We start from the raw sequence: 54,478 nt of genomic DNA, 5'->3' as shown, positions 1-54,478 counted from the left end.
ACCTGCTGCCGCCGCTGCCCGGGGTACGGCACGTCGTGGGCTTCGACGAGGTACGGCAGGCGGCATCCGGGCCCGGAGCGGTGGGGCGGGCCGCCTTGGGGTCCGGTAGGGCCTGGACCGGAGCCGGAGCCCTTGATGTGGAGGCTCGGGCGCTGGCCGTACGATCGGACGACCTGTGCGAGATCATGTCCACCTCCGGCACCACGGGCACGCCCAAGGGGGTCATGCTCGATCACGCCCAGGTGTTACGCGGGTACTGGGACTGGGCGGAGATCGTGACCCTGGGGCCGGGCGACCGGTATCCGGTGATCGCGCCGTTCAACCATGGGTTCGGGCTGAACGCCGGGATGATCGCCTGTGTGCTGCGGCGGGCGACGATGATGCCGATCGGGACATTCACCCCGGATGGGCTGATGGCGCTGGTGGAGTCGGGGAAAGTGAGCATTCTGGCGGGGCCGCCCACCATGTTCTACCGGCTGCTGGACGAGCTCGATCAGCGTGACCGGGACGTCTCCTCGCTGCGGGTGGCCATCTGCGGGGCGGCGGCGGTGCCCGCGACGCTGATCACGCGGCTGGTGGAGCGGGTCGGGCTGGAACGCATGATCAACGCTTATGGGCTCATGGAGGGGACGGTGGTCTCCATGACCCGGGCCGGGGATCCGATCGAGGTGATCGCCTCCAGCACCGGGCGGGTGGTGCCCGGGATCGAGGTGAAGATCGTCGGCCTGGCGGGCGAGGAGGTGCCTTCCGGGGGGCGAGGGGAGATCCTGCAGCGCGGGTATGGGGTGATGCGCGGCTATTGGGGGGAGCCGGAGAAGACGGCCGAGGTCGTGGACGCCGACGGGTGGCTGCACACCGGCGACATCGGCGTGCTGGACGAGCTGGGCAACCTCAGCATCGTGGATCGGAAGAAGGAGCTGTACATCGTCAACGGGTTCAACGTCTCGCCCGCGGAGGTGGAGGCGTTGCTGCTCAGGGAGGGGTCGCTGGCCCAGGTCGCGGTGGTCGGGGTGCCGGACTCGGTCTCCGGGGAGGCGGGGTGCGCCTTCGTGGTCCCCCGGAGCGGGGCTTCGGTGACGGCTGCGGGGCTGGTGAGCTGGGCCAGGGCGAACATGGCCGGTTACAAGGTCCCGAAGCGGGTGATCGTGGTGGACGAACTGCCCGCCAACCCGAACGGCAAAACCGACAAGATCACCCTCCGCCACCTCGCCCAGAACCCCGGCACCGGCTGAGCCCTCTTGGGGATCAACTCCAGAGTCCCTCAACCCAGAGTCCCTCAACCCAGAGTCCCTCAACCCGGAGTCCCTCAACCCGGAGTCGGTCAGCCCGAGGTAGGCCACTCGCAGGCGGTGGGTTTGGTGCGCGTTCTCGCGTGTGGGCGGGTAGCGTGGAAATGCGCCGATACCCCCGGGAGCTACCATGCTGCGCATGCTGGCCGGGGAGGCCGCACGCCGGTTCGGGGCGCGCGCGGCGGTCGTCTCCAGCGGGTCCGTTCTTACCTTTGCCGACCTGGATCGCCACTCCGACGCGGTCGCCGCCGGGCTGGCGCATCGTGGTGTCCGGATCGGGGACGTGGTCGTGCTGGCCCTGCCCAACGGGCCGGAGTTCGTCATCTGTTATCTGGCGGCGGCCAAGGTGGGGGCGGTGACCGCGGGGGTGGGGACGCGGCGGCTCGACCTGCTGGGGCTGCTTGATCCGGCGATCGTCGTGACCGCGCCCCGGGTGCTGCCGCCGCTGCCGGGGATGGATGTGGTGACGCTGCCCATCGCGTACGGCCGGCCGTACCAGAACGGGGGGTATGACCCGAGGCGGCTGGGTGGGTTGCGGAGGGCGGAGCCGCCGCCTCCGCCGTATCCGCCGGATCCGGGGCGGCCGGTGGTGATCGCGTTCACGGCCGGGAGCACGGGGGCGCCGCGTGGGGCGGTGTTCTGCGAGGTTCAGCTTGACGCCATCCGGGCGCGGGGCGCGGGGGTCAGGTGGGGTGGGGGCGATGCTCGGCTGGTGTCGCAGGATCTGGGGCACATGACGTTCGCCACGCGGTTGCCGGTCCTTCTTCAGACGGGGCGGACCAGTCATGTGCTGGCCGAGTGGACGCCTGAGGGGGCGGTCCGGGTGCTGCGGGAGCACGGGCTCAGAGTGTTGCAGGGGACGCCCAGGCAGTTGGCGAAGATTCTGGCGTCCGGGGAGGGGTTGCCGGGGCTGGAGCTGGTCCTGTCCATGGGGGATGCGGCGGCGCCCGCGTTGATCAGATCGCTGCGTGAGCGCTATCGCGTGCCGGTGTGCAACCGCTACGTTTGCACGGAGGCCGGGCTCGGGCTCGGGACCAGGCCGGAGGATCCGCCGGTGGACGCCGAGGAAACGGTCGGGCGTCCGCGGCCGGGGGTTGACCTGTCGATCAGGGATGCGGAGGGCCGTGTGCTGGAGCCTTTGCAGCAGGGCGAGGTGCTGTTGCGTTCCCGGGCCGTTATGACCGGTTACATCGGGAAATATCCGGATCAGCGGGCGTTCGCGAAGGATGGGTTCGTGCGCACGGGCGACCGGGGATACATCGATGGGGCTGGCCGGTTGCACCTAGTGGGACGAATCCCCCGCTCCTGAGGAGGCAAGCGTGTCGTTGCGCGTCGCGGTAGTAGGGTCGGGCCCAGCGGGCATCTACACAGCGGAAGCGCTGGTCAAGCAGTCAGCAGAACCCGTTCAGGTCGACGTCTTGGAACGGCTGCCCACGCCGTACGGACTCGTGAGATATGGCGTCGCCCCCGACCACACCTCGATCAAATCCATCGCCAACTACCTGCGCCGTGTGCTCGAGCTGCCCCAGGTGCGCTTTCTCGGCGGCGTCACGCTCGGCGAGCATCTGTCCGTCGAGGACCTTCTGTCACGGTACGACGCGGTCGTCTACGCCACCGGCGCCATGGTGGACCGCCGGATGGGCATTCCCGGCGAGGATCTGCCCGGCAGCGTGGCGGCCACCGATTTCGTCAACTGGTACTGCGGGCATCCCGACGTCGATCCGTCGCGGTTCGAGCTGGACAGCCCGGAGGTCGCGGTCATCGGCGTCGGCAACGTGGCCGTGGACGTGGTGCGCGTCCTGGCCAAGACCGCCGCGGAGCTGGCCGCCACCGACGTTCCCCACGACGTGCTGGAACGGCTGGGCGACAGCCAGGTCAAGGCCATCCACATGATCGGCCGGCGTGGCCCCGAGCACGCCAAGTTCACGCTGAAGGAGCTGCGCGAGCTCGGCGAGCTGGCCAACGCCGACGTGTGCGTGCGGCCCGACGAGGCCGTGGTGCTCGGCGGCGACTTCCCACGCCAGATCCGCGGCAACATCGACGTGCTGCAGTCCTGGGCCGCCCGGCCGCCGATCGGCCGTCCGCGGCGCCTGGACGTGCGCTTCTGGCTACGGCCGGTCGAGATCCTCGGCACCGAGCGGGTCGAGGGGCTGAAGCTGGAGCGCACCCGGCTGTCGGAGGAAGGGCGCGTGGTCGGGACCGGCGTCTTCGAGACACTGCCGGTCGGCATGGTGCTGCGCTCGGTCGGTTACCAGAGCGTCCCGCTGCCCGGCGTGCCGTTCGACACCGGCTCCATGACCGTGCCCAACGAAGCCGGCCGGGTGCGCGGGCGCGAGTACGTCTCCGGCTGGCTCAAGCGCGGGCCTACCGGGGTGATCGGCACCAACAAGTCCGACGCCGCCGAGACCGTCCGCACGCTGCTGGCCGACCTCGACGGTCAGGAGCGGGTACGGCGGGAGCCCCTGGACGGCCTGCTGGCCGAGCGCGGCGTCGAACCGGTCAGCTACGAGGCGTGGCTGCGCATCGAGGCCGCAGAGGAGGAACTGGCCAAGACCCTCGGACGGGGCGAGCGGGTCAAGCTGGTCGGCCTGGCCGCGATGCGCGACGCAGTCCGAGGCCGATGACGGCGATGCCGAGCACGAGCACGAGCGTGGTCGCCAGGCCGCCCTCCGGGCCGAAGATGCCTCCGGTGACCACGTCCGGGCCGTTCTCCTTCAGGTCCACGACCGCCGGCAGGCCGGTGTTCTGGCCGCTCACCTCGAAGCCGAAGACGTTGCCCTGGGCCCAGTTCCAGGCCGCGTGCCACAGGCACACGCCCCACAGCGCCCCCTCCCACAGGGCGTAGAGACCGAGGAGGACGCCGACGAGGACGAGGTTGACCAGGCTCAGCGCGCTGATGCCCGGGTTGAGCAGGTGGAGGGCGGCGAACAGCAGCGAGGAGACCGCGACGCCCGCGGCCGCGCCGTAGCGGGCGCCGACGACCGGCAGCAGGAAGCCGCGGGTGACGATCTCCTCGGTCGAGCCCTGCACGATCCAGCCCACGAGGATCAGCAGGGCCGGGCCGATCGCCGCCGCGCCCTGCGGCACGTTCTCCGTCACGGTGAGACCCGGCGCGACCAGGAGGACGGTCACCAGGGCGAAGGAGACGACTCCGGCCAGCAGGCCGCGGGCCGAGCGTGTCGCCGCGGCCGGCCGGGTGAATCCGAGGGTGCGGAAGCCGCGTCCTTCGTAGAACCGGACCCAGGCCCAGATCAGCAGGGTGATGGGCGCGAAGCCGACGACCAGCTGCGTCAGCGTCTTCCAGGCCGGGTCGGCGGGCTGCCCGGTGATGAGGAAGACGATCGCCGCGATGATCTCACCCAGCAGGATGGCGGCGATCGCGATGACGACCGCCAGGGCCGGACGGGTGCGCCGCCTGCCGGTGGCGGCCAGGGCGAGCAGCGGGTTGTCTCTCACGGTCAGGACCTTACTTCCCGGCGCGCCGCCGCCGGACGACAACCGCCAACCCCCTATTTCCTGGCCCGCCACCGCCGGACGGCGAAGGCGACGGCCCACAGGACCGTGCCCACGCCCAGCAGGGCGAGGCCGATGCCGAGCACCACGCCGAGCAGGTCGAGGGCGTCGCCGGGCATCCCCGGCTGCCAGATCCGCCAGGCGACCCAGCCGGAGGCCAGCATGGCCAGGAAGCTGAGCCCGACCAGGACCAGGCCCCAGTAGAGGACGCGGACGGCCCAGTCGCCCGAGGTGCGCCGGGGGGTGTCCTGGACCGGGGCCGGAGCCCGGGGCAGCGCGACGCCGCGGGTGAGGAGCAGGCCGGGCTCGTCGATCCGCACGACGGCCGCCGGCAGGCCGCGCAGCGCCGTCGCGGTGACCTCCGGCTCGCCAGGCAGCCCGTGGGACAGGATCTCCGCCAGCGCCGGCGTGAGCTTCGACGGGGCGCCCCGGCCGCGGATCATGCCCTGGTCGAAGACGTACTCGACCGTGTCGGTGGCGCTGAGCAGGACCTGCGCCGGCGCCGTCAGCTCCACGGCGCCCCGTTCCGGCCCGCTGAAGCAGCAGTCGAGGACGAGCACGACGTGCCCGGCGTCCGTGGCGGCCATCACGCGCGTCACGGCGGCGAAGGGCACCGAGGCGGCGGCCGGATCGGAGCGCGTCGTCGCCCGGGTGGCCAGCACGAGTTCCGCCGGGGTGACGACGGCGTGGCAGGCGAGGTAGAGCAGGAGCACGTCGTCCGGCCCGCGGCCGGAGAAGAAGGCGGTCAGCTCGGCCAGGATCTCGCCCCGCGCGGCGTCGCTCACGCTTCTCACGTCGAAGCCCGCGCGTAACGCCGTCTCCAGCGTGCCTACGTCACTCGCGGGCGACCGTAATTGGGCGAGACCGGGGTCTTCCTGCGTGGTGGTCGCGATCAACAGCGCGGCACGGGTGGCCTGCATGAGGTCCTCCGAAGCTGTGAGATGCTCGGCGAGCTTGCCAGCGCCGCGTTTCCGGAGGAGAACATGCGTGTCACCGTTGGGCATCGGTCGATCACCGGGTTCGCGCAGGAGTACCGGCTGCAGCAGAGCCGTTACCCGATGACTCCGGCCGGCTGGCAGCCGGTGCACACGGTCTACGTTCCGGCCGACCGTTTCTCGGCCGAGACGGTGGCGGAGTGGGGCGGGCAGGCGCTGGCGCTGGCCGGGGAGCACCTGGCGGAGCCGGGGCAACTGGCCGAGGTGTTCGGGGTGGACGCGGGCCTGGCCGGGCAGGTGCACCGCCGGCTGCTGGCCAAGCTGGCCGCCGAGCCGGTGGAGGACGTGCGCGTCGACTTCGAGGACGGGTACGGCGTGCGGCCCGACGACGAGGACGGCCACGTGGAACAGGCCGCTGCCGCGGTGGTCGCGATGCACGCGGCCGGGACGCTGCCGCGCCGCTGGGGCATCCGGGTCAAGTCGTTCGCCGACGCCGACCCCGAGCGGTCCGTGCGCACGCTGGACGGGTTCCTGACCGAGGTCGTGGGCCGGATCGGCACGCTGCCGCGCGGCTTCGCGCTGACCTTTCCGAAGGTCCTCATGGAGGGTTACCTCGAGCAGTTCACCGCCTTCCTGGAGGAGCTGGAGAAGGGGCTCGGCCTGGACCCGCTGCGGTTCGAGATCCAGGTGGAGGCGCCGCAGACGCTGCCGTTCCTGCGGGCCGGCCTGGCCGGGGAACGGCTGGCGGCGGCGCATTTCGGCGTCTTCGACTACACCGCCGCGATCGGCCTGCCTCCGCACGAGCAGCGCCTGGACCACCCCGCCTGCGATCATGCCCGGCACGTGATGCAGACCGCCTTCGCCGGCACCGGGGTGGAGGTGTCGGACGGCTCGCTGGCCGCCTCCCCCGCCTCGCCCGCGACGGCCGACGTGCACGCGCTGTGGCGGCGGCACGCGGCGCTGGTCAGGCACTCGCTGGCGCACGGCTTCTACCAGGGCTGGGACATGCACCCCTCGCACCTGGTGAGCAGGTTCGCCGTCGTGTACGCCTTCCACCTGGCCACCTACGACGGCTACGCGGCCCGGGTTGCGGCCTGGGAGCAGCGGCGGCAGGTGGACGGGATGATGGACGAGCCGGCGACGATCAAGACACTGGTGACCGCTTTGGCCAGGGCCCGGTCCGCCCTGGGCGAGCCGCAGTCCTGACCTGGGTAATCGCGGGAAAGCCCGCCCTGGCCGACGTTCTGGGGCAGGATGGGCCGGGCTTGACTGCAGGGTTGTCCGTCAGCTGTCTGGATTGTCAGGGAATCGGGTGCAGTGGACCAGTAGCGCACCATATAACCTCTCCTGCATGACCGGATCCCTCCTCGAGGTGATCGCGCTCGACGTGCGCGACGCCGTTGCCGCCGAACAGGGTGGCGCCGACCGCCTGGAGGTCGTCGCCGACATGGCGGCCGACGGACTCACGCCCGCGCCGGAGACGGTCGCCGCCATCGCCGCAGAATGCGCGCTCCCCCAGATGGTGATGCTGCGGAGCGAGGCCGGGTTCACCGCCGACGCCGACGCGCTCGAGCGGCTCAGGAACGACGCCAAGGCGCTGGCGCAAGCGGGCGCCGCGGGGTTCGTCTTCGGCTTTCTCGACGCCGAGGGGGCCGTCGACCTGGCCGCCACCGAGGCCATGATCCACGCGGTCTCGCCGCTGCCGTGGACGTTCCACCGGGCGGTGGACTACGCCGCCGACACCTCCGCGAGCTGGCGGGCCGTGCGCCTGCTGCCGAACCTGGCCACCGTGCTGACCTCGGGCGATCCCGCGGGCGTGGGCGACGGGCTGCGGACGCTGAAGTCCCGCTGCGAGGCGGGCGACGCCGGGCTCATCCTGGCCGGGGGCGGGCTCAAGCCGCCGCACGTGCGGGCGCTGCTCGACTACGGCGTGCGCGCCTTCCACGTGGGCAGCGCCGTGCGGCCCTCGTGGCAGGCGTCCGTGGACCCGGCCCTGGTCGCGCGCTGGCGTGGCCTCGTGGATCGCGACTGAACGCCGGCGAGCGGGCGGGTGCGGCGGCGCCGTACCCGAGGAACCACCACGGACGTCGCCTGAGGAACCAGGGACGTGAGCCGAGGAAGCGCCACGGACGTCGCCGCACCCCCGCGCGTCAGGCGCTGATCAGGTCCGCCACGGTGAGGTCGCGGAAGGCCGTCGAGAAGGACGGCACGGCCAGGCGCTGGAAGAGCGCGCCGGAGGACCGGTGGGGCAGATCGACCGTGCGCAGGTGGCGGAAGCCCCGCTTGCGGTAGTACTCCTGCAGGCCGGGGTTGGACTTGGCGCAGTCCAGGCGCAGCCAGGGGCGGCCGGAGGCGTGGGTGGTGGCGCCGGCCCAGTCGAGGAGCGCCTCACCCAGGCCGCTGCCCGACCAGGGGCGGGCGACGGCGAGTTTGTGGACGTACAGGGCGGCCGCGGGGTGGTCGGCCGGGGTCCAGAACTCGGAGTCGGCGTGGGCGTCGAGGGCGATCGTGGCGACGGGCCGCTCGGCCTGGTCGGGGTCGAAGTAGCTCAGCTCGTCGTCCACGACGAACAGGACGTGCTCGTCGATCAGCGGGGCGATCCGCTCGGGGCCGAAGCCGCCTCGGGGCCACTGGCGGATGCCCCGCGCGCAGAGCCACTCCGCCGTGTCGGCGAGGAGGGAGAGGACTCCGCGCAGGTCGGCGGGTACGGCTCGGCGCAGGGTGAGCGGGTGGAGGAGGGTGTTCGAGTGCATGATCGACCCTTCGTAGCGCTGGGTGCCCGCGTGAACACATCTCGTGTGCACGCCACGGCACGCGACAGCTAACCGGATAAATATGGATAAATTACGATTTGGGGGCGCATGCACGACTCCCCCAGCCCAGCGCGGCGGAATTCTCGCTGTGCGCGGCCGGCGGGATCACCCCCAACCGAGCTCGATCAGCGGCTGTCGAGCTCGTATCTGATCAAGTGCTTGTCGGCGGGTAGCACCGACACGGCGACGCGGACCGGCGTGTCCTCCCGGTCGTAGCCGACTCGGACATATACGACGACCGGCGTCCCCAGCTCCAAACGGAGCCGCTCAACCTCCGCCTGGTTGGGCATCCTGGCCCAGATGTCGTCCACCACGCGTACCTGCGCGTGCCCGAGCTCTTCCAGGACCCGGTTCGCCCCTCGCTTGATGTCGCCCGGCCTGGCGATCTCAGACTCGGCGACCAGGTCATACGGGAAGTAGGAATCGTTGGTGTTGTAAGGCTGGCCGTCGACGAAACGCAGGCGCCGCCGTACCACTGCCAGTTTTCCGTCATCAAGTTCCAGCCTGCTGGCGATGTCCTCAGCCGGATCGACCGTCAAGACTTCGATGAGCTGGGAGGGCTGGCGGCCTTCCAGGCTGACGGCGTACGCGAATGCCTCCCGGGGGGCTCCCGTGGGCTGCGGCTCCAATTCGCGTTGCGGATGCATCAGCAGCGCACGTCGTTCCCTGACGATCGTGCCGCGGCGGGGCGCGCGGGTGACAAGGCCCTCGTTGACGAGCTCGGCGACCGCGAGCCTGACGGTGTTACGACTGACGCCGTGGCGGGAGCGTAGCTCTTCCTCGGTCGGCAGCTGCGCTCCGGGGCCGTAGTCGCCGGAGTAGATGGCTCTCCGAAGTTCCGAAGCCACCTGCTGATACAGCGACGGTCTTGCCACTTTCACCCCTTTTGTTCCAACAATTTAGACGATCTGGTTCTAGCAGGCCACAACCCCTTGACCGAAGGGCCTTGACAGCCTCATCATCCATTCGTTGGTACAAATCCATCGAAAGGCCGGTGAGGGGGTGAGGGCCGGTGCTGCCGGTCCACGCGGGTACGCCGTTCGCGAAGCAAGCGAGCTTGCGACGCTACCTGCCCTGGCACGATCCCCGCGAGGCAACACGTCTACTGCGTTACGCGTTGCATCGTCAGGGGTTCACCCACACCTACCAGAGCAACGGGAACGGTATGGCCGTGTTGTCCGTGCTAGCCGAGTTGACCGTGTGGTGCAAAGACGGATTCTTTGTCTGGCATGAGGAGGGCATCGCCGTCGAACACCCCATAGACGACCCGGTTGGTGCAGCCCAACGCATCGCCGACCGCCGTCGGCGACCACAGCCCACTCCCTGGGAGTCCTCATACGAGGAACACTCCCCCACCGACTCCGTACGCGGACATTCGGCCTAGGACTCCATCCCTCGCCGGAGTCCTGGCGCCGCCCGCGTCGGAGAAGAAAGGAAGCGCGCCCTGGCGGGTCCCCCACGCCCGCCAGGGCGCGTTCTCCTGTACCGCCCCGGGCTGAGCGGCCGATCGCCTCTCAGGGGGACGCCGGGCGCCCGTCCCGATGCGGGCAATGGCCTCATGGTCGACGGATGCCCGGTGCACGGATTCGTGACCGAGACGACGCACGATCGCCGGGACGGCTCATGGGAGGCCGTGCTCGGGGTCTCCGGGGCGCGCCTGGCGGAGCACGGACTCATAGACAACGGGTATCGCAACTCGCCGCAGGGCTCGGCCCTGCTCCGGGTGGTGCCGTCGCTCCGGGTCACGATGGATCTCAGCCTCGCCCGGCCCCCGCGGGTCGGGGCCGTGCCGCTGGCTCGGGCGGCCGTGGTTACAGCGGCTGCCCATAGGGCCGCCAGGCGATCAGCGTAGGGGCGTCGTCCACATCCGTGAACGACGCCCTCACCTGTTCCCCGCCGACAGGCTCCCGGACGGCCTCCCAGGAGCCGTACACCGGCCCGCCGGACACCGCCGCCAGCCGTACCATGACCACGGTCGCGCCGTCGCCGAAGGGCCGGTGGCTGACGACCCAGCTCTCCACCGTGCCGACCGGCTCGATCGCCCGCCATCGCCACTCCTCGCTCCGGCAGTGCGCGCAGAACGCCCGCGCCGGCCACCGCCGCACCCCGCACGCCTCGCACTCCTGGACGGCGAACTCCCCTCCGGCCAGCCGCTCCCACCACTCCCGCGCGTCCCGATCGGGCATCACGGCCTCCGGAGGATCAGGGCGGACGTGGCGGGGAGGATGTAGCCGGGCTGCGACGTGGACAGGGCGATCCGGGCGCCGGGCACCTGGCGGTCTCCGGCGTCGCCGCGCAATTGGGAGACCGCCTCGGCGAGGTGGTTGATCCCGTGCACGTACCCCTCGGACAGGAAGCCGCCGTGGGTGTTGACCGGCGGCCCCTCCCCCGACGCGACGAAGGGGCCGCCTTCGCCTTTGGGGCAGAAGCCGTAGTCCTCGAGCTGGACCAGGACCGAGTAGGTGAAGCAGTCGTAGAGCTGCGCCACGTCGATGTCGGCGGGGGTGATGCCGGCCATGCCGTACAGGCGGGGGGCGAGCGTGGCGGCGGCGCTCACGGTGGGGTCGGCGCCCGACAGGAACGACTGGCCGCCGCCCCAGGCGGCGGCGGAGATGAGCACAGGGGTACGGCGCAGCGATCGCGCCCGCTCCGCGGTGGTGATGACCAGGGCGCAGGCCCCGTCGGTCTCCAGGCAGCAGTCGAGCAGCCGGAACGGTTCGGCGATCCAGCGGCTTGCGAGGTAGTCGTCGAGGGTGATGAGCGTGCGCATCAGGGCGCGGGGGTTTTTCGCCGCGGCCGCCCGCTGCCGGACAGCGATCTGCCCGAAGTGCTCCGCCGTAGTGCCATATTTCAGCATGTGGGCGCGGGCGGCCAGCGCGAAATGCTGGGCGGGGGCCACCAGGCCGTAGGGGGCTTGGTACTGGACCTCCGGGCTCGGGTTGGCGGCCTGGCCCATGCGGAACTCCGAGCGGGCGTTGATCGCCCGGTAGAAGACCACGGTCTCGGCCGTGCCGGTGGCGACCGCGAGCGCGGCCTGACCGGCGACGGCGTGGGAGACGCTGCCGCCGCCGAACTGGTCCAGGTACCAGGTCGGGTCGTCGATGCCCAGCGCGGGGGCCACCAGGGAGGGGGCGGCGGAGTCGCCCACCCGGTGGGTGGCCAGGCCGTCCACGTCGGCCGGCGACAGGCCGGCGTCGGAGAGCGCGGCCATGATCGCCCGGCAGGCCAGGGTCAGGGTGCTGACCTGGGAGTCCTTGGTGAAGGGGGTGTAGCCGACGCCCGCGATGGCGGCACGGTCCGCGAATTTGAGCAAGCGCTTGGCCACATCCGGCGACGCTAGCAGGCGGGCGGCCGGGAGGAAAGGGGTACCATCCAAGCAAGCGCTTGGTAAGATGACACCAGCATCCGCCGACGAGGAGGCCAGATGAGCACACACGCAGCCCGGCTGATCAGGCCGGACGGGTGCGAGACCGCCTCGCCGTACAAGCGCAGGACCCACGACGGAGCCGCCATGCCGAACGGCCACAACGGGCATCTCGACAGCCGGCGTTTCCGGAACGTGCTCGGGAGGTTCGCCACCGGCGTCGTCGCCATCACGGCGCTCGACCCCGAGAGCGGTGAGCCGTGCGGCCTGGCCGCCAACGCCTTCACCTCGGTCTCGCTCGAGCCCCCGCTGGTCGCCTTCTGCGTCGCCCACACCAGCACGAGCTGGCCCAAGGTGCGCGGCGCCAAGGTGGTGACGGTCAACGTGCTGGCCGAGCACCAGCAGCCGGTCTGCGCCCAGCTGGCCAACCGGGGCGGTGACAAGTTCGCCGACCTGCGCTGGACCGGCTCCCCCTCCGGCAACCCGGTCATCGAGGGCGCGCTGGCCTGGATCGACTGCGTGGTCGAGGCCGAGCACCCGGCGGGCGACCACATGATCGTGGTGGCCCGGGTGACCCAGCTCGACACGCACGCCGAGGGCGGGCCGCTGGTGTTCTTCCGCGGCGGCTACGGCAGATTCGAGACGGGCACGTGAGCCTGCGCGAGGAGGCCAGGGCCTGGCTGGAGGAGCAGCTGTCCACGACGTTCGCGCACGTGCGCGGCCTCGGCGGGCCCGGGCGTGAGCACGAGGGGCACGAGGCCCGCCATGACTGGGAGCGGCACCTGGGCAAGGCCGGCTGGACCTGTCTGAGCTGGCCCGAGGAGTACGGCGGGCGGGCGGCGGACCTGGCCGGCCAGATCGCCTTCTACGAGGAGTACGCCAGGGCCGACGCCCCCGCCCGGGTGGGCCACATCGGCGAGGGGCTGATCGGGCCGACGATCCTGGAGTTCGGCACGGCCGAGCAGAAGGCGCGGTTCCTGCCGGGGATCCAGTCGGGCGAGGAGCTGTGGTGCCAGGGGTATTCGGAGCCGGAGGCGGGCTCGGACCTGGCCAACGTCCAGACATGGGCGGAAATATCGGGAGATGAGTGGGTGATCACCGGGCAGAAGGTGTGGACCTCCCTGGCCCATGTGGCCGACTGGTGCTTCGTGCTGTGCCGTACCGAGAAGGGCGGCAGGAAGCACCGGGGGCTGTCCTACCTGCTCGTGCCCATGGATCAGCCGGGCGTCGAGGTCAGGCCGATCGTCCAGCTCACCGGCACCTCGGAGTTCAACGAGGTCTTCTTCGACGGCGCCCGCACCGCCGCGGGCAACGTCCTGGGCGCCCCCGGCGACGGGTGGCGGGTCGCGATGGCCACGCTGGGCTACGAGCGCGGCGCCTCCACGCTCGGCCAGCAGATCGGCTTCCGGCGCGAGCTGCAGAAGGTGATCGAGACCGCCGGGCGGACCGGCGCGGCGCGGGATCCGGTGCTGCGCGACCGGCTCGCGCAGGCGTGGCTGGAGCTGGAGGTCATGCGGCTCAACGCGCTGCGCGACCCCCAGTCGCCGATCACCAAGCTGTACTGGTCGGAGTGGCACCGGCGGCTGGGCGAGCTGGCCCAGGAGGCGCTCGGGCAAGCGGGGCTGGTGGCCGAGGGCGGCGAGCTCGGCGACCTGCAGCGCCTGTATCTGTTCAGCCGGGCCGACACGATCTACGCCGGATCCAGCGAGATCCAGCGCAACCTCATCGCCGAGCGCGCCCTGGGACTGCCCCGATGAACCATCCCGAGTCCCACGGCCTGCTGGCCGGCAAGGTCACGCTGGTGACGGCGGCGGCCGGAGCCGGGATCGGGTTCGCGACCGCGCGCCGGTGCGCCGAGGAGGGGGCCGTCGTGGTCGTCTCCGACCGGCACGAGCGCCGCCTGGCCGCGGCGGCCGCGGAGCTGGCCGGGCTGACCGGGGCCGAGCCGCTGGCCGTACCGTGTGACGTGACCGCGCAGGAGCAGGTGGACGCGCTGTTCGCGGCGGTGGCCGAGCGGCACGGGCGGCTGGACGTGCTGGTCAACAACGCCGGGCTCGGCGGCACCGCGCCCCTGGCCGAGATGGCCGACGAGCAGTGGCACGCGGTGCTCGACGTGACCCTCACCGGCACCATGCGCTGCACCCGCGCGGCGCTCCGCCAGATGATCGCCCAGGGCGGCGGCGCGATCGTCAACAACGCCTCGGTGATCGGCTGGCGGGCCCAGGCCGGGCAGGCGCACTACGCCGCCGCCAAGGCGGGGGTCATGGCGTTGACCAGGTGCGCCGCGATCGAGGCGGCCGAGCACGGGATCCGCGTCAACGCGGTCGCGCCGTCGCTGGCCATGCACCCGTTCCTGGCCAAGGTGACCAGTGACGAGCTGCTGGCCGAGCTGACCGCGCGCGAGGCGTTCGGCCGCTCGGCCGAGCCGTGGGAGGTGGCCAACGTGATCGTCTTCCTGGCCAGCGGCTACTCGTCGTACATGACGGGCGAGGTCGTCTCGGTCTCCAGCCAGCACGCCTGACCCTCCCCATATCCTGAGTGACAGGATATGGTGGGCCTCATGACTATCACGGAGCCCATGTTCCTGGCGCTCACCGCGCTGGTGGACGAGCCCCGGCACGGCTACGGCATCGTCCAGGAGGTCGAGCGGCTGACCGGGGGGCGGGTCCACCTCAAGATCGGCACGCTGTACGGCGTGCTGGACCGGCTGGCCGGGGAGGAACTGGTCGAGCTGGACCGCGAGGAGGTCCAGCAGGGACGGCTGCGCCGCTACTACCGGCTGACCGAGAAGGGGGCCGGGACCCTTCAGGAGGAGGCCGAGCGGGTCGCCCAGACCGCCGCCGTGGCCACGGCCAGGCTGCGGGCGCGGGCCGTCGGGGGGCTCGCGTGAGCCTCCTGGAAAGGCGTTACCGCACCGTGCTGCGGCTGCTGCCCGCCTCCTACCGGGCCGAGCGCGAGGAGGAGATGGTCGCGGCCTACCTGGAGTACGCCGGCGAGGTGCCCGACGAGCTCGGCCCGCGCCCGCGCTTCGGCGAGATCGCCAGCATCGCGGGACTGGCCCTGCGGGTACGGCTGGCGGGCGCGACCGGCGCGCCGCGCTACTTCGCCTGGGGCGAGACCGTGCGGACGGCCGCGCTGTTCGGGCTGGCCCTGCAGGCCACCCTCGCGGTCGCCGGGATCGCCTCGGCCCTCATGCTGCCCCCGGAGATCGTGGTCATGGGCGTGCCGGTGCCGGCGGACACCCTGGTGGACCTCGGGGCCATGGTGGACGGCGTCCTCTGGCTGGCGGCCTACGTCGCCCTCGCCCGCGGCGCCGTCCGACCGGCGAAGATCGCGGCAGGGGCCGCAGTCCTCTGGGACCTCGGCTACCTCGTGTGGGAGGCGTTCCCGCCCCCTCAGCTGCGTGATCCGTACTTCCTGCTGGCCGCGCTGCCCTTGCTGGCGCTCCTGGCCGGCTTCCACCGCGACGCCCCGCCGGCCCGCCGCTCCTGGTGGGCCGCGCTGCTGCCGCCGGTGCTCGCCGGCGGGATCGTGAGTCTGGTCAACACCCGGTTCTTCGCCGAGATCTGGCTGGGCGGCGACCCGGCGCGTGTGGACACCTATGCGGCCTGGATGGGTCTGCCCAGGTTGCTCACGATCACGATCCTGGCCGCGGCCGCGGTCCTCCTCATCCGGCGGGCGAGCGCGCCCCTGCTGCTGGCGCTCGCCGGGTGCGCGCTGCTCGTGCTGCTGCTCCTGGTGGGGACGATGGTCGTCTCCTACGGCACGACCACGGACGCGTGGATCCAGTGCACGATCCTGACCGTGGTCGCCCTGACGCTGGCGGTGACCGGATGGCGGAGACTGCCGGTTCTTGACCGGCTTCGGGAAAGATCGGGCTAGGCGACCGGGCCGTGCCGATTTACCGTCCCTGGTATGAGCACCATGGGCCGCACGGCTCACATCCTTGACGTCCTCACCACCGAGTTCGGCGATTCCATCAAACGCGACCCGGCCGCCTTTTCCCGAAAATTCAGGAAAATGGCGGCTTCGCCGTTCGCGTTCTACCGAGGCAGCGCCTCGATCTTCTACGCCGACATGACCGGCGACTACGCGGACGACTCCTTCCTCGACGACTTCACCAGCCGGGTCTGGATCCACGGCGACCTGCACGCCGAGAACTTCGGCACCTACATGAACGCCTCCGGCGTGCTCGTCTTCAACGTCAACGACTTCGACGAAGCCTACGTCGGCCCCTTCACCTGGGACCTCAAACGCTTCGCCGCCAGCGTCGCGCTCATCGGGTACGGCAAGGCGCTGTCGGACGAGGCGATCACCGCCCTGGTCACCGAGTTCGGCACCGCCTACCTGACCGAGCTGACCGGCATCGCGCACGGCGGCGACGACGCGATCGGCTCCCTCACCATCGGCACCACCAGCGGCGTCCTGCACCGGGTGCTGCAGACCGCCCGGCTGAACACCCGGGTGGCGATGCTCGATGTCGAGACCGTGGTCCAGGACTACGACCGCCGCTTCGCCCTCATGGAGGGCCGCACCGCGGTCTCCCCCGAGGTGCGGGAGCGGGTGCTGGCCGCCTTCCAGGACTACCTGCACACGCTGCCCGGCGGCGCCAACCCGGTCGAGCACACGGTCAAGGACGTGGCGCTGCGCAAGGGCGTCGGCATCGGCTCGGCGGGGCTGCCCTCCTACAACCTGCTGCTCGAAGGCCGCTCGCAGGCGCTGGAGAACGACGTCATCCTCTACATGAAGCAGGCCCAGGTGCCGGCGGTGGCCCGGCACATCGCCGACGAGCGCGTGGCCGGCTACTTCCTGCACCAGGGCCACCGCACCGCCGAGTCGCAGCGCGCCCTGCAGGCCCATTCTGACCCGTGGCTCGGATACACCACGCTCGACGGCGCCGGCCAGCTCGTCGCCGAGATCTCGCCGTACTCCGCCGACCTCGACTGGGACGACGTGAACGAGCCGGTGGAGCTGCGCTCGATCATGAGCGATCTGGGCCGGGCGGTGGCCCGCATGCACTCGGTGGCCGACGACGAGAGCAGCCACGATCTGGTCGACTTCTCGACGGAGGAGGCGATCGTGGCGAGAGTTGGCAGGGATTCCGACAGATTTGTCGAGATGTTGGTGAATTTCTCCCATCAATACGGGGCACAAGCCCGCAAGGACCATCAATTTTTTGTCGACCTCTTCAGGAACGGCCTCATCCCCGGACTATGATCCGCTTCTCCCTCCCCGACCCCGCCCACCGCCTGTCCGGCGTCCGCCTGTGGCAGGAACTCGGGCTGCGCTCGGTCGACTTCATGTACGGCGCAGCCGGGTGGACCCTGGCCATCCCCAAGCCCCCCGTGCACCGGATGGAGTACCTCTTCGAGCTGCGCCACCGCGACGGCAGCGTCGAAACCATCCTCGATCCGGGCAACCCCTTACGCGCCCGCGGGATCTTCGGGCCGAAGAGCGTGCTGGAGTTCCCCGAGTACTCCCCGCCCGCCTGGCTCGGCTACCCCGCGTCCTCCGGCGGCGCCAGCGTCTGGGCGCCGCCCGGAGTCGGCGGCGACCTGCCGCTGCTCGTGGTCCACGACGGGCCCGAGTACGACGACCTGTCCGGCCTCACCCGCTACCTGGCCGCCGGGGTCGCCGGAGGCTGGCTGCCGCCCCTGCGCGCGATCCTCCTGCACCCCGTCGACCGCAACGCCGACTACTCGGCCAACCCGGCCTACGCCGACTTCCTGGCGGGCCAGCCGTACCGGAGCGCGACCGTGCGCATCGGCATGGGCACCAGCCTCGGCGCGCTGGCCATGCTGCACGCCCAGTGGAGCCACCCCGAGCTGTTCGACGCGCTCTTCCTGCAGTCGGGCAGCTTCTTCCAGCCTCGCTACGACGCCCACGAACGCCGCTTCCCGTACTACGAGCGAGTCGTCCGCTTCGTGGAAGAGGTCCTCAAAGGTACGGCGGTGCGTGCCGTACCCACGGCCATGACCTGCGGCGCCACCGAGGAGAACATCCACAACAACCGCGCCATGGCCGAGGCGCTGCGCACCCAGGGCTACACCGTGACCCTGCGCGAGACGGCGGACACGCACAACTACACCGCCTGGCGCGACGCGTTCCACCCCGGCCTGACGCGGCTGCTACAGGAAGTGTGCCGATGAAACATCTAATCGGACTGCTGCTGGGCACCGAGGAGGACTGGCCCGCCGCCTTCGAGGAGATCATGCGCAGGGCCAGGCCCGGCTACGAGGTGGAGCGGGTCACCATCGAGCCGTTCGGCCTGCGGGACGAGCCACGCTACGACGTCGTCATCGACCGGCTCGCCTACTGGTACTACCACCCGCGCGAATGGCTCAAGAAGATCGCCATGATGGACGACGTCTACCTGCTCAACAGCCCGTTCACGTTCCAGTCGATGGAGAAGCACACCGCCTACTGCGCGATGATGCGCCTCGGGCTGAAGGTCCCCGACACGGTGCTCGTGCCGTACAAGAACCCGCTCGACAACGCGCGGTACGCCTACACGGCGACGCGCTACAACAAGCCCTTCGACCTCGACTCCATCGCCGAGCGCATCGGCTACCCGCTGGTCATGAAGCCCTACGACGGCGGCGCGTGGCGGGGCGTCTCCATCGTGCGCGACGCCGACGAGCTGCACCGCGCCTACGACCAGAGCGGCGAGATGCTCATGCACCTGCAGAAGGCGATCGAGGGGTACGACGCCTTCGCCCGGTCGTTGTCGATCGGGGCCGAGACGATGGTCATGCGCTTCCATCCCGAGCAGCCCATGCACGCGCGCTACTCGGTGGACCACTCCTTCCTCTCGCCGGAGGTCGGTGAGGAGGTGGTGACGATCGGGCGGCTGGTCAACGCGTTCTTCCGGTGGGAGTTCAACTCCTGCGAGACGCTGGTCAAGGGCGGCGACGTGCACCCGATCGACTACGCCAACGCCTGCCCCGACGTGGCGCTGACCAGCCTGCACTACTACTTCCCGTGGGCGATGAAGGCCCTGGTCAAGTGGACGGTCTTCTGCGCCGAGACCGAGCGCAGGCCGCGGATCGACCTGGACACCCGCGAGTACTTCGCCGTCGAGGGCACCTACGCCGAGCGCCTGGCCGCCTACCGGCGGCTGGCCGACGCCTACTTCGACACCGAGCACTACCACGAGTTCTGCGCCGAACGGCTGGCGCACCTGGACGAGGCGGTGCTCAGCTGGATCTCGGGGCCGTCGTTCGACCGGCTGCTGGTCAACACCGTGACCGCCACCTACCCGCCGCACGAGCACGAGCGGTTCGTCGCGCACTTCCGCGGGCTGCTGGCGTTGTGGGTGAACGACAACGCTTCCTGACGTGGCGACCGACCGGTCGGTATGGCATGCTTCCCGAACATGACTCTGTTCTCGGTGGAAGGCAAGAAGGTCGTCGTCACGGGCGGCTCACGAGGGATCGGCCGGATGATCGCGACCGGTTTCGTGGCGGCCGGGGCGGAGGTATACATCTCCGCCCGCAAGACCCACGAAGTGGAGAAAACCGCCGCCGAGCTGGGTTGCACCGGCGTGCCCGCCGACCTGTCCACCCCCGAGGGCGTCGCCGGCCTGGTCGCCGCCGTGGACGGGCCGCTGGACGTGCTGGTCAACAACGCCGGCGCCACCTGGGGCGCGCCGCTGGAGGAGTTCCCGCCGGAGGCGTTCGACAAGCTCTGGAACATCAACGTCAAAGGCGTCTTCTACCTCACCCAGCGCTTCCTGCCGCAGCTGCGCGCCGCCGCCTCCCCGGACTCCCCCGCCCGCGTCATCACCATCGGCTCCATCGACGGCATCCGCGTCCCCCCGATGGAGACCTACGCCTACTCCGCGACGAAGGCCGGCGTCCACATGCTCACCCGCCACCTGGCCCGGCAGCTCGCGCCCGCCCACATCACGGTCAACGCCATCGCCCCGGGCCCGTTCGACTCCAAGATGATGGCCTTCGCCCTGGACGACCCGGCCACCCGCGCCGCCATCGCCGCCGAGATCCCGCTGGGCCGCGTCGGCCACCCGGACGACATGGCCGGCACCGCCATCTTCCTGGCCTCCCGCGCCGGCGCCTACCTGACCGGAACGGTCATCCCGGTCGACGGCGGCCTCACGTCGTGACCGTGTTCACCGGGTGAGCACGCGTGGTCAGAGCAGTTCGCGCAGCGCGCCGGCGAGATTGGCCGCGGCCCCGGGCTCGTAGCGCAGGTAGAGGTAGGGCTCGGTGAGTTCGAGCTCCATCACCGCGGGCCGGCCGTCGGGGAGCCGGACCAGGTCGACGCGGGCGTAGAGAAGAGCCTGGGGGATGGCGGCAAGCACCTTCTCGGCCAGTTCGACCTGGTCCGGGGCCGGGTCGCGCAGCTCGCCACGGGCGTTGTCGGCCAGGGTCACGCCCGAGGCGAGCATGGGGTTGCGGCGGACGGTGTGGCTGAGGCGGCGGTTGAAGTACAGCAGCGAGGTCTCGCCCTCGCTCTCGACCATGTCGAGGTAGGGCTGGACCATGGGTGTACGGCCCGCGGCCTCGAGGGCTGCGGCGTGCGCCTGGGCGGCGCCAGCTTCTGCGGTCCTGATCGTGTCACGGGCGCCCGCGGAGATGGCGGGCTTGACGACGTACTCCTCCCAGTCGGGCAGGTCCTGCGACGACCAGTGCGTGGGGACGATGGGGACACCCAGCTCGCGGAGATAGGTCTTGTCGGTGTTCTGCGCCAGGATGCCGGCGGGGTTGAGCAGCCTGGTCACCGACTCGACCCGCCAGGCCCAGTCGAGGAACTCGGCCCGGCGGTCGATGTAGTCCCAGGCCGAGCGCACCACCACGGCGTCGAAGGCGCTCCAGTCGGCGCCGGGGTCGTCCCAGCGTACGGCGCGGCCCTCGATGCCCTGCTCCCGCCAGGCGGCGAGGGCCGGGTCACGCTCGTCGTCGTGGCCGTCCGGGTCGGCAAACGTCACATAAGCACACGTAATCATCCAGGAATGCTAATACGGCGCGAGCCGGGTCATTCGCGACCCGGCTCGCCCGCTCACGATCGAACTAGTCGAGGTCGGCGGCGACGCCCGCGCTGCTGCCGTTGGTCGCGGTCACGGCATTGCCGAGGATGTTGTTGACGTTCGTGGCCCCGCCGCCGCCGACGTTGCCGGCGAAGACGTTGTTCACGTTGTTGCCGGACTGGCTGGAGTTGGCGTTCCAGCTCGAGTTGGTGTTCTCGGAGTCGGCGTGGGCCGGGGCGACGAAGAGGGTGGTGCCAGCGGCGGCGACGACGATACCGGTCACGCAGAGCTTCTTGAACATGCCTGGGTTCCTTCCGAAGAGGATGTCTCTGACTGGGGATCCGCCGCCCGCGGTGCGGTCAGGCGGATGGGGGGAAGGTTTGACGGTAATCGTTTACTCGAAGATGTAGACGACGGTGATGCCGCCGTTGGTGCTGGTCACTGCGTTGCCGCCAAGGTTGTTGACGTTGGTCGAGCCGCCGTCTCCCACGTTGGCGAGCCCGATCTCGTTGAAGTTGTTGCCGGACTGAGAGGAGCCGGAGTTGCTGCTCCCGTTGGTGTTCCGGCTGTCGGCATGTGCGGGGGCGGCCACGAGCGTGGCGCCCGCCACCGCCGCCACGATGGCACCGGTGGCGCACAGCTTCTTGATCACTTCTACTCCTTCGTCGCCTTCTGGCAGTCGTGCGCTGGGCCCGCGCACACGACCATCCCGTTGACTTTCCTTGACCCCGAGGGGTCAAAGTCACTGTGATCGTATAACCGAGAGTGTTGTTTGGGTAGCAGTTAGTAATCAGAAGATTATTCTGGCATCTTGCTGACAGAGGATGTCAGCGAGCGCGGCCTAGCGTCCCCGCATGATCTACGAGCTGCGCCGGTACACACTCCGGCCGGGCACCCGTGACACGCTCATCGACCTGTTCGAGCGGGAGTTCGTGGAGACGCAGGAAGAGGTCGGGATCGAGCTGGTCGCCCAGTTCCGGGAACCCGCCGCGCCCGACGCCTTCGTCTGGATCCGCGCCTTCCCCGACATGGACGCGCGCCGGCGGTCGCTGACCGCCTTCTACACCGGGCCCGCCTGGAAGGCCCACCGGGACGCGGCCCGGGCCACCATGGTCGACACGGACGACGTGTTGCTGCTGCGGTCCGTGCTGGGCGAGCCGTTCGGCGGGGCGCCGGCGCCGCGGGCGCCGGTCGAGGCCGGACCGCCTGCCGGGGACACGGCCGGACCGCCTGCCGGGGATACGGCCGGGCCGTACGAGATGGGGGCCTATGTGCTGACGGTCTTCCATGTCACGGACGGCTTCACCGAACGCTTCGCCGAGTTGGCGCCCGGCGCGGTGGCCTGCTTCGAGACCGAGCCCGCGACGAACACCTACACGCCGCTGCCCGTGCGCGAAGGGGTGAAGGTCTTCGCCTGGTTCACCGCGGGGGCGGGCAAGCCCGTGCTCGAGGGGGTGGACGAGCTGCTGACCGGCCCGCCGGAGCAGTACGTGCTCCAGCCGACCGCGCGGTCCCGGGTCCGCTGACTAGCGGGCGCCGTAGACGGGTTCCTCGGGCGGGGCGCCGGCCAGGAGGGTGGTCAGGGCGGGGCCGAGGTCGGCGGGGTTCCATCGGGCGGGGGCGGTGATGCGGGGGCCGTGCCTCCAGCCGGTGGCGACCGAGATGGCGCCGCCCTCCACCTCGAAGACGCGGCCGGTGACGGCGGCCGACTCCGCGGAGCCCAGCCAGACGACCAGCGGGGCGACGTTGGCCGGGTCCATGGGGTCGAAGCCGGATTCCGGCCTGGCCATCGTGGTGGCGAAGACCTCCTCGGTCATGCGGGTGCGCGCGGCGGGGGCGATGGCGTTGACGGTGACGCCGTAGCGGGCCAGTTCGGCGGCGGCCACCTGGGTGAGGGCGGTGATGGCGGCCTTGGCGGCGGCGTAGTTGGCTTGGCCGAGGCCGCCCATCAGGCCGGCGCCGGACGAGGTGTTGATCACCCGGGCGTCCACCGGGTCGCCGGACTTGTGGCGTTCGCGCCAGTGGGCGGCGGCGTGGCGTAACGGGAGGAAGTGGCCTTTCAGGTGGACGCGGACGACGTCGTCCCAGTCCTCCTCGGTCATGGAGACCAGCATGCGGTCGCGCAGAATGCCGGCGTTGTTGACCAGGACGTCGAGGCGGCCGTAGGCGGCGACGGCGGACTTGACCAGGCGGGCGGCGCCGTCCCAGGTGGCGACGTCGTCGGCGTTGGCCACGGCCTGGCCGCCCTCGGCGTGGATGCGGTCCACGACCTCGTGCGCGGGACCGGGCGAACGGCCGGCGCCGTCGCGGGCGGTGCCGAGGTCGTTGACGACGACCCGGGCGCCCTGGCGGGCGAACTCCAGCGCGTGTTCCCGCCCGATGCCACGACCGGCGCCGGTCACGACCACCACACGACCCTCACAAATCCCCACACGGCCCTCCATTGATCGGTTTATCGCGATATTTCAGCAGAAGTGAGCCAGGTCCAGGCAGGGGTCTCGCCGCCTCCGTGCACCTGGATCTGGGCGCCGGTGACATAACCGGGCGCCGCCAGCCACAGGCACGCCTCGGCCACGTCCTCGGGCCTGGCCATCCGGCCGGCCGGGATGGTCGCGCTCACCCGGTCAACCGCCCCGCCGTAGTGCTCGGCCGCGTTCTCGGTGGCGGCCAGCCCGACCACCACGGTGTTGACCCGCACCTCGGGCGCCCACTCGGCGGCCAGGCACGCGGCCAGGTGGTGCAGCCCCGCCTTGGCCGCCCCGTACGCCGCGGTGCCGGGTGAAGGACGGGTGCCGCTGGAGCTGCCGATCATGATCACCGCGCCTCGGGAGGCGGCCAGCAGCGGGTAGGCGCGCTGGGACAGCAGCATGGGGGCGATGAGGTTGAGTTCGACGATTTTGGTGTGGAGACGGGGCGAGGTCCCGGCCAAGGGGGCGTACGGCGCGCCGCCCGCGTTGTTGATCAGCACGTCCAGCCGGGGAAGGCCGGAGACCAGCCGCTCGACGTCCTCGGCGTCGCGCACGTCACCGCGGACGAAACCCACCTGACCGGGCAAGGGCTGGGCGCCGGCCGTACCGGAGGTCGGGGGTGGGGTGCGGGCGCAGACGGTCACGGTGGCGCCGGCGGCGGCGAAGGCGGCGGCGAGGCCCGCGCCGATTCCCTTGGTGCCGCCGGTGATCAGCACGTGGCGGCCGGTGTGGTCGTAAGTCGCGGTCACGGATGCTACCGTACCAAGCAAGCGTTAGGTGCGACCATGGGAGCGCTATGGGGATCACGGTGCGCGGCGGGCCGGTCGCCGAGGTGGTGGTGGACGTGCCGCCGGTCAACGCGCTGGCCGTCCAGGACTGGCACGACCTGGCAGACGCCCTCCTCCGCACCGGCGGAGACCCGGCGACCCGGGCGATCGTGCTCAGGGCGGAGGGGCGCGGGTTCAACGCGGGCGTGGACATCAAGGAGATGCAGCGCACCGACGGCCACACCGCGCTCGTCGGCGCCAACCGGGGCTGTTATGCCGCTTTCGCCGCCGTCTACGACTGCGAGGTGCCGGTCGTGGCCGCCGTGCACGGCTTCTGCCTCGGCGGCGGCGTGGGACTGGCCGGCAGCGCCGACATCGTGGTGGCCGCCGAGAACGCCTACTTCGGCCTGCCCGAGGTGGACCGCGGCGCGCTCGGCGCCGCCACCCACCTGGCCCGGCTGGTGCCGCAGCACCTCATGCGCGCCATGGTCTACACCTGCAAGAACGTCACCGCCCACGAGCTCCACGCGTTCGGCTCGGTCCTGGAGGTCGTCCCGGTGGACAGGCTGCGCGAGACGGCCCTGGAGGTGGCCGGGCGCATCGCCGAGAAGGACCCGTACGTCATCCGCCGCGCCAAGGAGTCGCTCAACGGCATCGACCCCGTCGACGTCAAGCGCAGCTACCGCTTCGAGCAGGGCTTCACCTTCGAGCTGAACCTCCTCGGCGCCGGCGACGAGCACAGGGAGAGGTTCCTGCGGTGACCAAGGTCATGACAGTCGAGCAGGTCGTCGCCGAACTGGAGAGCGGAATGACGATCGGCGTCGGCGGCTGGGGCTCACGCCGCAAGCCGATGGCGCTGATCGGCGGCATTCTCCGCTCGCCGCTGAAGGACCTCACGATCATCTCGTACGGCGGCGCCGACGTCGGCCTGCTGTGCGCCGCCGGGAAGGTGCGCAGGGTCGTGGCCCCGTTCGTCACGCTCGACTCGATCCCGCTGGAGCCGCACTTCCGGCGCGCCAGGCAGGAGGGGACGATCGCGTTCACCGAGTACGACGAGGGCATGTTCATGTTCGGGCTGATGGCCGCGGCGCACCGGCTGCCGTTCCTGCCGACGCGGGCGGGTCTGGGGTCGGACGTGATGCGGGTCAACCCGGAACTGAAGACGGTCCGCTCGCCGTACACGGAGGAGGAGCTCGTCGCGGTGCCCGCGCTGGAGATGGACGTGGCGCTGGTGCACCTCAACCGGGCCGACGCACGGGGGAACGCGCAGTATCTCGGCCCCGACCCCTACTTCGACGACCTCTACGCCAAGGCCGCCCAACGCGCCTACGTCTCGTGCGAGCGGGTGGTGGAGACCGCCGAGCTGCTCAAGGAGGGGCCGGTGCAGTCGCTGCTGATCAGCCGGTCGATGGTGGCGGGGGTGGTGGAGGCGCCGGGCGGCGCGTGGTTCACCAGTTGCGAGCCCGACTACGGCCGGGACGAGGCGCTGCAGCGGCGCTACACGACGCAACCATGGCGGGAGTTCCTTGATGAGCACAGCTGATGTGTGCGTGGTCGCCTGCGCTGAGGCGTTCAGGGGGGACGGGGAGATCCTGGCGGCGGGCATCGGCGGGGCGATCACCGTGCTGGCGGCGCGGCTGGCCAGGTCGACGTTCGAGCCCGGGCTCGTCACCCACGACGGCGTCTGCCTGCTGACCGGGGACGTCCCGCCGCTGGGCGCGGCGCCGGAGGTGGTGGAGGGGTGGCTGCCCTTCCGCGACCACCTGTGGCTGGTGCTGAACGGCCGGCGGCACGTGATGCTCGGCGCCTCCCAGATCGACCGGCACGGGAACACGAACATCTCGGCCATCGGCGACTGGGCGCGGCCGAAGGCGCAGCTGCTGGGGGTGCGGGGCGCTCCGGGCAACACGCGCTGCGACCCGACGAGCTACTGGATTCCCCGGCACACGCCGCGAGTGTTCGTGGAGAAGGTGGACGTGGTCAGCGGGCTGGGGACGGATCGGGGCGCGTTCGACCTGCGGCGGGTGGTGACGAACCTGGCCGTGCTGGACTTCGGTGGGCCGGGCGGGACGATGCGGCTGGTTTCCACCCATCCGGGGGTGAGCGTGGCGGAGGTCGTGGCGGCCACGGGGTTCGCCCTGGACGTGCCGGAGAAGGTGCCGGTGACGCGGGCGCCGACCGAGGAGGAGGCCGGAGTGCTGGCCGTACTGGACCCGGACGGGCTGCGTGAGAGGGAGCTGGCGTGAGGACGGCGCTGACCGAGCTGGTCGGGTGCCGGCATCCGATCGTGCAGACCGGGATGGGGTACGTGGCGGGCGCGCGGCTGGCCGCGGCCACGTCGGCGGCCGGCGGGCTGGGCATCATCGCGGCGAGCACGATGTCGCCGCGGCGGATGACCGAGGCGATCAGGGAGGTCAAGGAGCGGACGGACGCCCCGTTCGGCGTGAACATCCGCTCGGACGCCGACGACGCGGCCGAGCGGGCCGAGGTGATGATCAGGGAGGGCGTGCGGGTGGCCTCGTTCGCCCTGGCGCCGAAGCGGGAGCTGATCGCCCGGCTGAAGGAGGCGGGCGTGGTCACGATCCCGTCGGTGGGCGCCCGCCGGCACGCGGAGAAGGTGGCGGCCTGGGGCGCGGACGCGGTGATCGTGCAGGGCGGCGAGGGCGGCGGTCACACCGGCCCGGTGGCGACCACGCTGCTGCTGCCGCAGGTGGTGGACGCGGTGGACATCCCGGTGGTGGCCGCGGGCGGCTTCTTCGACGGCCGCGGGCTGGTGGCCGCCCTGGCGTACGGCGCGTGCGGGGTGGCGATGGGGACGAGGTTCCTGCTGACCAAGGACTCGCCCGTGCCGGACGCGGTCAAGCGGGTCTATCTGGACGCCGCGGAGACGCTGGTGACCACCGACGTGGACGGGGTGCCGCACCGGGTGCTGCGCACGCCCTTCGTCGACTCGCTCCGGCACGCCCGCCTGCTCCGGGCGATCCGCAACGGCGCCCGCTTCAAGAAGATCTCCGGCCTGTCCTGGGCGGCGTTGCTGCGCGAGGGCCGGCGCATGCGGCACGGCCGCGACCTCACCTGGGCGCAGGTGCTGCAGGCGGCCAACACGCCGATGCTGCTGCGGGCCGCCATGGTGGACGGCAGGGCCGACCTCGGCGTGATGGCCTCGGGGCAGGTCGTCGGCGTCATCGACGACCTGCCCACCTGTGCCGAGCTGGTCGAGCGCGTCATGGCCGAGGCCGACGCGGTCCTGGCCCGGCTGTACGGCTAGCGCACGCGCACGTAGTCCTCGTGGGAGGACTTGGCGGCCAGTTCGCCGGTGCCGGCGTAGACGGCCTTCCAGGTGCCGGAGGACTTGGCCCGGAAGGCGACCTTGAAGGTGCCGCGGCCGACCCAGGTGGTCTTGAGCGTCGTGTAGGAGCCCCAGCCCTTCGGCTTGAACATGATCCTGACCTGGCCCTCGCGGACCGGGGTGTAGGACCAGCCGCCGTCCGACAGGCCCTTCACGGTGCCCTTGACCTGGATCTTCCCGCCCCGGCGGGCGGGCTCGGGCGAGGCGTTGAAGCCGCTGATGACGACCTCGCGCCGGACGTTCACCGTGCCGGACCTGGTGCCGGCGAGGGAGCCGGCGTGCGTGTAGGCGCGCACCTGGAAGCCGACGCGGCCCGGCTCGGTGTCGCGCTCCAGCCGGAGTTCGCCGCGGTAGGTGTCGCCGGAGACGCGCTTCATGGCGACGTCGTCGCCCTCGGCGCGCAGGACGACCTTGGCGGGGGCGTTCTTGACCACGGCGTCGACGGAGAGCCGGGCGCCGTCGCGGGTGAGGACGAGGTCCTTCTGGCGGGGGCTGACCGAGACGACCTCGGGGGCGCCGACGGCGGCGGCCTTGACCTCGAAGGTGGCCGAGCCCTCGCCGCGGATGCGGCCGTCCTGGTTGTAGGCGTAGACCTCGACCGTGCGCTTGCCGGGCTTCTCATCGGCCTTGATCTTGAGCGTGGTGCCCCACATCGGGCCGGTGCCGTCGAGGCGGGCGAGGTCGATCACCTCGCCGCCGGCACGGGCGCGGACGGCGCGCAGGCCGTCGCCGGCGACGTGGGCGCGCACGCGCACCTCCACCTCGCCGCGCTCGGGCAGCGTCACCACGTCGGGGTCGGTCGAGACGCGGACGGTGAACTGGCTGCCGACCTGCTCCTGCTGTGCCGGGTTCGGCGTGGGCGCGGCGAGCGCGGCGGTGGCCGGTGCCAGAACGCCTCCCGCGACGGCGGCGGCCAGGAAGCCGGTGACCACTCGCTTGTGCACTGAATCCCCCTTGAGGTTGCTGAGGGCACAGATGCCCTTGATGTCAGTGAACTTTAAGGGGGTTTGTCCGATTTTTAGGTGTGGTATGTGAGCCCTTTGAGGCGACTGGTTTTGCCTGTTCTTTACACCACGCTCAGACCTCTGGCCTGCAGCAACGCCGCCGCCTGAGTCTGGTTGATGGTCGCCCCGGCGAAGGCGCGCAGCTTCGCGTCGTCGGGTTCGCCGAGGTCCGCGCCGCGCAGGTCGGCGCCCGTGAAGACGGCTCGCAGCACCTTCGCGCCGATCAGGCGGCAGTCGCTGAAGACCGCCTCGGTGAAGTCGCAGCCCGACAGGTCCGCCTCGTCGAACCGGATGCCCTCCAGGACCCGGCCACGGAACGAGCAGCCGCCCACGTTGGCCATCATCAGGTTGCAGCTGGTCAGCGTGAAGCCGGTGCCGCGGGAGGAGGTCAGGGACGTCCCGATCATGCGGCAGCCGGTGAAGGAGGCGTCGGTCAGCAGCGCGCCGCCGTACCTGGCCGAGGACAGGTCGACGTCCGTGAACGCGGCGTCCAGCAGGTCGGCGTCGGTGAACACCGTGCCCAGGCCGCCTCCGCCGGTGAACACCGCGCCGTCGAGGTCGGCCTTGCGGAAGTCCGTGCCGTCCAGCACGCACGCCTCGAACCGGGCGCCGGCCAGCGAGGCGCCCCACAGGTCGGCGCCGGTGAGGTCACACTCGCGGAAGACGTGGGTCTCTCCCGAGGTGAGGCGTTCGGTCAGGGATTGCTGGGAAAGGTCCTCGCCATCGACGTTCACGACGTCACAGGGTACCGGTGATCGCCTCCGCGGCGGCCTGGCCGCAGACGCGGGCCGAGCCGTACGTGGCGATGTGGACGGAGCCCAGGTCGGTGCGGGCGGGCAGGCCCATTTCGACCACCACCGCGTCCGGGCGGGCGCTGAGCAGGTGGCGCAGCGCCTCGCCCTGCCAGGCGTAGCGGTGCACGTCGCGCACCACGATGACCAGCGGGCGTTCCCTGGCCTTCTGCAGAAGGCTCTCCAGGACCGGGCCGCCCGCCTCGCCCGCGGTCAGGCGCGCCACCGCGGTGCCCGGCAGCAGGCGGGACAGCGGGTCGCCCACGCCCCACGGGGTGCCCTTGTCGATGGCCAGGTTCATCTCCGGGGCCAGTTCGATCACCTGGGCGGGCCGGGTGATGGGCAGCGCGGGGGCGGCGGACCTGCGGGTGATGCGCAACGCGCGGCGGGCCGCGCTCAGGCCGATCTCCTCGCCGGCGACCGGCTCCGCGACGCCCGCACCGCGACCGTCGCCATCCAGCCCCGCGCCCGCGCCGTGACCGTCGCCGTCCAGCCCCGCGCCATAGCCAGAGCCGTCCAGCCCCGAGCCCCCGCCGTAGCCGTCGCTGTCCAGGCCCGTGCTCGCGCCGTGGCCGGAGCCGTCCAGGCCCGCGCTCGCTCCCGCCGTGCCGGTGGCGGCGTTGTGCGCCCCGGAGCCGCGTGTCAGGGTCACGGCGGAGTCGGAGCGCGAGGTCCTGGCGGAATCGGCCCGGGGCTCGGCGCGAGCCTCCGCGCGGGCCTCGGCTCGGGCGGAGACCGTCCAGGCGGACAGTTCCCGGACCCTGCGAGCGGCGTCGGCCAGGCGTTCCTCCGGCAGCAGGCCGTCGGCCACGGCGGCGGCGATGGTGTCGCGCACGTGGATCGCGGTGGCCTCGTCGGCGTGCTCGCCGCCGATGCAGATGGCGTCGGCGCCGGCCGCGATGGCGCGGGCCGAGGCGCCGCCGATGCCGTAGGCGCCCGAGACGGCCGCCATCTCGATGCCGTCGGTGACGATCATTCCGTCGAAGCCCAGCTCGTTCCTGAGCAGGCCGGTCAGCACCTTGTGGCTGAGGGTGGCGGGGGTGTTCGGGTCATGGGAGGGGACGAGCAGGTGCCCGGTCATGACGGCGCGCACGCCCTCCTCGATCGCGGCGGCGAAGGGGGCCAGGGCCTCCTCGATCGCGCCGCCGACGACGGGGACGCCGTGGTGGGAGTCGACCGAGGTGTCCCCGTGGCCGGGGAAGTGCTTGGCGCAGGCGGCCACGCCGGCCGCCTGCAGGCCGCGTACGAAGGCGCGCGTGTGGCGGGCGACGAGTTTGGGCTCGGCGCCGAAGGCGCGCAGGCCGATGACGGGGTTGTCGGGGTTGGAGTTGACGTCGGCCGAGGGCGCGAAGTCGATGGTGATGCCGGCGGCGGCCAGGTCCCGGCCGAGGTCGCGGGCGAGGAGTTCGGTGAGCTCGGTGTCGTCCACGACGCCGAGCGCGTAGTTGCCGGGGCGGCTGCTCCCGGTGGCGACCTCGAGACGGGTCACCTCACCCGATTCCTCGTCGGTGCCGACGAGGACGGCGGGGTTCTCGGCTCGGAGGGCGGCGGTCAGTTCGGCCACCTGAGGGACGTTGGTGATGTTCCGGGAGAAGAGCACGACTCCGGACAGCCCCTCACCGAGCCTGCGGCGCAGCCAGTCAGGTGGCGTCGCGCCTTCGAAACCGGGCAAGAGGACGGCGTCAGCCAGGCGCAGCAGGTCTCGGCTCATGGGCATGACCCGAAATCTAATAGGAAACTTTCCTATTTGCTAGAGGCATTTTCAGACGTCAACACGGATGATCCCCTTGCCGTCCGTGATGAACTCTGCGACTGTCCGGGCTCCTGAGGCGTCGAGGCCCTTGTGGGACACACGAAAACCCGAGGGTCCGGCCGTGCCCGAGAGATAGCCGCGATGTGCATCGAAGAAGCGTATGTGCGGATTTGCCCCTAGAACAGCATCGGCGTCGGTCTCAGGAGGACGGCTGGAGACGGCCGAGCAGACGAACTCGGCACCGATCGGCGGAGAGTGAGGATCGAGGAAATCCGCCTTCAGCTCGCATGCCCAGTGATTGTGAACATCGCCACTCAGCACCACGAGTCCGGGAGCGGCGCCTAGAATGCGGGCCCGCTCGGCGGGCTGGCCGTCCCAGCTGTCCGGGCGCAGATTGGGCGGCGGCCCCGGGACGAACCGCCGGGCGAAGAACAGCGGCTGCACGAGCACCTTCCAGCGCACCGGGCTGGAGGCCAGCCGCGAAAGCAGCCACTGCTCCTGCTCGGCCCCGAGCATCGAGCCGGCGTCGCGATACTGGCGCACGTCCAGGAGCATGAAGTCGGCCACCAGCCCGTACGTGCGCCGCCGGTACATCCGCAGGCCCCCGCCCTCCGGCCGCACGCGCAGCGGCAGATGCTCGTAGTACGCCTGGTAGGCGGCGGCCCGGCGGCGCAGGAAGGCGGCCGACCCGTCGCCCCTGCCCCGGTAGTTGTCGGCCACCTCGTGGTCGTCCCAGGTCGGCACCCAGGGCGCCGCGGCATGGGCGGCCTGCAGATCGGGATCGGCCTTGTAGCGGGCATAACGGGCCCGGTAGTCGGCCAGCGTGCGCGCCTCGCCCGTCCGATCCAGGCGGCGCACCGGGTCGGCCGCCTGCCGTGCCTCGTAGACGTAGTCCCCCACGTGGAAGACCACGTCCGGCCGCTCGGCGGCGAGGTGCCGGTAGGCGGTGTAGAGCCCGTGCTCGTACCGCTGGCAGTTGGCCAGCGCGAACCGCACCGGCGCCACCGAGGCCGGGTCGGGCGCGGTCCTGGTACGGCCGGCCGTACTGACGTGGCTGCCGAACCGGAACCGGTAGAAGTACTCCGCCCCCGCCTGAAGCCCGGCGACGCGCACGTGCACGCTGTGGGCCCATTCGGGCAGCGCTCGCGCCGTGCCCTGGCGCACGATCGTGGTGAACCGTTCGTCCGCGGCGAGCTGCCAGCGCACCTCGACGGGCCGGTTGGGGACTCCGGTCAGCCGGGTCCACAGGATGATGCCGTCCGGCAGTGGCTCCCCCGATGCCACGCCTAATGTGAAGGGGTTGGCCATGCCCTCAATGGTGACTCAGGCCATCTCGACGATGGTGACGTTGGCCTGTCCGCCTCCTTCGCACATCGTCTGCAGGCCCAGGCGTCCGCCGGTGCGCGCCAGTTCGTACAGGAGTTTGGTCATGAGCACCGCGCCGGTGGCGCCGAGCGGGTGGCCGAGGGCGATGGCGCCGCCGTTGGGGTTGACCCGGGCCGGGTCGGCGCCGGTCTCCTTGATCCAGGCCAGTGCGACCGAGGCGAACGCCTCGTTGATCTCGATGACGTCGAAGTCGCCGATGGACATCCCGGTGCGGCCGAGCGCGTGCGCGGTCGCGGGGATGGGGGCCGACAGCATCTCGATGGGGTCGCCGCCGCGCGCCGACAGGTGGCGGACGCGGGCGATCGGCGTGAGGGCGTGCTCCCGTACGGCCCGCGGCGAGGCGACCAGGAGGGCGGCGGCGCCGTCGGAGATCTGGGAGGCCAGCGCGGCGGTCAGCCGCCCGCCCTCGACCAGGGTCTTGAGCCCGGCCATCTTGGCCGGGGTGGTGTCGCGGCGCGGCCCTTCGTCGACGGCGACGCCTTCGTAGGGGACGATCTGGCCGGCGAAGTGCCCGGCGTCGATGGCGGCGGCGGCGCGGCGGTGGGATGCGAGGGCGTACTCCTCCATCTCCTCCCGGCCGATCTCCCATCGGGCCGCGATCTGCTCGGCGCCGAGGAATTGGGAGACCTCGCGCGAGCCGTACCGCCGGGACCAGCCCTTGGAGCCGCTGAACGGCGTGTCGTGGCCGAGTTCGCGGCCGGCGAGCATGGCTTGGGAGATGGGGACCATGCTCATGTTCTGCACGCCGCCGGCCACCACGAGGTCGGCGGTGCCGGAGAGCACGGCCTGGGCGGCGAAGTGCAGGGCCTGCTGGGAGGAGCCGCACTGGCGGTCCACGGTGACGCCGGGGACGGTTTCCGGCAGGCCGGCGGCCAGCCAGCAGGTGCGGGCGATGTCGCCGGCCTGGGGGCCTACGGTGTCGACGCAGCCGAAGACGACGTCCTCGACGGCGGCCGGGTCGATGCCGGTGCGGCGGACGAGTTCGCCGAGCACGTGGGCGCCGAGGTCGGCGGGGTGGGCGGCGGACAGGCCGCCGTTCTTGCGGCCGACGGGGGTTCTGAGGGCCTCGACGATGTACGCCTCGTTCATGTCCATATCGTAGCAAGCGCTTGGTAGACTGTTGAGCTGGGCGTGTTCCGTGAACAAGCGATTGTGCGAGGGCTCATAATGGAGGATGTGACCACGCGAAAGAACTCCGGCGCGACCGCCCCACCGGCCAAGCGCCAGCGCGCGACCTCGTCCGGCTCAGCCTCCGAGCGCCGTGATCATCTTGTCAAGCTCGCCGCGGAGCTCTTCGCGCGCAAGGGCTTCCAGGCCACGACCGTGCGGGAGATCGCCGACGAGGCCGGCATCCTCTCCGGAAGTCTCTACCACCATTTCGACTCCAAGGAGACGATCGTCGACGAGGTGCTCTCCACCTTCCTCGACGACCTCATCGCCCGCTACCGCGCCGCCCTCGAGTCCGGCGGCGAACCGCGCGCCGTGCTGTCGGAGATGGTGCGCATCGGCTTCGGCACGCTGGAGCCCCACCGCGCCGCGATCACCGTCATGCAGAACGACTGGAACTACCTGCGCCAGTTCGAGCGCTTCAACTACCTCGTCAAGGCCGAGGACGAAGTCGAGCAGATGTGGGTCACGCAGATCAAGGCCGGCCAGGCGGCCGGGCAGTTCCGCGGCGACGTCGACCCCAAGCTCACCTACCGGATGATCCGCGACACGATCTGGGTGGCCGTGCGCTGGTTCCGCCCGGGCGGCCGGCTCAACACCACCGGTCTGGCCGAGCACTACATCACCGTGCTCTTCGACGGGCTGGCCACGGGCGAGCGCACCACGCAGAAGGCATGAGCCTCCGCAAAGCCGTGCGATCGGCCCTGCTGGAGGTGGCCGACCCGGCCAAGGCGCCGCAGATGCAGGCGTACATGAAGTCCGGCATGCCGTTCCTCGGCGTCCAGGCCGGGCCCCGCCGTACCGTGCTCAAGCGGGTCTTCGCCGCCCACCCGCTCGACGGCGCCCCCGAGTGGCGGCGCGCGGTGCTGGAGCTGTGGCGTGAGGCCGAGTACCGCGAGGAGCGCTACGCGGCCGTCGAGCTGTCCGGCTACCACCGCTACCGCGAGCACCAGACGCTCTACACCGTCCCGATGTACGAGGAGATGGTGGTCACCGGCGCCTGGTGGGACCTCGTGGACGAGATCGCCACCCACCGCGTCGGCGGGCTGCTGGCCGCCTTCCCCGACTCGATGCGCCCGCTCATGCTGGAGTGGGCCGGCGACGCCGACCTGTGGAAGCGCCGGACCGCGATCCTGTCGCAGAACCGGTTCAAGCAGCGCACCGACACCGCCCTGCTGTATGCCTGCATCGAGCCGAGCCTGTCCGACAACGACTTCTTCGCCCGCAAGGCCATCGGCTGGGCGCTGCGCGAGTACGCCAAGGTGAATCCGGCCGAAGTGGTCCGCTACGTGCAGGCCAAGGGCATCTCCGGGCTGAGCAAGCGCGAGGCCCTCAAGAACGTCACCGGGTCCACAACGCCTCCTGCACGGCCTGGACCAGCGCCATCAGCGCAGGCGTGACCTTCTCGCCGCGCCAGGCGAGCCCGTAGGTCAGCCGGGTCTCGGCGCCCTCCAGCGGGACGAACCTGACGTCCTCCCGGCGCACCGTCCTGGCCACGAGCTGCGGGATCGGCAGCATGCCCACCCCCGCGGCGACCAGGTCGAGGGCGGCGCCGAAATCGTCCTCGGCCACCTGGCGGTGCCTGCCGGGCAGCCCGGCCAGCCGCCCGCCGGGCACGAGGAGATCCTGCCCCGCGAGCTGCTCGGCCAGCACCCGGTTGCGCCACGGATGATCGGCGGGTACGGCCAGCCGATCGACGCTCACGTGAAAGCGCGCCCCCGTGGTGAACCGGACCGGCGCAGGAAAGGCCACGATCGCCGCCGACACGCGGCCCTCGTCGAGCGCGCGGTGGGCGGCGCCGCGCCCGGCGGGACGGAGCTCGACGGCCAGCGCGGGACTGCGGGCCGAAAGCCGCCGCACGATGCGCGCCGCGAGCGCTCCGGCGATCGATGGATAAGCCAGATGGATAACCGACTGAGTGAGCCGGGCAGCCTCCTCGGCGAAGCCGGCCACGGCGGCCAGCACCTGCTCGGCCTGGCCCAGGAGGGCGTCGCCCGCGGGCGTCAGCCGTACTTCCCGTGCCGTCCGCTCGAAGAGCTGGAGATCGAGGGCCTTCTCCAGCCGCGTGATGGCCTGGCTCACGGCGGGCTGCGACATGCCCAGGTCGGCGGCGGCCCGCGAGAAGCTGAGCCGACCGGCCACGCGGGTGAAGCACTGGATTTCCTTGAGCATAAGCAGCACGAATAGATGATGCATCACGAGGAAGATCGAGGGCACGATCCAGGGGTTTCGTCACCGGCTTGGGAGCATGCGATGTCCACCGTGCTTGGTTACCCCCGTATCGGTCCCCGCAGGGAGCTGAAGCGGGCCCTGGAGTCCTACTGGGACGGGCGCAGCACGCGCCGGGAACTCGAAGAGGAGGGCGCGCGGCTGCGGGCCGCCACCTGGCGCCGCCTGGCCGAGCTGGGGCTCGGGGAGCTGCCGTCCAACACGTTCTCGTTCTACGACCAGGTGCTCGACACCGCCGTGCTGCTGGGCGCGGTGCCCGAGCGCTACCGGGCCGCCGAGGACCCGTACTTCGCCATGGCCCGCGGCACCGACGGGCTCGCGCCCCTGCGGATGACCAAGTGGTTCGACACCAACTACCACTACATCGTGCCGGAGATCGGCCCGGAGACCGTCTTCACGCTGGACGCCGCCAAGCCGCTGGGCGAGGTGCGCGAGGCGCGGGCGCTCGGGCACGAGACGCGGCCGGTGGTCGTGGGCCCGGTGACGTTCCTGCTGCTGTCGGGCGCCCTGGACCGCCTGGAGGACGTGCTCGGCCCCTACGCGGACCTGCTGGCCGCCCTGGCCGCCGAGGGCGTGGCCTGGGTGCAGCTCGACGAGCCCGCGCTGGTCACCGACCTCACGCCCGCGCAACTGGACGCGGTCCGCGCCGCCTACGACCGGCTCGGCGCGCTGAGCGGGCGCCCCCGCATCCTGGTCGCCTCCTTCTTCGGCGACCTGGGCGCGGCGCTGCCCGCGCTGGCCGCCACGCCGGTCGAGGCGATCGGGCTGGACCTGGTCCGCGGCCGGGTGCCCGACATTCCCCTGGACGGCAAGACCGTCGTGGCCGGGGTCGTCTCCGGGCGCGACGTCTGGCGCACCGACCCGGGCCGCGCCCTCGCCACGCTCCGCGCCATCCGGGCCGACCGGGTCGTGGTCGGCACGTCCTGCTCGCTGCAGCACGTGCCCTACTCCACCGCCGCCGAGGACGACCTGCCTCCCGAGTTGCTGTCCCGCCTGGCCTTCGCCGAGGAGAAGGTGGCCGAGGTGGTCGAGCTGGCCCGGCTGCTGGCCGAGGGGGCGGCGCCCGCCGTACCGGATGAGCCCGCCGCGGCCGCAGAACCCGATCGGGTACGGCCGGCCGCCCGCAGCCCCTACCCCGTGCGGGCCGCGGCGCAGGCCGGGCACCTGAACCTGCCCAAGCTGCCGACCACCACGATCGGCTCGTTCCCGCAGACCGGCGAGCTGCGCAGGGCCAGGGCCGAGGTCGTGGCGGGGAAGCTGGCGGAGGACGGCTACGAGGCACTGGTCCGGCGTGAGATCGAGCACGTCATCCAGGTGCAGGAGGACCTCGGCCTGGACGTGCTCGTGCACGGCGAGCCCGAGCGCAACGACATGGTGCAGTACTTCGCCGAGCACCTGGACGGCTTCGCGGTCACCAAGCACGGCTGGGTGCAGTCGTACGGCTCGCGCTGCACCCGCCCGCCGATCATCCACGGCGACGTGCGGCGGCCGGAGCCGATCACCGTGCGGTGGTCCGCCTACGCGCAGTCGCTGACCTCGCGGCCGGTGAAGGGCATGCTGACCGGGCCGGTGACGATCGTGGCGTGGTCGTTCGACCGCGACGACCTGCCGGTGCGGGAGGTGGTTTTCCAGGTGGCCGACGCGATCGCCGAGGAGGTGCGCGACCTGGAGGCGGCCGGGCTCTCGGTCATCCAGGTGGACGAGCCGGCGCTGCGCGAGCTGCTGCCGCTGCGCGCCGCCGAGCAACCCGCCTACCTGGAGTGGGCGGTGGCGGCCTACCGGCGGGCCACGGCGGTGGCGGCCGACCGCACGCAGATCCACACGCACCTGTGCTACTCCGACGCCGACCAGATCCTGGCGGCGATCGACGGGCTGGACGCCGACGTGACCACGATCGAGTCGGCCCGCTCGGGCCGGCGCATCCTGGACGCGGTCAGCGGCTACACCCGCGGCCTCGGCCCGGGGGTGTACGACATCCACTCGCCGCGGGTGCCCTCGGCCGAGGAGGTCGGGGAACGACTGGCGGCCGCGCTGAAGGTGCTGCCCGTCGAGCGGGTGTGGGTCAATCCGGACTGCGGCCTGAAGACCCGCACCTATCCGCAGGTGGAGGCGTCGCTGGGCAACGTGGTCGCGGCCGCGCGCCGCCTGCGGGAGACGCTCGGCTAGCGGTTGCCACCCATCTGCTCCGCGAGCTGGGTCAGCACGGCCTCGAGGTCCCCGTCGAGATAGGCGCGCAGCTGCTCGGCGGGGATCAGGTGGGCGAAGACGTCGACGATCTGCTCGCGGGCCTTCTCCGTGGCCCTGGCCAGCGTGCCGGCGATCGTGTCGGCCAGGGCCCGGGCGTCGGGGTCGCGGTAGACGCGGGGGTCGATCTCGAGGCCGACCAGCTCGCCGCGGGCGTCCACGGTGACCGTGACCAGGCCGTCGCGGGACTGCTCGGTGACCTGGACGGCCTGCGCCCTGGCGTGCAGCTCGCCGGCCTCGCCGTGCAGGCGCAGGAAGCCGTCGCGCAGTTCCTCGACGTAGATGTGCAGGCCCGCGGCGTCGTGCTCCGGCGTCACTTCAAGGCTCCCGTGGTCAGGCCGGACTGGATCTGGCGCTGGAAGACGGTGTACACCACCAGCATCGGCAGGATGGCCAGCGTCAGGGCGGCGAAGAGCGCGGCCCAGTCCTGATCGTAACCGGCGGCGGTGGAGATGTCGGCGATGCCCTGAGTGAGCACCCACTTGTCGCGCTCCTGCAGCAGCACCAGCGGGAGCTGGTACTGGTTCCACTGGCCCAGGACGTTGAAGATCGTGATGCTGATCAGGCCCGGTCTGGCCATCGGGAGCATGATCTGGAAGAAGACCCGCGTGTGGGAGGCCCCGTCCACCAGCGCGGCCTCGCCCACGGCGGTGGGCAGCGTGCGGAAGAACGCGGCCAGGAAGAAGATCGTGAACGGCATCGAGTAGGCGATGTAGACCAGCACCAGCCCGGCATGGGTGTTGAGGCCGATGAAGGGCCCGATCAGCGGCACGTTGCCCATGTTCTGCACGACGAAGAACAACGGCGTCAGCGCCAGGTACACCGGGAAGGCCAGCCCGGAGACGAACAGCAGGTAGACGGCCCGGTTGCCGCGGAAGGGGTAGCGGGCCAGCACGTAGGCGGCCATCGAGCCGATGAGCATGGTGCCGAACGTGCTGAACGAGACCACGATGACGCTGTTGAGCATGTACTGCCCGATGTTCGCCTGCTCCCACGCGCGGGCGAAGTTGTCCCAGCGCAGGGTGGCCGGCAGGGACCAGGCGCTGCCGAAGATCTCGTCCTCGCTCTTCACCGAGGCGAGGAAGGTCCACAGGATGGGCACCACGACGAGGACGGTCCAGATGAGCAGCGCCAGGTGGGTCAGCAACGCCAGCGGCCCGAGCTGCCTCCGGCGTTCCCTGCGGGCGATCTTCCGGGAGTTGGCGACCGTCCACGAGATCATCGTTGTCATCTAGTACTCGATTCGTTCACGCCGGGACAGGCGCAGCGACAGGATCGCGAAGCCGACGGTGAAGAAGAACATGACGACGCCGAGCGCCGAGGCGTAGCCGAACCTGAAGTACTGGAACGCGTTGCGGTAGATCTCGGCGGCCATGACGGTCGTGGAGAAGTCGGGCCCGCCGTGCTGGTCGGTCATGACCCACACGATGGCGAACACGTCGAGCGCCAGGATGCCCAGATAGACCCAGGCGACCTGGACCGTGTCCCACAGCAGCGGCAGCGTGATGCGGAAGAACAGGCTGACCCGGCCGGCGCCGTCGATCTGCGCGGCCTCGAACATGTCGCTCGGGATGGAGGCGAGCCCGGCCGAGAACAACACGACGTAGAAGCCGACCGCCTGCCAGACCATGACCCCGAGGACCGACCAGAAGGCGATGCCGGGGTCGGACAGGAACCCGACCGGCTTGATCCCGAGGGCCATCAGCGGCCCGTTGAGCATGCCGCTGCCGTCCGGCCGGAAGACCTGCTGGAACAACACGGCCACCACGGCGACGGCCAGCACCTGCGGGAAGAAGAAGACCACCCGGTAGAAGGCCGAGCCGGCGATGCCGCTGGTGCCCTTGGCGCCGCCGACGTTGAGCAGGAACGCGAAGAACAGCGCGATGACGATCGTGACGACCGGCAGCAGCACGAGCAGCGCGGCGTTGTGCGTGACCGCCTGCCAGAACACGCCGTCGCCGATGAGCCGGCGGTAGTTGTCCAGCCCGACGAAGGACGGCGTGCCGGAGACGCCCCGCCAGTCGGTCAGCGAGATCTGGAACGCCTGGATGTAGGGCGAGATCACGTAGACCAGGTAGAGCGTCACGGGCGCGACGAGGAACGAGAAGATGAAGAGGGTACGGCGGTGCCGCTGGAACCACGACGGCACCGCTGCGGCCGGAACTCCCATGTCAGCGCTGGTACTTCTTGATCGAGGAGTCGGCCTTGATCTCGTCGGCCTTCTTCTGCATGCGCTCCACGAACTTCTCCGGCGTCAGGCGGCCGCTCATGAGCTCGCCGGTGGCGGCGGTGGCCTCGTCCTTCAGCTGGAGGTACCACTTGTCCCAGCGGTAGTAGAGGGTGTTCTCCCCCGCGGCGGCGTAGGCGTCCGAGGCGCTCTTGACGCCGGTGGACAACTGCAGCCCCTCGCCCGCGCCCTTGACCGTGGGAACCGTGGACACGAGCTGGCTGAACTCGCCGGCCGCCTTCTTCGACAGCATGGCCCGCAGGTAGTCGACGCCGCCCTGGGAGTTGGCGGCCTTGGCCGGGACGATGAAGTTCTCGCCCGGCTGGGTGTGCAGCGTGCCGTACGGGAGCTTGTCGGCGCCGGTGACGTCGGGGATGCCGAACATCGCGTAGTCGAAGCCCGGCGGCGTGGTGGTCTTCTGCTCGTTCTCCAGCCAGGAGCCGGACGGGAGCATGGCCACCTGGTACTTGTTCTGCGCGGTCTGCGTCTGCACGTGGTCGAGCCCGGCGGTGCCCTGCATGAGGTACTTGGCGCTCACCTCGGCCCACCGGGTGACCGCCTCCTTGATCGGGCCGGCCTTCCAGGCCCCGTCCTCGAGGTTGTCGAGGTTGACCAGGACCTCCTTGCCGCCGATCTTCGCGGCCGTGGTGAGGATGGGCTCCAGCGCGTACATCGGGTGCTTGCCGGCGTAGGTGAAGGGGGCCATCTTGCCGGACTTCTTGATCTTTTCGCAGAGCTGGATGAACTCCTCCCAGGTCTTCGGAGGGGTCCAGCCGTTGTCCTTGAAGACCTTCTGCGAGTACCAGAGGCCGTAGATGTAGTTCACGTACCCCACGACCGAGAATTTCCCGTCATAAGTACCGATCTCGATCACGGCCGGGTCGATGGTGTCGCGCACCTTGATCGCCGGGTCGTCCCAGCTCTCCATGTCCAGCATCGGGGTCAGGTCGAGCAGCTGGCCGTCCTGTGCCAGCGCGCCGAAGTCCATGGCGTTGGCGCCCGAGTTGTCGATCACGTCGGGCGGGTTGCCGCCGGCGAAGCGGGGCTGCAGGACCTTCGTGATCTCCTTGGTGAAGTTGTGCTTGATCGTCACCTCGGGATATTTGGCCTTGAACAACGGCTGGTGGATGTCGGTGGCGTACTTGTGCCCGAAGCCGCCGTCGAAGATCCAGACCTCCAGCTGCTTAGCGGCGCCCGGCGCGCTGCTCGCGGGCGTCTTCGGCGCCGGGGTCGCGCAGGCGGCCAAGGCGCCGGCGACGGGTACGAGGGCGGCGCCGCGCAACAGCTGGCGGCGGGAAAGCTGGGGGGTGGACGACATAGGGGACTCTCCTTCAGCTCGGCGTCTGGTCCGGGGTCAAGCTCCGCGTCTGCGGGGTCAGGCTCCGCGTCTGATACGGCCGGCGTAGCGGCTCTCCAGGGCCTTGTTGTGTTCGTCGCCGCCGGCCACGTTGGCCGACAGGTAGATGGGCGGCGTCTCGCCGAGGGCGACCAGTTCCTCCACGGCCGTGGTGACGACCAGCTGCGCCAGCAGCGCCGAGGTGATCGTCGAAACCGCGCCGTAGCTGCCGCCGCCGGGCAGTTCGAGGATGGCGTCGCCGTACGGGGCGCCGTTGTCGAGGACGACGTCGGCGAGGTCGAGCAGCTTGCGGCCGGTGGGGTGGCGGGAGGTCATCGCGGTGCTGTGCTCGACGGAGGTGAGCGCGATCAGCGCGTGCCCGCGGTCCTTGACGATGCGGGCCAGCTCGACGACGGTGCCGTTGACGCCGGAGCTGGAGATCAGCACGAAGACGTCCTGCGGTTCGACGGACGCCAGGTCGTAGATCGGCTGGGCGATCGCCGGGTCGCGTTCCAGTTCGGCGGTGAGCACGTCAGGGGGCTGCCCGCCGTACAGGACGAGGTCGCGCGGCGCGAGGCGGTTGCTGGGGACGAGGCCGCCGGCCCGTCCGGCGATCTCCATCGCGATGGCCTCGGAATGGCCGGTGCCGAAGGCGTTGACCACGCCGCCGTTGCGCAGTGAGGTGACGATCAGCCGGGCCGCCTGGCGTACCTGGTGCTCCTGGCGGGCGGCGACCGTGCGGGCCAGCTCCAGGACCTGCGTTGCGTACGACATTCAGCCTCTTTCGACTCGATGGCTCTCGACCGCGCTGATCGTCCGTTCGAAAGCCTCGGTGGTGCGTTCGTAGGTGCGCTGGGCGACCGCGACGTAGACGGCGTCCAGGACGAAGAGCTGGGAGTGGACCGCGGCCAGGCCGCCGAGGCGGAACGTGGTCTCGCGGCTGGCGGTGGTCAGCACCCGGTCGGCCACTTCGGCCAGCGGCGAGCGGGCGAAGGAGGTGACGGCGACCGTCTTCGCGCCGTGGCTGCCCGCCTCGACGAGGGCCTCCATGACCTCGCGGGTGCGTCCGCGGTGGCTGATGCCGATGGCCACGTCGCCGGGGGCGAGCAGGGCGGCGTCCGACAGGGCCACGTGCGCGTCGCCGGCGCTCCAGCAGGGGATCCCGATGCGGCGCAGCCGGCCCTCGAACATGGTCGCCACGTTTCCGCTGGTGGAGACGCCGACCAAGAGGACACGCCGGGCGGCGACGATCGCGTCGGCGACATGGGCGACGGTCTCCAGGTCGAGCTGGGCGGCGGTGTCCTGGATGAGACGGGTGTCGGCGGCGGCCATCACCTCGACCGCCGCGTCGAGGGGGTCGTCGGGGCCGATCTCGTGGCCGACGCCGGCGCCCCATCCCGCCTGCGCGGCGCGGCCGGTCTCGGTGGCCAGCGCCACCCGCAGCTCGGCGTAGCCGGAGAAGCCGAAGGCCCGGCAGAACCTGGTCACGGTGGCGGGCGAGCTGCCCGCGCGCTCGGCCAGCGCGATGATCGTCGAGCGGGCGGCCTCGGCGGGGTCGCCCAGGATCACCTCGCCGACCCGGCGCAACGCCTCCGGAAGTCCCGGCAGTTCTGTTTCCACTCGCCCGAGGGCACCTGAAGTCACGAATATTCCTTCCGAATACCCGGTCTTCAGGCGAAAATTATTCTTGCAACTCGGTCGCGTCAAGGCCCAAAATCGGGTCCGTGACTAACTCGTTGGTCGTCGGCGTGGACGCCGGCGCCACCTCCACCCGCGTCGCCGTCCACATGCTCGACGGCACCCGCGTCGGCTACGCGCGAGGCGGGGCGGGCAACCCCACCGCCCATGGCGTCGAGAAGGCGGTCGCGCACATCGGCCAGACCCTCGGCGAGGCGCTGGCCTCGGTGGATCCGGGCGCGGTGGTCGGCTCCCTGGCCGGCGTGGCGGGCCCGCAGGACGTCCTGGACACCGAGCTGGCCAAGGTCTGGGCCGCGCACGGGATCGCCGCGGGGCCCGAGGTCGTCACCGACCTCCCCATCGCCTTCGCGGCCGGCTCCCCCGCCCCGGAGGGCATCCTGCTGCTGTCCGGAACCGGCGCCGCGGCCATCCGAATCTCCGGCCACCGGCAGGTGGAGATCGCCGACGGGCTCGGCTGGCTGCTCGGCGACGGGGGCTCGGGCTTCTGGATCGGCCGCGCCGCCGCCAAGGCCGTCGTGCACACGCTCGACCGCGCCGAGCCGCCGGGCCTCCTGGGCGAGCTGGTCCTCACGCACTTCCTCGGCGCGGAGCGCGGCGCCACCCCGCGGGCGAGCGCCGATCGGGTGGTACGGCTGGTCCAGGCCGGTCACATGCGGCTGGCCGAGCTGGCGCCCCTGGTGAGCCGGGCCGCCGCCGAAGGCGATCCGATGGCCATGGAGATCGCCCACGACGCGGCCCGGCAGCTCGTCGCCACGATGCGCCGCCTCCACTCGAGCGGCCCCGTCGTGCTGGCCGGGAGCGTGCTGACCAACCCCGGTCCGGTACGGCAGGCCGTACAGGACCTGCTGGGCGGGACGGCCGTGCACACGGCGCAGGACGCGGCGGGGGCGGCGGCGTGGCTGGCGGCCCTCGACCTGCTCGGACCGGGGGCCGCCGGGGTGCACGCCAGGTTCGTGGCTAGCCCGCGCCGGAGCCCGGGTCCTTGACGTTGTCGGCCGCCGGCTTGTCGGGGGCCACGGGCTGGTCGGTGACCAGGAGGCGGACCTCGCCGCGGGCGGCGTCATGCGACTCCCAGGCGTACCAGTCCCGGCCCACCTTCTCGTTCTGGCGGGACGGGTCGACGAAGTGGCCGCCTTCCGGGCTGGGGTCGATGATCTGGTAGACGAGCTTCAGGCCGCGTCTCCTGATCTCGTCCTCGACCTCCCCGACCCGCTTGCCCTTGACCTGGTAGCCCGGCATGGAGCCCTGCGGGTCGTCGGACAGGGCGATGTTGGCGTACTGCTCGCCGGCCTTCGCCGGTCGGCCGGCCTTGATCACGGTCTCGGTCACGGTCGTGCCGAGCGTCAGGATCAGCGTGCAGCCCGGGGTGTCGATCTCGCAGCCGGCGGGCTCGAACTCCATGCCGACCTCGGTGCTCTCGCCGGTTCCCTCGGCCGAGCCGCCCATCGAGAAGATCTTGCCCACCTTCTTCGGCGAGCTGGGCGCGAACTGGAGTTTCACGTCAAGCCCGACGGCCCGGAAGCCTTCCTCGTACCTTTCCGGGTCGGCGAACGGATCCTTGATCCGGGCGACCCAGCGGTTGTTCTCGAAGCGGATGTCCAGGGCCGAGTTGGCGTAAGAGGTGGCGCTGCCCGGCGGGTTGAGGATGCTCGGGCCCACCACGGCCGCCGTCGCCAGCGCCGCGGTGACCAGCGCGCCCGCGGCCAGGCGCTTCCACGGCCGCCTTCTGGGCTCCTTGACCGGCTCCTCGGCGGTGATGGCGGCCAGCAGCGCCCGTGCCCCCGCCCCGGACGCCTGCCCCCTCAGCTCGCCGTCGCGCACCCGCGCGATCTCCTGGAACTCGTTCATGCTGACTCCATCACGAGGTGGTGGGCGGTCACTCCGGCGCGCTCCAGCGCACGGGAGAACCTCTTGCGGGCGCGGTGCAGCCGGATGCGGACCGCGTTGCGGGAGACGCCGAGGACCTTCGCGATCTGGGCGTGGTCGAGGCCCTCCCAGGCGACCAGCGAGAGCAGTTCGCGGTCGTCGTCGCCGAGTTCGCGGAAGGTGCGGGCGATGGCGCCCAGTTCCACGGTGTGCTCGGGGGTGCGGGCGTAGAGGTCGGCGATGTCCACGTTGAGCTCGGCGCTGCGCCGCTGTCTGCGGATCTGGCCGCGGCGGTGGTTGGCCAGCGTGTTGCGGGCCACGCCGTACAGCCAGAGGCGGGCCTCGTCGCCACCGGGCAGGCGGTCCACGCGGCGCCAGGCCGTGGCGTAGGTCTCGGCCACGATGTCCGCCGCGTCCTCCGGGCTGTCGCAGCGGCGCATGGCGTAGCCGAGGATCTGTTCATAGGTCGCGGTGTAGATCTCCGCGAACCTGTCGGCTTCGGTGCTCACATCCAGTCCATGTCCGGGGATGTGGCGAGCATTTCAGGATTTATGCGGAAGTGAGGATCGCGGCGCTGCCGTACGCGCCGCCGAAGCCCGTGACCAGGGCCACCTCGCGGTCGGCGCGCAGCTCCCGCACGGCCTGCGCGACGTTGTTGAGGCCGTGCACGTAGCCCTCCGACAGCAGGCCGCCGTGCCGGTTGACCCAGGCGTGGCGGCGCTCCAGCAGGTAGGGGCCCAGGTCGCCGGCGAGGCCGAAGTCGGCCAGTTGCCTGGGGACCAGCCAGGAGTAGGCGTCGTAGAGCAGCGCGGTGTCCACGTCCGCGGGCTTCATGCCGGCCGCCTGCCAGAGCATCGGGGCGACGTGCGCGGAGAAGACGGCCGAGACGTCCGGGGCGTGCGCCATGTCCGAGCAGCCGGGGCCGCCGCCGCGGACCACCGCGTGGATGCGCGGGCCGGCCAGCACGCCGCTGACGACCAGCGCGCAGGCGCCGTCGGTCTCCTGGCAGCAGTCGGCCGTGCGCAGCGGGGTGCAGACGTACGGCTTGGCCTGGTAGTCCGCCCAGGTCAGGGGTTCGCGGCGGAGGGCTCGGGGGTTGGTGGCGGCGTTGTCACGGGATTGGGCGACGACGGCGTGCAGGTGTTCCCCGGTCAGGCCGGTGTCGTGGAGGTAGCGGGTGGCGGCCAGGGCGAAGAGCGGGATCGGACCGGCCATGCCGTACTTTTTGGTGAGCTCTTCCTGGGGTCCGGTGGAGGCGAGGTTGAGGCGCTTGCCGGAGCGGCCGTTGAGCGCCCGATAGATCACGATATTTCGCGCCAACCCGCTATAAATCAACATCGCGGCGTCGCCCAGGATGGAGGCGGCCTGCGTGCCGCCCCCGGTGATGTCGTTGTGCCAGCCCAGCCGCTCGATCCCCAGCGCCCTGGCGACCTGGACCACCGGGACCGAGTCGTTCAGGTGGTAGCTGAGCACCGCGTCGGCCTCGTGCGGGGCGATCCCGGCGTCGGCGCAGGCCGCCTGGCAGGCTTCGACCGCCAGTTCCAGCTCGGTCCGGCCGGAAGCCCTGGTCAGGGCGGTCATCCCGATCCCGGCGACGGCCGCGCGGCCGGAGAAGGGCTGCATGGGACTCCCGTGGTCGAGGACCGCCCGCCGGGCCGGGGCGCGATCCGTCCCGGCGGGCGACTGCTGCCCCGTCACGCTAACCCGGCGCCGTTTGTGAGGCAAGCGCTTGCTCGGTTAACATTCGCTGTAAATCCTCAGGCACATCCCTGATACGGATCACCGTGTGCGCACGATGATTAGGGCATGGATCTGCGCCAGGTGCGTTACGCGATCGCCATCGCCAGGGCCGGCAGCCTGCGCCGCGCCGCCGGCGTGCTGCACATCGCCCAGCCCACCCTCTCCGAACAACTCAAGGCCCTGGAGAAGGAGATCGGCGCGGAACTGTTCACCCGCTCCTCCAGCGGGGTGCGCCTGACCGAGGCGGGCGAGGTCTTCCTGGCCCAGGCCACCGTCGCGGTGGACGCGTTCGAGCGGGCCGTCGTCGCCGCCCGCGGCAAGGGCCAGGCGTTACGCATCGGCGTGGCCGACGGGCTCTGCGACGTGCAGGCCCGCCTGTTCTCTCACCTGCCGGGCGGCCCCCGCCTGCGCGTGGTGCCGATGGGCACCGCCGAGCAGATCGTCTCACTCACCGACGGCAGCCTTCAGGCCGGGCTCGGCTACGCCCCCGGCACGCTCCCCCGCGGCGTGGCCCGCACGCTCATCCACCGCACGCCCGTGCACGCCCTGCTGCCGCGCGAGCATCCGCTGGCCGCCGAGGAGATCCTGACGCTGGCCGCCCTCGCCGCCGAACCGCTGGTCATGCCCGAGTCCGACGGCGGCCGCTACCTGGCCGGCTTCATCCGCCACCGCCTGCACCCACGCCTCGGACCGGCCGCGGCCACCCACGACCTCGCGATCGCGACGGTCGAGGCCGGCGCCGGATACACGCTGTGCGTGCGCCCGGGCACCACGGTGCCGGAGTCCACGGTCTTCGTCCCGATCGCCGAGCCCATCCCGCCCATCGAGGTGGTCTTCCTCTGGAACCGCCAGTCGGAGGTGCACGACCTCGTCACCGCGGCCCGCCAGCTGGCCCGATCTGGATAGCGCTATTATCTATTGATGCGCATCTCCGAACTGAGCGCCGCATCCGGTGTGCCGCTGCCGACGGTCAAGTACTACCTGCGCGAAGGGCTGCTCCACCCCGGCGAGCAACTCGCGGCCACCCGCGCGGACTACGACGAGACCCACCTGCGCCGGCTGCGCCTGATCCGGGCCCTGCTGGAGGTGGGTAAACTCCCGGTCGCCTCGATCAAGAAGGTCATCGCGGCCGTGGACGACCCCGGCCTGCCCGTCCACACCATGCTCGGCACCGCCCACTACGCCCTGGCCGGCGAGGTGCCGTCCGCCACCCAGGATCCCGACTGGGACAGCGCGCAGGCCGAGGTGGACCAGCTCATCGCCGCGCTCGGCTGGCGGATCGAGTCCTGGGCCCCGCCCCGCGCCGAACTCACCGAGATCCTCACCAGGATGCGCAAGCTCGGCATGAAACCCGACCTCCGCCCCTACGCCGAGGCCGCCGACAAGCTGGTCACCGAGGTGGAGATGGACCAGATCTCCTTCGACGGCCCCCGCGACGCCGCCGTGGAGGCGCTGGTGCTCGGCACGATCCTGTACGGCAGGGCCTTCGACGCCCTGCGCCGCCTAGCCCAGGAGTCCGAGTCCGCCCGCCGCCTGGCCCCCTGAGGCGCGCCCTGTCTCCCGTGCCCATCAGGCGATGACGTGGCTCTCCCCGCCGTCCACCAGGAGCGAGGCCCCGGTGACGTAGGACGCCTTCTCACTGGCCAGGAAGGCCACCACGTCCCCCACCTCCCCGGCCCGGCCGATCCGGCCCATCGGGGTGTCCGCCGCCCTGGCCGCCAGGCCCTCCGCGCCTCCTGAGACCTGCCGCAGCCGTTCGGTGTCGATCGGGCCGGGCGCCACGTTGTTGATCAGCACGCCGTCCCCCGCCACCTCCCTGGCCAGGCTCCTGACCACCCCGGCCACCGCCGACCTCGTGGCGTTCGACAGGGCCAGCCCGTCCAGCGACTCGCGCACCGTCCGGCTGGTGATCGTGACGATCCGCCCCCAGCGGCGCTCGCGCATCTCCGGCAGCACGGCGTGGATCAGCCGGACGGTGCCCAGCAGGTTGCGCTGAATGGCCACGTCCCAGTCGGCCAGACCCACGTCGACGAAGCGCCCGGCGGGCGGGCCGCCGGCGTTCGCGACCAGGATGTCCACCGGTCCCAGGACGTCGCGGGTCTCGGCCACCACCCGCGGCGCCGCCACCGGGTCCTCCACGTCGGCCAGCACCGCGTGCACCACGCCGCCGAACTCCTGAAGCTCCACCACGGCATCCGCCAGCCGCTCGGGACTGCGGGCGCAGACGCAGACGTTGGCCCCCTCCCTCGCCAGGGACATGGCGGCGGCCAGCCCGATGCCCGCGCTGCCGCCGGTGACCAGTGCAACCTTGCCCGCGATGCCGAGATCCATAGGGGCGACTATAGGACGATCATCACGGCGTTTCCTACGACGCCTCCCGCACCCGGGTGAGCTTGTCCGGGTTGAGCACGCCGAGGATGCCGCCGATCTTGCCGTCGCGGATCTCGATCGCGATGAGCTGGTCGTTGCCCGCGACCTTGGTCAGCAGGGCGGGCCGGCCGTTGGCCTCGCCCAGGTGCATCTGGCCGAACAGGTACTTGGACATGAGACCGCCCAGGAAGGCGGTGACCTTGGCGCGGCCGACGATCGGATTGAGCGCCGCGCGCACCTTGCCGCCGCCGTCGTTCCACATGACGACGTCGTCGTGCAGGAGGCCGGTCAGGGCTTCGAGGTCGCCGCCGGACGCGGCGTCCATGAAGCGCCTCAGGAGCTCGGTGTGCTCCTCGTTGGTGGGGGTGAAGCGGTTGCGGCCTTCGGCCAGCCGTACCGATGCCCGGTGGTGCATCTGGCGGGCGTTGGCCTGCGTCACGCCGACGATCTCCGCGATCTCGGGGTAGGGCAGGTCGAACGCCTCGCGCAGCACGAACACCGCCCGCTCCGGCGGCGTGAGCCGTTCCATGAGGTGGAGGGTGGCGAGGGAGACCGTGTCGCGGAGTTCGACGGTGTCGAGCGGGCCGGCCTGCTCGGTGGGCACGGGCTCGGGCAGCCAGGGGCCGGTGTAGGTCTCGCGCTTCACCCGGGCCGAGCGCAGCTGGTCCAGGGCCAGCCGGGAGACGATGGTGACCAGGAAGGCCCGCGGCTCCTTGATCTCGTCCTTGTCGACCGCCTGCCAGCGGATCCACGCCTCCTGCACCACGTCTTCCGCGTCCCACATGCTGCCGAGCAGGCGGTAGGCCAGCCCGAGCAGCATGGGACGGTGTTCCTCGAATTCCTCCACGTTCTGCATCATGCCGTTTCCCGGAGGAAGCTCGCATAGCGGGGCCGCCAGTTGAGCCAGAGCCGGGCGCGGGTGTTGTCGGCGCCGCGCAGGCGGGTCATGAACGCCACGCCCCAGCCGCCGGCCACCAGCCGGGCCAGGGCCACGGGCAGGTGCTTGGGCTTGGGGGCGCCCAGGCGTGCGGCCAGCGCGGGCAGCCATTCGCGGACCATGAGCGGGGTGTCGTCCACGACGTTGAGGGCGCCGCTGACGTCCCGGTCGAGGGCGGCGACGATCGCGGTGGCGGCGTCGTGGGTGCTGGTGAAGGAGAAGACCGAGCGGCCCTCGCCGATGATGGGCATCGTGCCCGCCAGGACGGCCCGCGTCGTGGAGCCGCCGGTGTCGTAGGCGGTGCCGGGGCCGGTCAGGTGACCGAGGCGGAGCACCAGGCCGCCCGCCTCGGCCAGGCGGCGTTCCAGCTCGGCCAGGCCCGCGCGGGCGGCGCGGAACTGCGCGGGCGGATCCGGCCACAGCGGGGTGTCCTCGTCGGCCGGCCCCTCCCCCGGCTCGTAGGCGTAGGCGAGGCTCTGACCGAGGTGCCGGGCGCGCGGCGCGGCCTCGATGAGGTTGCGGGTGCCCTCCGTGCGCAGGCGGTCGGTCAGGGCGATCTCCTTGGCGAACCTGCGCGGGTTGATCGTGTGCGGGATGGCGGTGAGCAGGTTGACGACCGCGTCCGGCGCCGCCTCGCGGACGAAGCGGGCGGTGGAGTCGCGGTCGAGGGCGTCCAGCCCGGTGGCCCGCGACCCCGCGACCACGTCGTGCCCGACGGCTTCGAGCAGCGGAACCAGCCGGCGGCCGATCACTCCGGTCGCTCCGGCGACGAGAACTCTCATGATCACTCCCCGGTAGTGCTGACATCCCCTGGACGGAACAGCCCCTTGGGTTGTGACAACTTCCGTGATGTGGTTTGCAGGTGGCGAGAAATCTCATTCTTTCCGGAGGGCTCTACCACGACTTCGACGCCACGTCGGCGGCCCTGGCCGAGGTGCTGGCCGAGGTCGGCGTCGAGTCCGAGATCACCGAGGACATCGCGGGCGCGCTGGGCGAGCCGCCGGAGGTCCAGCTCATCACCGTGAACGCGCTGCGCTGGCGCATGGACCTCGACCGCTTCGCCGACCAGCGCGCGCAGTGGCGCTTCGAACTGCCCGCCCAGGCGCGCACCACGCTCCTGGACCACCTCGACCGCGGCGGCGGGCTGCTGGCCATGCACTCGGCCGCGATCTGCTTCGACGACTGGCAGGGCTGGCCGCGGGTGCTGGGCGGCTGCTGGTCCTGGCCCAAGTCGCACCATCCGCCGCTGGGCTGGACGGGCGTGCGGGTGGCCGGCGACCATCCGATCGTCTCCGGCCTGCGCGACTTCGACCTCGTGGACGAGGTCTACAGCGACCTCGACGTGCTGCCCGACGTCCGGCCGCTGGCCACCTCGAACGGCCAGCCGCTCGTCTGGGCCCGTCCGGTACGGCGCGGCCGCGTCGTCTACGACGCCCTGGGCCACGACACGCGTTCCTACGACAACGAGGTGCACCGCACGCTGTTGCGCCGGGCGGCGTTGTGGCTGCTGAAGCGCCCGGTCGGCGTCAGCGAGTGATCGGGCCCAGCAGGGCGCGCACGATCGCCCGCGCGTAGTCCTCGGGAGGCTGGGGCAGCTCGACGAAGTGGGCCATGTGCCCGCGGTGGTAGCAGGCGCCCATGAGCAGGCTCGCCAGCGCGTCGCAGTCGGCCTCGGGCGCGAGCCGCCCGCCGCTCCGCTCGGCGCGCAGGATCGAGGCGAGCACCCTGATCGGCAGGTGGGGGCCGACGTCCTGGCTGGCCAGCATGCCGCGGAACGTGGCGAGCAGGGCGGGGTCGCCGATGATGCCGGAGCCGATCGGCGCGCTGCCGGTGTAGAAGGCGATGGCCGCGCCGGCGAACTCGGTGACGTTGGCGAGCAGGTCGCCCTGCCCGGTGGAGACCTGCAGCCGCCTCAGCGAGGGGGCCAGCGCGGGCATGTGCTCCAGGATCACCGCCAGGAACAGCTCCTCCTTGCCGCTGAAGTGTTTGTAGAGCAGCGCCTCGGAGCATCCGGCGAGCTTGGCGATGCGTTTGGTGGTGGCGCCGGCGATGCCGTACTCGAGGATCCCCTGGTAGGTGGCCTCGATGATGCGCTCGCGGGTCCGCTCGGCTTGACGGTGAGTAGGCACTCACCCATCATAGGGGTGAGTGAGCACCCACTCACCCCTGACGCAGAGGAGTGTTTGCCATGAGGATCACCCTGTACGGCGCGACCGGCGCCACGGCCCGCCTCTTCACCGCCCGGGCCCTGCGCGAAGGCCACGTGATCACCGCGGTGGCCCGCCGCCCGGAGGCGATCACCGAGCGCCACCCCGGGCTGTCCGTGGTCAAGGGCGACGTCATGGACCGCGAGACGCTCTCCCTCGAGCGGGACACCGACGCCGTCGTCTTCCTGGCCGGGCCCACGAAGGGCGGCCCGCACACCATCTACGCCGACGGCGTCCCCAACGTGATCGAGGCGATGAACGAGACCGGGGTCAAGCGCCTCATCGTGGTCACCAACGGCCTCATGAACGGCCCGTCCGACACGCCGGTCCAGCGCCTGACCAAAATCCTGGTCCGCGGGGTCTTCCTGAAGCACTCCTACCAGGACAACGCCCGCCTCGTGCGCCTCATCCGCGGCAACCCGCTCGACTGGACCGTCGTCCGCCCGCCCAGGCTCCTGAACTCCCCGGCCCGCGGCGCCTACCGCACCGCCGTGGACGACTGCGTGCGCGGCGGCATGACCATCACCCGCGCCGACCTCGCCGACGCCGTGCTGCGCGTCCTTCCCGACCCCGGCACCCACCGCCACACGGTGGACGTGGCGTACTAGCCGAAATCCCATGACATCCTTCCCTTAGGGGAACCTTCGGGAAGGGACGGGCATGGACAAGCCGGTCATCGTGACAGTCGACGACGATCCGGGCGTGTCGCGCGCAGTCGCCCGCGACCTCAGACGCCGGTACGGCCAGCAGTACAGAATCGTCCGCGCGGAGGCGGCGCAGCAGGGCATCGAGGCCGTCAAGGAGATGCGCCTGCGCGGCGACGACATCGCCGCGATCCTGGCCGACTACCGGATGCCGCAGATGAACGGCGTGCAGTTCCTCGAGGCCGCGATGGACATGTATCCCTTCGCCAGGCGTGTCCTGCTCACCGCCTACGCCGACACCGACGCCGCGATCCAGGCGATCAACGTGGTGGACCTCGACCACTACCTGCTCAAGCCGTGGGACCCGCCGGAGGAGAAGTTCTACCCGGTCATCGACGACCAGCTCGACGCCTGGCAGCGCACCGACCGGCGCGAACGGGCCGAGCTGCGGGTGGTCGGCGACCGGTGGTCGTCGGGCTCGTACAAGGTGCGCGACTTCCTGGCCCGCAACCAGGTGCCCTACCAGTGGATGCTGGCCGACGACCCGGAGGCCACGCAGCTCATCGCCGCCGCCGGCCAGGACTGCCGCCTCCCCCTGGTGATCACCTCCGAGGGCGAGATCCTGGAGGCGCCCGACCAGGCGCGGCTGGCCGGGGCCGTGGGCCTGTCCACCACGCCGGCCACGGACTTCTACGACCTGATCGTCATCGGCGGCGGCCCCGCGGGGCTGGGCGCGGCGGTGTACGGCGCCTCCGAGGGCCTCCGGACCGTGCTGGTGGAGTCGCTGGCCACCGGCGGCCAGGCCGGCCAGAGCTCCAGGATCGAGAACTACCTGGGCTTCCCCGACGGCGTCTCCGGCGCCCAGCTCGCCGACCGGGCCCGCCGCCAGGCGCTGAAGTTCGGCGCCGAGATCCTCACCGCCCGCAAGGTCGCCAGCCTGGAGCCGCGCGGCCAGGCCAGGGTCGTCGGCTTCCACGACGGCGGCGAGATCGCCGCGCACGCCGTCATCCTGGCGACCGGCGTCAGCTACCGCCGGCTCTCCGCCCCCGGCCTGGACGACTTCGTCGGCCGGGGCGTCTACTACGGCGCCGCGCTCACCGAGGCCCCCGCCTGCGTGGGCAACGAGGTGTGCATCGTCGGCGCGGCCAACTCGGCCGGTCAGGCCGCCGTCTACCTGGCGGGATTCGCCAGCAAGGTCCATTTGTTGGTGAGGGGTGACGGACTGGAGGCGTCCATGTCGCACTACCTCATCGAGCAGATCGCGGCCGTCCCCAACATCGAGGTCCACATGCAGACCCAGGTGTCGGCCGGGCACGGTGACGGCCATCTGGAGCGGGTGACGGTCTCGACCAAGGGCGAGGACCGTGACATCGACACCCAGTGGCTGTTCGTGTT

At 71.3% G+C, this 54,478-nt stretch carries 58 protein-coding genes (2 of these 58 running past the window's edge); 28 read left to right on the top strand and 30 right to left on the bottom strand.

All coding sequences use genetic code 11. The features are described 5' to 3' along the window. The 3 genes from FVE25_RS44245 to FVE25_RS44235 form a co-directional block, all read left to right on the top strand. Nucleotides 1-1,232: the 3' portion of an AMP-binding protein gene (locus FVE25_RS44245; RefSeq protein WP_181019910.1), read on the top strand. Its footprint begins 361 nt before the window's first position; the window shows 1,232 of its 1,593 coding nt (coding positions 362-1,593); its start codon lies off the left edge, out of view; its stop codon occupies nt 1,230-1,232. Between the two features lie 187 nt (nt 1,233-1,419). Then, nucleotides 1,420-2,598 carry a class I adenylate-forming enzyme family protein gene (locus FVE25_RS44240; protein WP_157253515.1) on the top strand — a complete coding sequence of 393 codons (1,179 nt, stop codon included), beginning with the start codon at nt 1,420-1,422 and terminating at the stop codon, nt 2,596-2,598. A gap of 10 nt (nt 2,599-2,608) precedes the next feature. Continuing rightward, a complete protein-coding gene (locus tag FVE25_RS44235) occupies nt 2,609-3,913 on the top strand; it encodes an FAD-dependent oxidoreductase (protein WP_157253514.1) in 1,305 nt (434 codons plus the stop codon). Here FVE25_RS44235 and FVE25_RS44230 read toward each other — a convergent pair. Then, nucleotides 3,864-4,745, bottom strand: coding sequence for a CPBP family intramembrane glutamic endopeptidase (locus FVE25_RS44230; protein ID WP_157253513.1), 882 nt, complete (start codon nt 4,743-4,745; stop codon nt 3,864-3,866). The two genes, FVE25_RS44235 and FVE25_RS44230, sit on opposite strands and share 50 nt — an antisense overlap. A 53-nt stretch (nt 4,746-4,798) precedes the next feature. After that, complete coding sequence (locus FVE25_RS44225; protein WP_181019909.1) at nt 4,799-5,722, bottom strand: caspase family protein; 924 nt, start codon at nt 5,720-5,722, stop codon at nt 4,799-4,801. Between the two features lie 63 nt (nt 5,723-5,785). Between FVE25_RS44225 and FVE25_RS44220 the strand changes: the two genes are divergently transcribed. Together FVE25_RS44220 and FVE25_RS44215 are read left to right on the top strand one after the other, a co-directional pair. After that, a complete protein-coding gene (locus FVE25_RS44220; protein ID WP_157253511.1) occupies nt 5,786-6,943 on the top strand; it encodes a DUF6986 family protein in 1,158 nt (385 codons plus the stop codon). 145 nt (nt 6,944-7,088) lie between these two features. Beyond that, a complete protein-coding gene (locus tag FVE25_RS44215) occupies nt 7,089-7,769 on the top strand; it encodes a copper homeostasis protein CutC (RefSeq protein ID WP_157253510.1) in 681 nt (226 codons plus the stop codon). Nucleotides 7,770-7,887: 118 nt separating this feature from the next. On the opposite strand, the gene FVE25_RS44210 is transcribed toward FVE25_RS44215, so the two are convergent. The 4 genes from FVE25_RS44210 to FVE25_RS44195 all read right to left on the bottom strand — a co-directional run bounded on the left by FVE25_RS44210 (nt 7,888) and on the right by FVE25_RS44195 (nt 11,875). Next, nucleotides 7,888-8,490 carry a GNAT family N-acetyltransferase gene (locus FVE25_RS44210; RefSeq protein WP_157253509.1) on the bottom strand — a complete coding sequence of 201 codons (603 nt, stop codon included), beginning with the start codon at nt 8,488-8,490 and terminating at the stop codon, nt 7,888-7,890. Nucleotides 8,491-8,675: 185 nt separating this feature from the next. Continuing rightward, a complete protein-coding gene (locus FVE25_RS44205) occupies nt 8,676-9,425 on the bottom strand; it encodes a GntR family transcriptional regulator (protein ID WP_157253508.1) in 750 nt (249 codons plus the stop codon). Nucleotides 9,426-10,361: 936 nt separating this feature from the next. Beyond that, nucleotides 10,362-10,736 carry a Zn-ribbon domain-containing OB-fold protein gene (locus FVE25_RS44200; RefSeq protein WP_157253507.1) on the bottom strand — a complete coding sequence of 125 codons (375 nt, stop codon included), beginning with the start codon at nt 10,734-10,736 and terminating at the stop codon, nt 10,362-10,364. After that, nucleotides 10,736-11,875, bottom strand: coding sequence for a thiolase C-terminal domain-containing protein (locus FVE25_RS44195; RefSeq protein ID WP_246268420.1), 1,140 nt, complete (start codon nt 11,873-11,875; stop codon nt 10,736-10,738). The genes FVE25_RS44200 and FVE25_RS44195 overlap by 1 nt, the downstream gene beginning before the upstream one ends. Nucleotides 11,876-11,974: 99 nt before the next feature. On the opposite strand from FVE25_RS44195, the gene FVE25_RS44190 reads away from it, so the two are divergent. From FVE25_RS44190 to FVE25_RS44150, 9 genes are read left to right on the top strand one after another with little or no spacing between them, the layout of a single operon-like run. Next, entirely contained in the window at nt 11,975-12,568 is a 594-nt protein-coding gene (locus FVE25_RS44190; RefSeq protein ID WP_157253506.1) for a flavin reductase family protein, read from the top strand. Continuing rightward, the gene (locus FVE25_RS44185; RefSeq protein ID WP_157253505.1) at nt 12,565-13,671 is read left to right on the top strand and encodes an acyl-CoA dehydrogenase family protein; all 1,107 of its coding nucleotides are present in this window, start codon (nt 12,565-12,567) and stop codon (nt 13,669-13,671) included. The genes FVE25_RS44190 and FVE25_RS44185 overlap by 4 nt, the downstream gene beginning before the upstream one ends. Then, a complete protein-coding gene (locus FVE25_RS44180) occupies nt 13,668-14,435 on the top strand; it encodes an SDR family oxidoreductase (protein WP_157253504.1) in 768 nt (255 codons plus the stop codon). Before FVE25_RS44185 ends, FVE25_RS44180 begins: the two co-directional genes overlap by 4 nt. Nucleotides 14,436-14,474: 39 nt before the next feature. After that, a complete protein-coding gene (locus FVE25_RS44175; RefSeq protein WP_246268418.1) occupies nt 14,475-14,804 on the top strand; it encodes a PadR family transcriptional regulator in 330 nt (109 codons plus the stop codon). Further along, nucleotides 14,801-15,796: a hypothetical protein gene (locus tag FVE25_RS44170; protein ID WP_157253503.1), complete on the top strand. Its 996-nt coding sequence runs from the start codon at nt 14,801-14,803 to the stop codon at nt 15,794-15,796. The genes FVE25_RS44175 and FVE25_RS44170 overlap by 4 nt, the downstream gene beginning before the upstream one ends. Nucleotides 15,797-15,829: 33 nt before the next feature. Then, a complete protein-coding gene (locus FVE25_RS44165) occupies nt 15,830-17,131 on the top strand; it encodes a DUF2252 domain-containing protein (RefSeq protein ID WP_157253502.1) in 1,302 nt (433 codons plus the stop codon). Then, on the top strand, nt 17,128-18,063 hold the full coding sequence (locus tag FVE25_RS44160; protein WP_219825920.1) for an alpha/beta hydrolase: 936 nt from the start codon (nt 17,128-17,130) through the stop codon (nt 18,061-18,063). Before FVE25_RS44165 ends, FVE25_RS44160 begins: the two co-directional genes overlap by 4 nt. Next, nucleotides 18,060-19,250: an ATP-grasp domain-containing protein gene (locus tag FVE25_RS44155; protein WP_157253501.1), complete on the top strand. Its 1,191-nt coding sequence runs from the start codon at nt 18,060-18,062 to the stop codon at nt 19,248-19,250. Before FVE25_RS44160 ends, FVE25_RS44155 begins: the two co-directional genes overlap by 4 nt. A 39-nt stretch (nt 19,251-19,289) precedes the next feature. Further along, nucleotides 19,290-20,036, top strand: coding sequence for an SDR family oxidoreductase (locus FVE25_RS44150; protein WP_157253500.1), 747 nt, complete (start codon nt 19,290-19,292; stop codon nt 20,034-20,036). Nucleotides 20,037-20,063: 27 nt separating this feature from the next. Here FVE25_RS44150 and FVE25_RS44145 read toward each other — a convergent pair whose 3' ends face one another. From FVE25_RS44145 to FVE25_RS44135, 3 genes are all read right to left on the bottom strand, one after another. Beyond that, the gene (locus tag FVE25_RS44145) at nt 20,064-20,861 is read right to left on the bottom strand and encodes an ATP-grasp domain-containing protein (protein ID WP_246268416.1); all 798 of its coding nucleotides are present in this window, start codon (nt 20,859-20,861) and stop codon (nt 20,064-20,066) included. A gap of 82 nt (nt 20,862-20,943) precedes the next feature. Beyond that, nucleotides 20,944-21,201 (bottom strand): hypothetical protein, encoded by a 258-nt coding sequence (locus FVE25_RS44140; RefSeq protein WP_157253498.1) that lies wholly within the window; start codon nt 21,199-21,201, stop codon nt 20,944-20,946. Between the two features lie 93 nt (nt 21,202-21,294). Further along, entirely contained in the window at nt 21,295-21,552 is a 258-nt protein-coding gene (locus FVE25_RS44135; protein ID WP_157253497.1) for a hypothetical protein, read from the bottom strand. A gap of 202 nt (nt 21,553-21,754) precedes the next feature. On the opposite strand from FVE25_RS44135, the gene FVE25_RS44130 reads away from it, so the two are divergent. Continuing rightward, complete coding sequence (locus tag FVE25_RS44130; protein WP_157253496.1) at nt 21,755-22,426, top strand: NIPSNAP family protein; 672 nt, start codon at nt 21,755-21,757, stop codon at nt 22,424-22,426. Here FVE25_RS44130 and FVE25_RS44125 read toward each other — a convergent pair whose 3' ends face one another. Together FVE25_RS44125 and FVE25_RS44120 are read right to left on the bottom strand one after the other, a co-directional pair. Continuing rightward, entirely contained in the window at nt 22,427-23,344 is a 918-nt protein-coding gene (locus tag FVE25_RS44125; RefSeq protein ID WP_157253495.1) for an SDR family oxidoreductase, read from the bottom strand. A gap of 8 nt (nt 23,345-23,352) precedes the next feature. Further along, a complete protein-coding gene (locus FVE25_RS44120; protein WP_157253494.1) occupies nt 23,353-24,117 on the bottom strand; it encodes an SDR family oxidoreductase in 765 nt (254 codons plus the stop codon). 47 nt (nt 24,118-24,164) lie between these two features. Here FVE25_RS44120 and FVE25_RS44115 point away from each other — a divergent pair, with 47 nt between their 5' ends. Genes FVE25_RS44115 through FVE25_RS44100 form a run of 4 tightly spaced genes read left to right on the top strand, consistent with a single transcriptional unit; the run spans nt 24,165 to nt 27,403 of the window. Next, complete coding sequence (locus FVE25_RS44115) at nt 24,165-24,896, top strand: enoyl-CoA hydratase family protein (RefSeq protein ID WP_157253493.1); 732 nt, start codon at nt 24,165-24,167, stop codon at nt 24,894-24,896. Nucleotides 24,897-24,904: 8 nt separating this feature from the next. Then, nucleotides 24,905-25,678 carry a CoA transferase subunit A gene (locus tag FVE25_RS44110; RefSeq protein WP_157253603.1) on the top strand — a complete coding sequence of 258 codons (774 nt, stop codon included), beginning with the start codon at nt 24,905-24,907 and terminating at the stop codon, nt 25,676-25,678. Then, a complete protein-coding gene (locus tag FVE25_RS44105) occupies nt 25,665-26,381 on the top strand; it encodes a CoA-transferase subunit beta (protein ID WP_157253492.1) in 717 nt (238 codons plus the stop codon). Before FVE25_RS44110 ends, FVE25_RS44105 begins: the two co-directional genes overlap by 14 nt. Continuing rightward, nucleotides 26,378-27,403 carry an NAD(P)H-dependent flavin oxidoreductase gene (locus FVE25_RS44100; protein WP_157253491.1) on the top strand — a complete coding sequence of 342 codons (1,026 nt, stop codon included), beginning with the start codon at nt 26,378-26,380 and terminating at the stop codon, nt 27,401-27,403. Before FVE25_RS44105 ends, FVE25_RS44100 begins: the two co-directional genes overlap by 4 nt. On the opposite strand, the gene FVE25_RS44095 is transcribed toward FVE25_RS44100, so the two are convergent. The 5 genes from FVE25_RS44095 to FVE25_RS44070 form a co-directional block, all read right to left on the bottom strand. Continuing rightward, on the bottom strand, nt 27,400-28,428 hold the full coding sequence (locus FVE25_RS44095) for a hypothetical protein (protein ID WP_157253490.1): 1,029 nt from the start codon (nt 28,426-28,428) through the stop codon (nt 27,400-27,402). The genes FVE25_RS44100 and FVE25_RS44095 overlap by 4 nt on opposite strands. A gap of 122 nt (nt 28,429-28,550) precedes the next feature. After that, nucleotides 28,551-29,222, bottom strand: a complete 672-nt coding sequence (locus FVE25_RS44090; protein WP_157253489.1) for a pentapeptide repeat-containing protein — start codon at nt 29,220-29,222, stop codon at nt 28,551-28,553. 4 nt (nt 29,223-29,226) lie between these two features. Beyond that, a complete protein-coding gene (locus FVE25_RS55745; protein ID WP_246268414.1) occupies nt 29,227-30,996 on the bottom strand; it encodes a glycoside hydrolase family 3 protein in 1,770 nt (589 codons plus the stop codon). 45 nt (nt 30,997-31,041) lie between these two features. After that, nucleotides 31,042-32,340, bottom strand: coding sequence for an alkaline phosphatase D family protein (locus tag FVE25_RS44075; protein ID WP_157253488.1), 1,299 nt, complete (start codon nt 32,338-32,340; stop codon nt 31,042-31,044). A gap of 15 nt (nt 32,341-32,355) precedes the next feature. Continuing rightward, nucleotides 32,356-33,507, bottom strand: a complete 1,152-nt coding sequence (locus FVE25_RS44070; protein WP_157253487.1) for an acetyl-CoA C-acetyltransferase — start codon at nt 33,505-33,507, stop codon at nt 32,356-32,358. Nucleotides 33,508-33,585: 78 nt separating this feature from the next. On the opposite strand from FVE25_RS44070, the gene FVE25_RS44065 reads away from it, so the two are divergent. Both FVE25_RS44065 and FVE25_RS44060 read left to right on the top strand, forming a co-directional pair. Next, entirely contained in the window at nt 33,586-34,263 is a 678-nt protein-coding gene (locus FVE25_RS44065) for a TetR/AcrR family transcriptional regulator (RefSeq protein WP_397081874.1), read from the top strand. Continuing rightward, on the top strand, nt 34,260-34,985 hold the full coding sequence (locus FVE25_RS44060) for a DNA alkylation repair protein (RefSeq protein WP_157253485.1): 726 nt from the start codon (nt 34,260-34,262) through the stop codon (nt 34,983-34,985). The genes FVE25_RS44065 and FVE25_RS44060 overlap by 4 nt, the downstream gene beginning before the upstream one ends. Here the strand turns inward: FVE25_RS44060 and FVE25_RS44055 are convergent. Then, complete coding sequence (locus FVE25_RS44055; protein ID WP_246268439.1) at nt 34,927-35,757, bottom strand: LysR family transcriptional regulator; 831 nt, start codon at nt 35,755-35,757, stop codon at nt 34,927-34,929. The two genes, FVE25_RS44060 and FVE25_RS44055, sit on opposite strands and share 59 nt — an antisense overlap. Before the next feature lie 81 nt (nt 35,758-35,838). Between FVE25_RS44055 and metE the strand changes: the two genes are divergently transcribed. Next, nucleotides 35,839-37,980, top strand: a complete 2,142-nt coding sequence (gene metE, locus FVE25_RS44050) for a 5-methyltetrahydropteroyltriglutamate--homocysteine S-methyltransferase (RefSeq protein WP_157253483.1) — start codon at nt 35,839-35,841, stop codon at nt 37,978-37,980. Here metE and FVE25_RS44045 read toward each other — a convergent pair. Genes FVE25_RS44045 through FVE25_RS44020 form a run of 6 tightly spaced genes read right to left on the bottom strand, consistent with a single transcriptional unit; the run spans nt 37,977 to nt 43,241 of the window. After that, complete coding sequence (locus tag FVE25_RS44045) at nt 37,977-38,375, bottom strand: YbaB/EbfC family nucleoid-associated protein (protein WP_157253482.1); 399 nt, start codon at nt 38,373-38,375, stop codon at nt 37,977-37,979. The genes metE and FVE25_RS44045 overlap by 4 nt on opposite strands. Next, on the bottom strand, nt 38,372-39,289 hold the full coding sequence (locus tag FVE25_RS44040) for a carbohydrate ABC transporter permease (protein WP_157253481.1): 918 nt from the start codon (nt 39,287-39,289) through the stop codon (nt 38,372-38,374). The genes FVE25_RS44045 and FVE25_RS44040 overlap by 4 nt, the downstream gene beginning before the upstream one ends. Further along, nucleotides 39,290-40,228, bottom strand: coding sequence for a carbohydrate ABC transporter permease (locus FVE25_RS44035; RefSeq protein WP_157253480.1), 939 nt, complete (start codon nt 40,226-40,228; stop codon nt 39,290-39,292). 1 nt (nt 40,229) lies between these two features. Next, the gene (ngcE, locus tag FVE25_RS44030) at nt 40,230-41,603 is read right to left on the bottom strand and encodes an N-acetylglucosamine/diacetylchitobiose ABC transporter substrate-binding protein (RefSeq protein WP_157253479.1); all 1,374 of its coding nucleotides are present in this window, start codon (nt 41,601-41,603) and stop codon (nt 40,230-40,232) included. 57 nt (nt 41,604-41,660) lie between these two features. After that, nucleotides 41,661-42,395: a sugar isomerase domain-containing protein gene (locus tag FVE25_RS44025; RefSeq protein ID WP_157253478.1), complete on the bottom strand. Its 735-nt coding sequence runs from the start codon at nt 42,393-42,395 to the stop codon at nt 41,661-41,663. Further along, a complete protein-coding gene (locus tag FVE25_RS44020; protein WP_246268412.1) occupies nt 42,396-43,241 on the bottom strand; it encodes a MurR/RpiR family transcriptional regulator in 846 nt (281 codons plus the stop codon). It lies immediately after the preceding gene. A 104-nt stretch (nt 43,242-43,345) separates the two neighbouring features. On the opposite strand from FVE25_RS44020, the gene FVE25_RS44015 reads away from it, so the two are divergent. Beyond that, the gene (locus FVE25_RS44015) at nt 43,346-44,305 is read left to right on the top strand and encodes an N-acetylglucosamine kinase (protein ID WP_157253476.1); all 960 of its coding nucleotides are present in this window, start codon (nt 43,346-43,348) and stop codon (nt 44,303-44,305) included. On the opposite strand, the gene FVE25_RS54080 is transcribed toward FVE25_RS44015, so the two are convergent. From FVE25_RS54080 to FVE25_RS44000, 3 genes are read right to left on the bottom strand one after another with little or no spacing between them, the layout of a single operon-like run. Further along, nucleotides 44,277-45,167 carry a hypothetical protein gene (locus tag FVE25_RS54080; RefSeq protein WP_181019907.1) on the bottom strand — a complete coding sequence of 297 codons (891 nt, stop codon included), beginning with the start codon at nt 45,165-45,167 and terminating at the stop codon, nt 44,277-44,279. The genes FVE25_RS44015 and FVE25_RS54080 overlap by 29 nt on opposite strands. Beyond that, complete coding sequence (locus tag FVE25_RS44005) at nt 45,164-45,694, bottom strand: RNA polymerase sigma factor (RefSeq protein ID WP_157253475.1); 531 nt, start codon at nt 45,692-45,694, stop codon at nt 45,164-45,166. Before FVE25_RS44005 ends, FVE25_RS54080 begins: the two co-directional genes overlap by 4 nt. 40 nt (nt 45,695-45,734) lie before the next feature. Continuing rightward, a complete protein-coding gene (locus tag FVE25_RS44000; RefSeq protein ID WP_157253601.1) occupies nt 45,735-46,808 on the bottom strand; it encodes a thiolase C-terminal domain-containing protein in 1,074 nt (357 codons plus the stop codon). A 183-nt stretch (nt 46,809-46,991) separates the two neighbouring features. Between FVE25_RS44000 and FVE25_RS43995 the strand changes: the two genes are divergently transcribed. Both FVE25_RS43995 and FVE25_RS43990 read left to right on the top strand, forming a co-directional pair. Further along, complete coding sequence (locus tag FVE25_RS43995; RefSeq protein WP_157253474.1) at nt 46,992-47,831, top strand: LysR family transcriptional regulator; 840 nt, start codon at nt 46,992-46,994, stop codon at nt 47,829-47,831. Nucleotides 47,832-47,846: 15 nt separating this feature from the next. Further along, nucleotides 47,847-48,470 carry a MerR family transcriptional regulator gene (locus FVE25_RS43990; protein WP_157253473.1) on the top strand — a complete coding sequence of 208 codons (624 nt, stop codon included), beginning with the start codon at nt 47,847-47,849 and terminating at the stop codon, nt 48,468-48,470. A 24-nt stretch (nt 48,471-48,494) separates the two neighbouring features. Here the strand turns inward: FVE25_RS43990 and FVE25_RS43985 are convergent, their stop codons facing one another. The 3 genes from FVE25_RS43985 to FVE25_RS43975 are packed head-to-tail and all read right to left on the bottom strand — an operon-like array spanning nt 48,495 to nt 51,014. Beyond that, complete coding sequence (locus FVE25_RS43985) at nt 48,495-49,256, bottom strand: SDR family NAD(P)-dependent oxidoreductase (RefSeq protein WP_157253472.1); 762 nt, start codon at nt 49,254-49,256, stop codon at nt 48,495-48,497. A gap of 34 nt (nt 49,257-49,290) precedes the next feature. Then, nucleotides 49,291-50,151 carry an RNA polymerase sigma-70 factor gene (locus FVE25_RS43980; protein ID WP_157253600.1) on the bottom strand — a complete coding sequence of 287 codons (861 nt, stop codon included), beginning with the start codon at nt 50,149-50,151 and terminating at the stop codon, nt 49,291-49,293. Beyond that, nucleotides 50,151-51,014 (bottom strand): NAD-dependent epimerase/dehydratase family protein, encoded by an 864-nt coding sequence (locus FVE25_RS43975; RefSeq protein ID WP_157253471.1) that lies wholly within the window; start codon nt 51,012-51,014, stop codon nt 50,151-50,153. Before FVE25_RS43975 ends, FVE25_RS43980 begins: the two co-directional genes overlap by 1 nt. An 80-nt stretch (nt 51,015-51,094) precedes the next feature. On the opposite strand from FVE25_RS43975, the gene FVE25_RS43970 reads away from it, so the two are divergent. Next, nucleotides 51,095-51,769, top strand: a complete 675-nt coding sequence (locus FVE25_RS43970) for a ThuA domain-containing protein (RefSeq protein WP_157253470.1) — start codon at nt 51,095-51,097, stop codon at nt 51,767-51,769. Here the strand turns inward: FVE25_RS43970 and FVE25_RS43965 are convergent. Then, nucleotides 51,759-52,361: a TetR/AcrR family transcriptional regulator gene (locus FVE25_RS43965; protein ID WP_157253469.1), complete on the bottom strand. Its 603-nt coding sequence runs from the start codon at nt 52,359-52,361 to the stop codon at nt 51,759-51,761. The two genes, FVE25_RS43970 and FVE25_RS43965, sit on opposite strands and share 11 nt — an antisense overlap. A gap of 59 nt (nt 52,362-52,420) precedes the next feature. On the opposite strand from FVE25_RS43965, the gene FVE25_RS43960 reads away from it, so the two are divergent. After that, entirely contained in the window at nt 52,421-53,047 is a 627-nt protein-coding gene (locus FVE25_RS43960; protein WP_157253468.1) for an NAD(P)-dependent oxidoreductase, read from the top strand. A 52-nt stretch (nt 53,048-53,099) separates the two neighbouring features. Further along, nucleotides 53,100-54,478, top strand: the 5' portion of a protein-coding gene (locus FVE25_RS43955) for an NAD(P)/FAD-dependent oxidoreductase (RefSeq protein ID WP_157253467.1). The gene runs 271 nt beyond the window's last position; the window shows 1,379 of its 1,650 coding nt (coding positions 1-1,379); it begins with the start codon at nt 53,100-53,102; its stop codon lies off the right edge, out of view.

It is taken from the genome of Nonomuraea typhae (assembly GCF_009760925.1).
GTDB classification, from domain to species: Bacteria; Actinomycetota; Actinomycetes; order Streptosporangiales; family Streptosporangiaceae; genus Nonomuraea; species Nonomuraea typhae.
The sequence above is the reverse complement of the archived record's forward strand: the minus strand, read 5'-3'. Positions and strand labels throughout refer to the sequence as shown.

What these genes read in the sequence shown, in the direction of transcription:
- FVE25_RS43960 (WP_157253468.1), top strand. Translation starts at nt 52,421, where the DNA reads ATGAGGATCACCCTGTACGGCGCGACCGGCGCCACGGCCCGCCTCTTC.
- FVE25_RS44165 (WP_157253502.1), top strand. Translation starts at nt 15,830, where the DNA reads ATGAGCACCATGGGCCGCACGGCTCACATCCTTGACGTCCTCACCACC.
- FVE25_RS44075 (WP_157253488.1), bottom strand. Translation starts at nt 32,340, where the DNA reads ATGGCCAACCCCTTCACATTAGGCGTGGCATCGGGGGAGCCACTGCCG.
- FVE25_RS44000 (WP_157253601.1), bottom strand. Translation starts at nt 46,808, where the DNA reads ATGCAGCCCTTCTCCGGCCGCGCGGCCGTCGCCGGGATCGGGATGACC.
- FVE25_RS44060 (WP_157253485.1), top strand. Translation starts at nt 34,260, where the DNA reads ATGAGCCTCCGCAAAGCCGTGCGATCGGCCCTGCTGGAGGTGGCCGAC.
- FVE25_RS43980 (WP_157253600.1), bottom strand. Translation starts at nt 50,151, where the DNA reads ATGCAGAACGTGGAGGAATTCGAGGAACACCGTCCCATGCTGCTCGGG.
- ngcE (WP_157253479.1), bottom strand. Translation starts at nt 41,603, where the DNA reads ATGTCGTCCACCCCCCAGCTTTCCCGCCGCCAGCTGTTGCGCGGCGCC.
- FVE25_RS44190 (WP_157253506.1), top strand. Translation starts at nt 11,975, where the DNA reads ATGAGCACACACGCAGCCCGGCTGATCAGGCCGGACGGGTGCGAGACC.
- FVE25_RS44155 (WP_157253501.1), top strand. Translation starts at nt 18,060, where the DNA reads ATGAAACATCTAATCGGACTGCTGCTGGGCACCGAGGAGGACTGGCCC.
- FVE25_RS44110 (WP_157253603.1), top strand. Translation starts at nt 24,905, where the DNA reads ATGACAGTCGAGCAGGTCGTCGCCGAACTGGAGAGCGGAATGACGATC.
- FVE25_RS43975 (WP_157253471.1), bottom strand. Translation starts at nt 51,014, where the DNA reads ATGAGAGTTCTCGTCGCCGGAGCGACCGGAGTGATCGGCCGCCGGCTG.
- FVE25_RS44035 (WP_157253480.1), bottom strand. Translation starts at nt 40,228, where the DNA reads ATGGGAGTTCCGGCCGCAGCGGTGCCGTCGTGGTTCCAGCGGCACCGC.
- FVE25_RS43990 (WP_157253473.1), top strand. Translation starts at nt 47,847, where the DNA reads ATGCGCATCTCCGAACTGAGCGCCGCATCCGGTGTGCCGCTGCCGACG.
- FVE25_RS44140 (WP_157253498.1), bottom strand. Translation starts at nt 21,201, where the DNA reads ATGTTCAAGAAGCTCTGCGTGACCGGTATCGTCGTCGCCGCCGCTGGC.
- FVE25_RS44055 (WP_246268439.1), bottom strand. Translation starts at nt 35,757, where the DNA reads ATGCTCAAGGAAATCCAGTGCTTCACCCGCGTGGCCGGTCGGCTCAGC.
- FVE25_RS44220 (WP_157253511.1), top strand. Translation starts at nt 5,786, where the DNA reads ATGCGTGTCACCGTTGGGCATCGGTCGATCACCGGGTTCGCGCAGGAG.
- FVE25_RS44240 (WP_157253515.1), top strand. Translation starts at nt 1,420, where the DNA reads ATGCTGCGCATGCTGGCCGGGGAGGCCGCACGCCGGTTCGGGGCGCGC.
- FVE25_RS44150 (WP_157253500.1), top strand. Translation starts at nt 19,290, where the DNA reads ATGACTCTGTTCTCGGTGGAAGGCAAGAAGGTCGTCGTCACGGGCGGC.
- FVE25_RS44175 (WP_246268418.1), top strand. Translation starts at nt 14,475, where the DNA reads ATGACTATCACGGAGCCCATGTTCCTGGCGCTCACCGCGCTGGTGGAC.
- FVE25_RS44180 (WP_157253504.1), top strand. Translation starts at nt 13,668, where the DNA reads ATGAACCATCCCGAGTCCCACGGCCTGCTGGCCGGCAAGGTCACGCTG.
- FVE25_RS44125 (WP_157253495.1), bottom strand. Translation starts at nt 23,344, where the DNA reads ATGGAGGGCCGTGTGGGGATTTGTGAGGGTCGTGTGGTGGTCGTGACC.
- FVE25_RS44210 (WP_157253509.1), bottom strand. Translation starts at nt 8,490, where the DNA reads ATGCACTCGAACACCCTCCTCCACCCGCTCACCCTGCGCCGAGCCGTA.
- metE (WP_157253483.1), top strand. Translation starts at nt 35,839, where the DNA reads ATGTCCACCGTGCTTGGTTACCCCCGTATCGGTCCCCGCAGGGAGCTG.
- FVE25_RS44065 (WP_397081874.1), top strand. Translation starts at nt 33,586, where the DNA reads ATGGAGGATGTGACCACGCGAAAGAACTCCGGCGCGACCGCCCCACCG.
- FVE25_RS43985 (WP_157253472.1), bottom strand. Translation starts at nt 49,256, where the DNA reads ATGGATCTCGGCATCGCGGGCAAGGTTGCACTGGTCACCGGCGGCAGC.
- FVE25_RS44105 (WP_157253492.1), top strand. Translation starts at nt 25,665, where the DNA reads ATGAGCACAGCTGATGTGTGCGTGGTCGCCTGCGCTGAGGCGTTCAGG.
- FVE25_RS44215 (WP_157253510.1), top strand. Translation starts at nt 7,089, where the DNA reads ATGACCGGATCCCTCCTCGAGGTGATCGCGCTCGACGTGCGCGACGCC.
- FVE25_RS43995 (WP_157253474.1), top strand. Translation starts at nt 46,992, where the DNA reads ATGGATCTGCGCCAGGTGCGTTACGCGATCGCCATCGCCAGGGCCGGC.
- FVE25_RS44070 (WP_157253487.1), bottom strand. Translation starts at nt 33,507, where the DNA reads ATGAACGAGGCGTACATCGTCGAGGCCCTCAGAACCCCCGTCGGCCGC.
- FVE25_RS44040 (WP_157253481.1), bottom strand. Translation starts at nt 39,289, where the DNA reads ATGACAACGATGATCTCGTGGACGGTCGCCAACTCCCGGAAGATCGCC.
- FVE25_RS44025 (WP_157253478.1), bottom strand. Translation starts at nt 42,395, where the DNA reads ATGTCGTACGCAACGCAGGTCCTGGAGCTGGCCCGCACGGTCGCCGCC.
- FVE25_RS44160 (WP_219825920.1), top strand. Translation starts at nt 17,128, where the DNA reads ATGATCCGCTTCTCCCTCCCCGACCCCGCCCACCGCCTGTCCGGCGTC.
- FVE25_RS55745 (WP_246268414.1), bottom strand. Translation starts at nt 30,996, where the DNA reads ATGCCCATGAGCCGAGACCTGCTGCGCCTGGCTGACGCCGTCCTCTTG.
- FVE25_RS44115 (WP_157253493.1), top strand. Translation starts at nt 24,165, where the DNA reads ATGGGGATCACGGTGCGCGGCGGGCCGGTCGCCGAGGTGGTGGTGGAC.
- FVE25_RS44200 (WP_157253507.1), bottom strand. Translation starts at nt 10,736, where the DNA reads ATGCCCGATCGGGACGCGCGGGAGTGGTGGGAGCGGCTGGCCGGAGGG.
- FVE25_RS54080 (WP_181019907.1), bottom strand. Translation starts at nt 45,167, where the DNA reads ATGAACGAGTTCCAGGAGATCGCGCGGGTGCGCGACGGCGAGCTGAGG.
- FVE25_RS44130 (WP_157253496.1), top strand. Translation starts at nt 21,755, where the DNA reads ATGATCTACGAGCTGCGCCGGTACACACTCCGGCCGGGCACCCGTGAC.
- FVE25_RS44225 (WP_181019909.1), bottom strand. Translation starts at nt 5,722, where the DNA reads ATGCAGGCCACCCGTGCCGCGCTGTTGATCGCGACCACCACGCAGGAA.